General features: G+C 72.6%; 47 protein-coding genes, 7 tRNA genes and 1 pseudogene (1 of these 55 only partly in view). 22 read left to right on the top strand and 33 right to left on the bottom strand.

The window, feature by feature from the left end; all coding sequences use genetic code 11:
* Positions 1-1842 (bottom strand): DEAD/DEAH box helicase (locus tag ACIBK8_RS21555; RefSeq protein ID WP_399043421.1); only part of this gene is annotated, 1842 nt, incomplete at its 3' end.
* A gap of 185 nt (positions 1843-2027) precedes the next feature.
* On the opposite strand from ACIBK8_RS21555, the gene ACIBK8_RS21560 reads away from it, so the two are divergent.
* Positions 2028-2363: a hypothetical protein gene (locus ACIBK8_RS21560; protein WP_399043422.1), complete on the top strand. Its 336-nt coding sequence runs from the start codon at positions 2028-2030 to the stop codon at positions 2361-2363.
* 644 nt (positions 2364-3007) lie between these two features.
* Here the strand turns inward: ACIBK8_RS21560 and ACIBK8_RS21565 are convergent.
* Positions 3008-3358 (bottom strand): metallopeptidase family protein, encoded by a 351-nt coding sequence (locus ACIBK8_RS21565; protein ID WP_393683957.1) that lies wholly within the window; start codon positions 3356-3358, stop codon positions 3008-3010.
* Positions 3359-3674: 316 nt separating this feature from the next.
* Here ACIBK8_RS21565 and ACIBK8_RS21570 point away from each other — a divergent pair.
* The 3 genes from ACIBK8_RS21570 (at position 3675) to ACIBK8_RS21580 (ending at position 3946) form a co-directional block, all read left to right on the top strand.
* Positions 3675-3747, top strand: a tRNA-Glu gene (locus ACIBK8_RS21570).
* A gap of 46 nt (positions 3748-3793) precedes the next feature.
* Positions 3794-3868: transfer RNA gene (locus tag ACIBK8_RS21575), tRNA-Asp, on the top strand.
* Between the two features lie 4 nt (positions 3869-3872).
* Positions 3873-3946: transfer RNA gene (locus ACIBK8_RS21580), tRNA-Phe, on the top strand.
* 102 nt (positions 3947-4048) lie between these two features.
* Here the strand turns inward: ACIBK8_RS21580 and ACIBK8_RS21585 are convergent.
* Positions 4049-5143 (bottom strand): ABC transporter permease, encoded by a 1095-nt coding sequence (locus tag ACIBK8_RS21585; protein ID WP_399043423.1) that lies wholly within the window; start codon positions 5141-5143, stop codon positions 4049-4051.
* 158 nt (positions 5144-5301) lie between these two features.
* Between ACIBK8_RS21585 and hrpA the strand changes: the two genes are divergently transcribed.
* The 3 genes from hrpA (at position 5302) to ACIBK8_RS21600 (ending at position 9946) form a co-directional block, all read left to right on the top strand.
* Positions 5302-9348: an ATP-dependent RNA helicase HrpA gene (hrpA, locus tag ACIBK8_RS21590; protein WP_399043424.1), complete on the top strand. Its 4047-nt coding sequence runs from the start codon at positions 5302-5304 to the stop codon at positions 9346-9348.
* 128 nt (positions 9349-9476) lie between these two features.
* Positions 9477-9551: transfer RNA gene (locus tag ACIBK8_RS21595), tRNA-Asp, on the top strand.
* A gap of 161 nt (positions 9552-9712) precedes the next feature.
* Positions 9713-9946, top strand: a complete 234-nt coding sequence (locus tag ACIBK8_RS21600; RefSeq protein WP_399043425.1) for a DUF6274 family protein — start codon at positions 9713-9715, stop codon at positions 9944-9946.
* A gap of 529 nt (positions 9947-10475) precedes the next feature.
* On the opposite strand, the gene bldC is transcribed toward ACIBK8_RS21600, so the two are convergent.
* Together bldC and ACIBK8_RS21610 are read right to left on the bottom strand one after the other, a co-directional pair.
* Positions 10476-10682 (bottom strand): developmental transcriptional regulator BldC, encoded by a 207-nt coding sequence (bldC, locus tag ACIBK8_RS21605; protein ID WP_003949541.1) that lies wholly within the window; start codon positions 10680-10682, stop codon positions 10476-10478.
* A gap of 524 nt (positions 10683-11206) precedes the next feature.
* On the bottom strand, positions 11207-12046 hold the full coding sequence (locus ACIBK8_RS21610) for a hypothetical protein (RefSeq protein WP_399043426.1): 840 nt from the start codon (positions 12044-12046) through the stop codon (positions 11207-11209).
* A 204-nt stretch (positions 12047-12250) separates the two neighbouring features.
* On the opposite strand from ACIBK8_RS21610, the gene ACIBK8_RS21615 reads away from it, so the two are divergent.
* Positions 12251-13369: a Leu/Phe/Val dehydrogenase gene (locus ACIBK8_RS21615; protein ID WP_399043427.1), complete on the top strand. Its 1119-nt coding sequence runs from the start codon at positions 12251-12253 to the stop codon at positions 13367-13369.
* 324 nt (positions 13370-13693) lie between these two features.
* A complete protein-coding gene (locus ACIBK8_RS21620) occupies positions 13694-13939 on the top strand; it encodes a DUF3073 domain-containing protein (RefSeq protein ID WP_393683979.1) in 246 nt (81 codons plus the stop codon).
* A 150-nt stretch (positions 13940-14089) separates the two neighbouring features.
* Here ACIBK8_RS21620 and purM read toward each other — a convergent pair whose 3' ends face one another.
* Positions 14090-15184, bottom strand: coding sequence for a phosphoribosylformylglycinamidine cyclo-ligase (gene purM, locus ACIBK8_RS21625; protein WP_393683981.1), 1095 nt, complete (start codon positions 15182-15184; stop codon positions 14090-14092).
* A gap of 32 nt (positions 15185-15216) precedes the next feature.
* On the bottom strand, positions 15217-16776 hold the full coding sequence (gene purF, locus ACIBK8_RS21630; RefSeq protein ID WP_393683983.1) for an amidophosphoribosyltransferase: 1560 nt from the start codon (positions 16774-16776) through the stop codon (positions 15217-15219).
* A 514-nt stretch (positions 16777-17290) separates the two neighbouring features.
* On the opposite strand from purF, the gene ACIBK8_RS21635 reads away from it, so the two are divergent.
* Positions 17291-18808, top strand: a complete 1518-nt coding sequence (locus ACIBK8_RS21635) for a sulfatase (RefSeq protein WP_399043428.1) — start codon at positions 17291-17293, stop codon at positions 18806-18808.
* Positions 18809-18851: 43 nt separating this feature from the next.
* Here the strand turns inward: ACIBK8_RS21635 and ACIBK8_RS21640 are convergent, their stop codons facing one another.
* The 3 genes from ACIBK8_RS21640 to ACIBK8_RS21650 are packed head-to-tail and all read right to left on the bottom strand — an operon-like array spanning position 18852 to position 21118.
* Positions 18852-19667, bottom strand: coding sequence for a sterol carrier family protein (locus ACIBK8_RS21640; RefSeq protein ID WP_399043429.1), 816 nt, complete (start codon positions 19665-19667; stop codon positions 18852-18854).
* 58 nt (positions 19668-19725) lie between these two features.
* Entirely contained in the window at positions 19726-20568 is an 843-nt protein-coding gene (locus ACIBK8_RS21645) for a M23 family metallopeptidase (RefSeq protein ID WP_399043430.1), read from the bottom strand.
* 31 nt (positions 20569-20599) lie between these two features.
* A complete protein-coding gene (locus ACIBK8_RS21650; RefSeq protein WP_399043431.1) occupies positions 20600-21118 on the bottom strand; it encodes an ArsR/SmtB family transcription factor in 519 nt (172 codons plus the stop codon).
* Positions 21119-21321: 203 nt separating this feature from the next.
* Between ACIBK8_RS21650 and ACIBK8_RS21655 the strand changes: the two genes are divergently transcribed.
* Positions 21322-22011: a DUF4232 domain-containing protein gene (locus ACIBK8_RS21655; protein WP_399043432.1), complete on the top strand. Its 690-nt coding sequence runs from the start codon at positions 21322-21324 to the stop codon at positions 22009-22011.
* A gap of 89 nt (positions 22012-22100) precedes the next feature.
* On the opposite strand, the gene purL is transcribed toward ACIBK8_RS21655, so the two are convergent.
* From purL to purS, 3 genes are read right to left on the bottom strand one after another with little or no spacing between them, the layout of a single operon-like run.
* Entirely contained in the window at positions 22101-24350 is a 2250-nt protein-coding gene (gene purL / locus ACIBK8_RS21660) for a phosphoribosylformylglycinamidine synthase subunit PurL (protein WP_393683997.1), read from the bottom strand.
* Complete coding sequence (purQ, locus tag ACIBK8_RS21665) at positions 24347-25027, bottom strand: phosphoribosylformylglycinamidine synthase subunit PurQ (protein ID WP_227049535.1); 681 nt, start codon at positions 25025-25027, stop codon at positions 24347-24349. The genes purL and purQ overlap by 4 nt, the downstream gene beginning before the upstream one ends.
* Entirely contained in the window at positions 25021-25275 is a 255-nt protein-coding gene (gene purS, locus ACIBK8_RS21670) for a phosphoribosylformylglycinamidine synthase subunit PurS (protein ID WP_399043433.1), read from the bottom strand. The genes purQ and purS overlap by 7 nt, the downstream gene beginning before the upstream one ends.
* Before the next feature lie 299 nt (positions 25276-25574).
* On the opposite strand from purS, the gene ACIBK8_RS21675 reads away from it, so the two are divergent.
* From ACIBK8_RS21675 to ACIBK8_RS21690, 4 genes are all read left to right on the top strand, one after another.
* Positions 25575-25895 carry an Lsr2 family protein gene (locus ACIBK8_RS21675; protein WP_393684001.1) on the top strand — a complete coding sequence of 107 codons (321 nt, stop codon included), beginning with the start codon at positions 25575-25577 and terminating at the stop codon, positions 25893-25895.
* 118 nt (positions 25896-26013) lie between these two features.
* A tRNA-Gly gene (locus ACIBK8_RS21680) sits at positions 26014-26085 on the top strand.
* 90 nt (positions 26086-26175) lie between these two features.
* Positions 26176-26248: transfer RNA gene (locus ACIBK8_RS21685), tRNA-Gly, on the top strand.
* Positions 26249-26674: 426 nt separating this feature from the next.
* A tRNA-Gly gene (locus tag ACIBK8_RS21690) sits at positions 26675-26747 on the top strand.
* A gap of 60 nt (positions 26748-26807) precedes the next feature.
* On the opposite strand, the gene ACIBK8_RS21695 is transcribed toward ACIBK8_RS21690, so the two are convergent.
* Together ACIBK8_RS21695 and ACIBK8_RS21700 are read right to left on the bottom strand one after the other, a co-directional pair.
* Positions 26808-27707, bottom strand: coding sequence for a phosphoribosylaminoimidazolesuccinocarboxamide synthase (locus tag ACIBK8_RS21695; RefSeq protein ID WP_399043434.1), 900 nt, complete (start codon positions 27705-27707; stop codon positions 26808-26810).
* 67 nt (positions 27708-27774) lie between these two features.
* Positions 27775-29037, bottom strand: a complete 1263-nt coding sequence (locus ACIBK8_RS21700) for an MFS transporter (protein ID WP_399043435.1) — start codon at positions 29035-29037, stop codon at positions 27775-27777.
* A gap of 100 nt (positions 29038-29137) precedes the next feature.
* Between ACIBK8_RS21700 and ACIBK8_RS21705 the strand changes: the two genes are divergently transcribed.
* On the top strand, positions 29138-30052 hold the full coding sequence (locus ACIBK8_RS21705; protein WP_399043436.1) for a LysR family transcriptional regulator: 915 nt from the start codon (positions 29138-29140) through the stop codon (positions 30050-30052).
* Positions 30053-30080: 28 nt separating this feature from the next.
* Here ACIBK8_RS21705 and ACIBK8_RS21710 read toward each other — a convergent pair whose 3' ends face one another.
* From ACIBK8_RS21710 to purD, 3 genes are all read right to left on the bottom strand, one after another.
* On the bottom strand, positions 30081-31559 hold the full coding sequence (locus tag ACIBK8_RS21710; RefSeq protein WP_399043550.1) for a N,N-dimethylformamidase beta subunit family domain-containing protein: 1479 nt from the start codon (positions 31557-31559) through the stop codon (positions 30081-30083).
* A 511-nt stretch (positions 31560-32070) separates the two neighbouring features.
* Positions 32071-33957 carry a hypothetical protein gene (locus tag ACIBK8_RS21715; RefSeq protein WP_399043437.1) on the bottom strand — a complete coding sequence of 629 codons (1887 nt, stop codon included), beginning with the start codon at positions 33955-33957 and terminating at the stop codon, positions 32071-32073.
* A 428-nt stretch (positions 33958-34385) separates the two neighbouring features.
* Positions 34386-35687 (bottom strand): phosphoribosylamine--glycine ligase, encoded by a 1302-nt coding sequence (gene purD / locus ACIBK8_RS21720; RefSeq protein WP_399043438.1) that lies wholly within the window; start codon positions 35685-35687, stop codon positions 34386-34388.
* A gap of 337 nt (positions 35688-36024) precedes the next feature.
* Here purD and ACIBK8_RS21725 point away from each other — a divergent pair, with 337 nt between their 5' ends.
* On the top strand, positions 36025-36816 hold the full coding sequence (locus tag ACIBK8_RS21725) for an SLATT domain-containing protein (RefSeq protein WP_399043439.1): 792 nt from the start codon (positions 36025-36027) through the stop codon (positions 36814-36816).
* Between the two features lie 30 nt (positions 36817-36846).
* Here ACIBK8_RS21725 and ACIBK8_RS21730 read toward each other — a convergent pair whose 3' ends face one another.
* From ACIBK8_RS21730 to ACIBK8_RS21745, 4 genes are all read right to left on the bottom strand, one after another.
* Positions 36847-37497 (bottom strand): hypothetical protein, encoded by a 651-nt coding sequence (locus ACIBK8_RS21730; RefSeq protein WP_399043440.1) that lies wholly within the window; start codon positions 37495-37497, stop codon positions 36847-36849.
* 132 nt (positions 37498-37629) lie between these two features.
* Positions 37630-38307 (bottom strand): GntR family transcriptional regulator, encoded by a 678-nt coding sequence (locus tag ACIBK8_RS21735; protein ID WP_399043441.1) that lies wholly within the window; start codon positions 38305-38307, stop codon positions 37630-37632.
* An 80-nt stretch (positions 38308-38387) separates the two neighbouring features.
* A complete protein-coding gene (locus ACIBK8_RS21740) occupies positions 38388-39761 on the bottom strand; it encodes an aspartate aminotransferase family protein (protein WP_399043551.1) in 1374 nt (457 codons plus the stop codon).
* A 173-nt stretch (positions 39762-39934) separates the two neighbouring features.
* Positions 39935-40438: a hypothetical protein gene (locus ACIBK8_RS21745; RefSeq protein ID WP_399043442.1), complete on the bottom strand. Its 504-nt coding sequence runs from the start codon at positions 40436-40438 to the stop codon at positions 39935-39937.
* 121 nt (positions 40439-40559) lie between these two features.
* Here ACIBK8_RS21745 and ACIBK8_RS21750 point away from each other — a divergent pair, with 121 nt between their 5' ends.
* Both ACIBK8_RS21750 and ACIBK8_RS21755 read left to right on the top strand, forming a co-directional pair.
* Positions 40560-41300, top strand: coding sequence for a response regulator transcription factor (locus ACIBK8_RS21750; RefSeq protein ID WP_399043443.1), 741 nt, complete (start codon positions 40560-40562; stop codon positions 41298-41300).
* Between the two features lie 2 nt (positions 41301-41302).
* Positions 41303-42688, top strand: coding sequence for a sensor histidine kinase (locus tag ACIBK8_RS21755; RefSeq protein WP_399043444.1), 1386 nt, complete (start codon positions 41303-41305; stop codon positions 42686-42688).
* A gap of 42 nt (positions 42689-42730) precedes the next feature.
* Here ACIBK8_RS21755 and ACIBK8_RS21760 read toward each other — a convergent pair whose 3' ends face one another.
* Together ACIBK8_RS21760 and ACIBK8_RS21765 are read right to left on the bottom strand one after the other, a co-directional pair.
* Positions 42731-43525: a polyphosphate polymerase domain-containing protein gene (locus tag ACIBK8_RS21760; protein ID WP_399043445.1), complete on the bottom strand. Its 795-nt coding sequence runs from the start codon at positions 43523-43525 to the stop codon at positions 42731-42733.
* Entirely contained in the window at positions 43522-44274 is a 753-nt protein-coding gene (locus ACIBK8_RS21765) for a DUF4956 domain-containing protein (RefSeq protein WP_399043446.1), read from the bottom strand. The genes ACIBK8_RS21760 and ACIBK8_RS21765 overlap by 4 nt, the downstream gene beginning before the upstream one ends.
* Before the next feature lie 430 nt (positions 44275-44704).
* Between ACIBK8_RS21765 and ACIBK8_RS21770 the strand changes: the two genes are divergently transcribed.
* Positions 44705-46714 (top strand): serine/threonine-protein kinase, encoded by a 2010-nt coding sequence (locus ACIBK8_RS21770; protein ID WP_399043447.1) that lies wholly within the window; start codon positions 44705-44707, stop codon positions 46712-46714.
* A gap of 114 nt (positions 46715-46828) precedes the next feature.
* Here the strand turns inward: ACIBK8_RS21770 and ACIBK8_RS21775 are convergent, their stop codons facing one another.
* Complete coding sequence (locus tag ACIBK8_RS21775; RefSeq protein WP_227047088.1) at positions 46829-48115, bottom strand: adenylosuccinate synthase; 1287 nt, start codon at positions 48113-48115, stop codon at positions 46829-46831.
* Between the two features lie 236 nt (positions 48116-48351).
* On the opposite strand from ACIBK8_RS21775, the gene ACIBK8_RS21780 reads away from it, so the two are divergent.
* Positions 48352-49284, top strand: a complete 933-nt coding sequence (locus ACIBK8_RS21780) for a hypothetical protein (RefSeq protein ID WP_399043448.1) — start codon at positions 48352-48354, stop codon at positions 49282-49284.
* 49 nt (positions 49285-49333) lie between these two features.
* Here the strand turns inward: ACIBK8_RS21780 and ACIBK8_RS21785 are convergent, their stop codons facing one another.
* Positions 49334-49846 (bottom strand): GbsR/MarR family transcriptional regulator, encoded by a 513-nt coding sequence (locus tag ACIBK8_RS21785; protein ID WP_399043449.1) that lies wholly within the window; start codon positions 49844-49846, stop codon positions 49334-49336.
* Between the two features lie 129 nt (positions 49847-49975).
* Here ACIBK8_RS21785 and ACIBK8_RS21790 point away from each other — a divergent pair.
* Positions 49976-50155 (top strand): annotated as a pseudogene (locus tag ACIBK8_RS21790) (ATP-binding cassette domain-containing protein); the annotation flags it as partial.
* Positions 50156-50441: 286 nt separating this feature from the next.
* Here ACIBK8_RS21790 and ACIBK8_RS21795 read toward each other — a convergent pair.
* The 7 genes from ACIBK8_RS21795 to ACIBK8_RS21825 all read right to left on the bottom strand — a co-directional run.
* Entirely contained in the window at positions 50442-51098 is a 657-nt protein-coding gene (locus ACIBK8_RS21795) for a response regulator transcription factor (RefSeq protein ID WP_227047091.1), read from the bottom strand.
* A complete protein-coding gene (locus ACIBK8_RS21800; protein ID WP_399043450.1) occupies positions 51095-52435 on the bottom strand; it encodes a sensor histidine kinase in 1341 nt (446 codons plus the stop codon). Before ACIBK8_RS21800 ends, ACIBK8_RS21795 begins: the two co-directional genes overlap by 4 nt.
* Before the next feature lie 129 nt (positions 52436-52564).
* Entirely contained in the window at positions 52565-53398 is an 834-nt protein-coding gene (locus tag ACIBK8_RS21805; RefSeq protein ID WP_399043451.1) for an alpha/beta hydrolase, read from the bottom strand.
* A complete protein-coding gene (gene kynU / locus ACIBK8_RS21810) occupies positions 53395-54606 on the bottom strand; it encodes a kynureninase (RefSeq protein ID WP_399043452.1) in 1212 nt (403 codons plus the stop codon). The genes ACIBK8_RS21805 and kynU overlap by 4 nt, the downstream gene beginning before the upstream one ends.
* Positions 54599-55513 carry a tryptophan 2,3-dioxygenase family protein gene (locus ACIBK8_RS21815; protein WP_399043453.1) on the bottom strand — a complete coding sequence of 305 codons (915 nt, stop codon included), beginning with the start codon at positions 55511-55513 and terminating at the stop codon, positions 54599-54601. Before ACIBK8_RS21815 ends, kynU begins: the two co-directional genes overlap by 8 nt.
* Positions 55514-55784: 271 nt before the next feature.
* Positions 55785-56198: a DUF3151 domain-containing protein gene (locus tag ACIBK8_RS21820; protein ID WP_393684045.1), complete on the bottom strand. Its 414-nt coding sequence runs from the start codon at positions 56196-56198 to the stop codon at positions 55785-55787.
* A gap of 72 nt (positions 56199-56270) precedes the next feature.
* Positions 56271-57003, bottom strand: the 3' portion of a protein-coding gene (locus tag ACIBK8_RS21825) for an MFS transporter (RefSeq protein WP_399043454.1). The gene runs 800 nt beyond the window's last position; 733 of the gene's 1533 nt are visible here — the last part of the coding sequence; its start codon lies off the right edge, out of view; its stop codon occupies positions 56271-56273.

The raw sequence follows: 57003 nt of genomic DNA on the forward strand, positions 1-57003 counted from the left end.
ACGGTTGAAGCCACCGCCCGACCGGTCGTCACGACGGTCGAAGGAACGGCCACCACCGGAACGGTCATCCCGACGGTCACGGTTGAAACCGCCACCGGAACGGTCATCCCGACGGTCACGGTTGAAGCCACCGCCCGACCGGTCGTCACGACGGTCGAAGGAACGGCCACCACCGGAACGGTCATCCCGACGGTCACGGTTGAAACCGCCACCCGAGCGGTCGTCACGACGGTCACGGCGCTCGAAGTTGCCCCGCTCGTCGCGGTTGCTGCGCTCGGCGGGACGGCGCTCGTCCGGTGCGGTGGACTGGGCCGGCACGGCGGCGACCTCGGCGGCAGCGGCCTCCACGGTCGCGGCGACGGCGGCGAGCGCCTCGGCCGGGTCCTCGCCACGCTCACGGGCGGCGCGGGCGGTCAGCCGGTCGGCGTCCTCGCGCAGCTCGGTGGCGCGGCGCTGCACGCGCTCCAGCTCGCGGGTCAGCTCCTGCACCTCGCGCTCCGCCTGCTTGGCGGAGTTGGCGGCGGACTCGGCCTGGACCTCGGTGAGCGAGCGCGCACCGGTGATCTGGGCGACGTCGTCGTCGAAGGCACCGGCGCCGCCGACGATGTGCCGCGAGGCGTCCACACCCGCGTCCTCCATCAGGCGGAAGATCTGCCGGCGCTGGTGCGGCAGCGAGAGCGACACGACGGTGCCGGACCGCCCCGCACGGGCCGTACGGCCACTGCGGTGCAGGTAGTCCTTGTGGTCACCGGCCGGGTCGACGTTCAGGACCAGGTCGATGCCGTCGACGTGGATGCCGCGGGCGGCGACGTCGGTGGCGACCAGGCAGTTGACGTAGCCGTCCTTGAAGTCGGCCAGGGTGCGGGTGCGCGCGCCCTGCGTCATGCCGCCGTGCAGCGCGTCGGCGAGCACACCGGCGTCCCGCAGCTGCTCGGCGACGCGGTCGGCGCCGAGCTGGGTGCGGACGAAGATGATGGTGCGGCCCTTGCGGGCGGCGATGGCGGCGGTGACCGGCGCCTTGTCCTTCGGCTTCACGACGAGGACGTGGTGCGTCATGGTCGTGACGTTGCCCTGGGCGCTGTCGACCTCGTGCGTGACCGGGTCGGTCAGGTAGCGCTTGACCAGGGTGCCGATCTCGTTCTCCATCGTGGCGGAGAAGAGCATCCGCTGGCCGCCGGCCGGCACCAGGTCGAGCAGCTCGGTGACCTCGGGCAGGAAGCCCAGGTCGGCCATCTGGTCGGCCTCGTCCAGGACCGCGACCTCGACCTTGTCCAGCGAGCAGGCGCCGCGGTTGATGATGTCGCGCAGCCGGCCCGGGGTGGCGACGAGCACGTCGACGCCACGCTCCAGGGCGTAGATCTGGTTGCCCATGGACGTACCGCCGCAGACGACCTTGAACTTCAGGCCGAGGACGTCGCCGTAGGGCTGGAGCGCGTCGCTGACCTGCATGGCCAGCTCACGGGTCGGGGTGAGGATGACGCCGCGGGGGCGCTTCTTCTCGGTCTGGCCGCCGGCCAGCTGGGTCAGCAGCGGCAGGCCGAAGGAGAGGGTCTTGCCGGAGCCGGTACGGCCGCGGCCGAGGATGTCGCGGCCGGCGATGGCGTCCGGGATCGTCGCGGCCTGGATCGGGAACGGGGTGGTGACACCGTTCTGCGCCAGCTTGCGGACGATCTTCTCGTCGAGGCCCAGGTCCGCGAAGGTGACCTGCGGCTCGGCGGGCTCGGTCGCCTCGGGGGCGTCGGCCGTCTCGACCGCTGCGGCCGTCTCGACCGGCTCGTTCACCGCGGCAACCGCCTGCTCGTCGGATGCGGGCATGACGGACTGTTCAGTGGAAATTGACATGCGAAATGCGAAACCTTCCGGAGTCTCGGCACGCGCCCAAACTCCGTGTGTTTCACAAAGACCGCCTCTATGCGGTCAGCCACGGCAAGGGAGAGAACGCGCCACGCGGCGCGCTTCTTTTCTGGCGCCGGGCAAATGGGATCAAACGATCTACCACCATACGCACTCCGCCCCCGGGAAGGCAAATGACCTTCTCACGCCACCCCCGCGGGACACCAGCCCCCGCGCTCCCCGCGTGTCACCGACCGGCCCGCACCGCACCCCACCCCGACAGCTCTCCGCCCGCCTACGCATCCCACCCCGCCTGCGGATACGGCGATTCATCCGGCGCCACGGGCGAGGGCCCTGACGCCTGGGACGACGGTGTGGCCGAGGTGCTCGGCGGCGGGGTCGGCGATCCGGTCGGGGCCGATGGAGTGGGCGACGCGGGCACCGACGGCGCCTCGTCCGACGGCGTGGGCGCCGGCTGCGTACCGCCTCCGGGGTGCCCGTCACGGCCGGGCGTCTCGCCGCCCCCGTGACCGGCCCCGCCGCCCGTCCCCCGCTCCCCGCCGTCCGGCGTCGCGGACCGGTCCTGCGCCGCCTCGTCCGGCGCGCCGTCATCCACCTCCCGGCCCGCCCCGCCCGTCGTGCCGCTCAAGCCGCTCGTGCCACCGGAGCCCGGCCCTCCGCCGTACGGCTCCGCCCGGCGCGGGCCGTCACCGCTGCCGTCCGCCGTCAGGCCACCGGGCTCCCTCGGGCCCCTGCCGTCCGGCTCGCCGTGCGGCGTGCTGCCGCCCGAGCGCTTCGGAACGGGATCGCTCACGCTCATACAGCCGGACAGCGCGGCGGCCAGCGACGCGGCGACGGCCACGGAGGCGGTGGCACGGGCCAGCACACGGCGTACGGGGGCCCGGGAAGCGGCGGGCGCGGACGGCTGCGCGGGCACCCGCGCCCCGCCGGGCGCCGGCCGCGCGGCACGGGACGGATCGGGGAGCGGGTGGCGCGGGGCAGGGATCGGTCGCACGGGCGGGACCTCCGGATCCGGAGCGCTGGGCGGCGCCGCGGGGACTTGGGACGCCTTGCCCAACTCCCGCCCCCCGCTTGAGGACACGCGTCACACACCCTTGATCGGCGCCCGGCCGCCCGCACCCCGGGGCCCGGCACCTCACCTGTCCCGGTGGCCTCAGCCGTACCCCAGCGCGTGCAACCGTTCCTCGTCGATCCCGAAGTGGTGCGCGATCTCGTGCACCACCGTCACTTCGGTCTCCGCGACGACGTCTTCGCGGTTCTCGCACATCCGCAGGGTCGGCCCCCGGTAGATGGTGATCCGGTCCGGCAGCACCCCCGCGTACCACTCCCCGCGCTCGGTCAGCGGCGTCCCTTCGTAGAACCCGAGCAGGTCGGGATCGTCGGACGGCGGCTCGTCCTCGACGAACACCGCCACGTTGTCCATCAGCCGGGTCAGCTCCGGCGGGATCCGGTCCAGCGCCTCGGCGACCAGTTCCTCGAACTCCTCGCGCGTCATTTCCAGCACACCGCCATTCTCCGCCACCGGCCCCGGATCCGGCCGCCCCGCACACCCGGCCGCGCCCCTGACCTAAGACCACATCCGCCGACGCGAGTTGGCCCGCTTGCCCAGGGGCGCCCGGCCGGGGACCGACGGCCGAAGGGGAGCGGCGGCCTGCACACCGGGGGAACCCCCGCGAGAACCGGCCGGGCGCCGCCGCCGGCGCACCCTTTCGGGCCCCCGCGGACGGCCCCGGGTAAACCGTTTTGGCGAACGGTCCTCCCATCCCATATGCTTCTCACGTCCCCGACGGCGCCGGTAACGACGCCAAGGCGGGCCATCAGCCCTCATCGTCTAGTGGCCCAGGACGCCGCCCTTTCAAGGCGGTAGCACGGGTTCGAATCCCGTTGGGGGCACGCATTACCGTGTGCGAGACTGTTTACGCCGTTTCGCACAATGCAAGGTCCTGTGGAGCAGTTTGGAGTGCTCGCCACCCTGTCAAGGTGGAGGCCGCGGGTTCAAATCCCGTCAGGACCGCTGCGGCTGGGTAGCTCAGTTGGTACGAGCGATCGCCTGAAAAGCGATAGGTCGCCGGTTCGACCCCGGCCCCAGCCACACCCTTTGGGAGAAGGCCCCGATCCAGTGGATCGGGGCCTTCTTCGTTGTCCGCCGACGTCGGGGCGGGCGCCCGCGCACTCGCGCCGGCGCCCGTCCGGCTCACTCCTGCGCCGCGTGCGCGGGAGCGGCGTGCGTCTCGCGGCCCCCCGGATGGCGGTGCCGCCAGAACCAGAAGACCGCGCAGGACAGCACCGCCCAGCCGGCCAGCACCAGGAACGGGAAGAGGTGCTGGGAGCCGCCGAAGTAGACCGCGGTGTGCTGGGCGTTGACCGAGGCGCCCGGCGGCAGCCAGCGGCCGATGTGGCCCAGGAGCGAGGGCAGCAGCGGCCAGGAGACCGCGCCGCCCGACGACGGGTTGCCCAGGAGCACCATCAGGCCCCAGGTGGGGATCATCGCCCAGCGGCCCATCAGGGTGTTGAACATCGAGAAGACCATCCCGGACGTGAACATCGTCAGCGTCAGGATCAGCCAGGACTCCACGAACGGCAGGTCCAGCGCGCCCAGCCACCAGTCCACCACCGCGGCGATGGCGAAGCCGCCGAGCAGGGCGTAGACGACGGTGAACGCGATCCGCTCGGCCGGGTTGAGCGAGCGGGCGTGCACGCTGAGCTGGATCGCGCCGACGAAGCCGATGATCACCGCGGCGAGGGAGATGTAGAAGAGGGCCAGGCCACGCGGGTCGCCCTGCTGCAACGGCCGGATGTCCTGGACCCGGACCTGCACCCCGACCGCCTTGCCGACCTGCGGAGCCGCCGTGGTCAGCAGCTGCGCGACCGACGCGCCCGACGCGCCCGCCACATCCAGCTCCACGCCCTTGCCGTGCGGGCTCAGGATCGCGAACACCTGCTGCTCCTCGACGGCCTTCCTGGCCTGCGCGTAGGTGTCGTAGCTGATCAGCCGCAGCGAGGCGTTGAGCGCCTTCTCCATCCCGTCGGCGAAGACCTTCTCGCGGGTCGGCGTGCCGTCCGGAGCCTTCTCGGCGCCGACCACGGCCGTCGGCACGTGCCGCGGGGTCGGGTTGGCCATGGTGTACGTGTACGAACCGGCGAACAGCCCGGCCGCCGCCGCGAGGATGAAGACCAGCACACAGGCGGGGAAGAACGGTGACTTCTTGAAGGCCGCCCATTTCTCCGCGCCGGTACGGGCCCGGCCGTGTGCACCGTGCGCACCGGATGCGCCGTGTTGATCATCCATACGAACACGCTAAAGCACCCATGACAGACATACCCGTGCAGGTCTCCGCAGTGCGGTGCCGAACGGCCCGGTGGCGGGCCGGTCCCGGGCCGCCTTCCGCCCGCGTCCCGGCAAATCGTTCGCCAGCCGAATCGCCGAGGTGAGATCCTGGGGGTCGTATGTCCAGTCAGCCTGCCTCCGCCCCGCCCGCCGGCGCATCGCCGGCCCTTCCCGCCCTGCTGGAGCGACTGCCCGAGCTGATGCTGCGCGATCAGCAGCGGCTGGGGCGTCGGCTCGACGGCGCACGCCGGATCCGTAAGCCCGAAGCCCGCGCGGCGGTACTCGCCGAGATCGCCGAAGGCATGGCGGAGGCGGAGCTGCGGGTCGAGCAGCGGCGCGCCGCGGTGCCCGCGATCAGCTACCCCGAGCAGCTGCCGGTCAGCCAGAAGAAGGACGAGATCCTGGAGGCGATCAGGGACCACCAGGTCGTGATCGTCGCGGGCGAGACCGGCTCGGGCAAGACCACCCAGATCCCCAAGATCTGCCTGGAGCTCGGCCGCGGCATCCGCGGCCTGATCGGGCACACCCAGCCGCGCCGGATCGCGGCCCGTACGGTCGCCGAGCGGGTCGCCGAAGAGCTGCGGACGCCGCTCGGCGAAGCGGTCGGCTGGAAGGTCCGCTTCACCGACCAGGTCGGCGCCGACACCCTCGTCAAGCTGATGACGGACGGCATCCTGCTCGCCGAGATCCAGACGGACCGCGAGCTGCGCCAGTACGACACGATCATCATCGACGAGGCACACGAGCGCAGCCTCAACATCGACTTCATCCTCGGCTACCTGGCGCAGCTGCTGCCCAGGCGGCCCGACCTGAAGGTCGTCATCACGTCGGCGACGATCGACCCGGAGCGCTTCGCACGGCACTTCGGCGCGTTCGCGACGGTGGACGCCGCCGAGGAGAAGTCCGCGCCGATCGTCGAGGTCTCCGGGCGTACGTATCCCGTGGAGGTCCGCTACCGGCCGCTTCTGGAGGAGGGCGGCCAGGAGGGGGACCGTGACCAGATCACCGCGATCTGTGACGCGGTGGACGAGCTCCAGGCCGAGGGCCCTGGCGACATCCTGGTCTTCCTCTCCGGCGAGCGCGAGATCCGGGACACCGCGGACGCGCTGATCAAGAAGAACCTCCGCGCCACCGAGGTGCTGCCGCTGTACGCACGGCTGTCGCACGCCGAGCAGCACCGCGTCTTCCAGCGCCACACCGGACGCCGCATCGTGCTGGCCACGAACGTCGCCGAGACCTCGCTGACCGTCCCCGGCATCCGGTACGTCATCGACCCCGGCATGGCCAGGATCTCCCGCTACAGCTTCCGCACCAAGGTCCAGCGGCTGCCGATCGAGCCGGTCTCGCAGGCCAGCGCCAACCAGCGCAAGGGCCGCTGCGGCCGTACCAGCGACGGCATCTGCATCCGGCTCTACTCCGAGGACGACTTCCTCAGCCGCCCGGAGTTCACCGACGCCGAGATCCTGCGGACGAACCTGGCATCCGTCATCCTCCAGATGACCGCGGCCGGCCTCGGCGACATCGAGAAGTTCCCGTTCATCGACCCGCCGGACCGCCGCAACATCAAGGACGGCATCGATCTGCTGCACGAGCTGGGTGCGCTGGACGGCGGTCCGAAGGGCGGCCGGGGCCAGAAGGCGGGCCAGCAGCTGACCCCGCTCGGCCGCAAGCTCTCCCAGCTGCCGGTCGACCCGCGGCTGGCCCGCATGGTGCTGGAGGCGGACCGCAACAACTGTGTCCGCGAGGTCATGGTGATCGCCGCCGCACTGTCCATCCAGGACCCGCGCGAGCGCCCTTCGGACAAGCAGCAGCAGGCCGACCAGCAGCACGCCCGGTTCAAGGACGAGACCAGCGACTTCCTGGCGTTCCTGAATATGTGGCGCTATGTGCGGGAGCAGCAGAAGGCGCTGTCATCGTCCGCTTTCCGCCGCATGTGCCGCAATGAGTTCCTGAACTATCTGCGGATACGTGAATGGCAGGACATCTACTCCCAGTTGCGCTCGGTCGCCAAGACGATGGGCGTTCATCTGAGTGAGCAGGACGCGGCGCCCGACCATATTCACACCTCACTGCTCTCCGGTTTGCTTTCGCATATCGGCTTGAAGGACACCGAGGCGAAGAACGAATATCTGGGCGCCCGCAGCGCCAAGTTCGCGGTCTTCCCCGGCTCGGCGCTGTTCAAGAAGACCCCCCGCTGGATCATGTCGGCCGAACTGGTCGAGACGTCCAGGCTGTGGGCGCGGGTGAACGCCAAGATCGAGCCGGAGTGGGTCGAACCGCTGGCCCAGCACCTGGTGAAGCGGACGTACAGCGAGCCGCACTGGGAACAGAAGATGGCCGCGGTGATGGCGTACGAGCGGGTGACGCTCTACGGCGTCCCGATCGTCGCGCAACGCAAGATCACCTATGGGCGTATCGATCCCGAGGTCTCCCGCGACCTGTTCATCCGCAATGCCCTGGTCGAGGGCGACTGGCGTACGCATCACCAGTTCTTCCACGACAACCGCAAACTCCTCGGCGAGGTCGAGGAGTTGGAGCACCGCGCCAGGCGCCGCGACATTCTCGTCGACGACGAGACCCTCTTCGACTTCTACGACCAGCGCATTCCGGCCGACATCGTGTCCGGCGCGCATTTCGACACCTGGTGGAAGAAGAAGCGGCAGGAGGAGCCCGATCTCCTCAACTTCGAGCATTCGATGCTCATCAACGAATCCGCGGAGAGCGTCACCAAGGACGACTACCCGGATTCCTGGCGGCAGGGAAAACTGAAGTTCAAGGTCACCTATCAGTTCGAGCCGGGTGCCGACGCGGACGGTGTGACCGTCCACGTACCGCTCCAGGTGCTCAACCAGGTGGCGTCCGAGGGCTTCGACTGGCAGATCCCGGGCCTGCGCGAGCAGTTGGTGACCGAGCTGATCCGCTCGCTGCCCAAGCCGATCCGCCGCAACTACGTCCCCGCGCCGAACTTCGCCGCCCGCTTCCTGGACTCCACGGTGCCGCTCCAGGGCGCGCTGACCACCTCGCTGGCGGCGGGCCTCCAGCGGATGGTGGGCGTACCGGTGACGGCCGCCGACTTCGACACCGCCAAGGTGCCCGACCACCTGAAGATCACGTTCCGGGTGGTCGACGAGCGGCGTCGCAAGCTCGCCGAGGCCAAGGACCTCGAAGCGCTGCGGCTCCAGCTCAAGCCGAAGACCAGGGCGGCCATCTCCAAGGCGTTCGAGCAGGCCGCCGAACGCCCCGCCAAGGACGGCAGAGGCGGCAAGGGCGAGGGCCAGGCGCTGGCCGGCCTGGAACAGCGCACCGGCCTGACCTCCTGGACGATCGGCGCGCTGCCGCGCACCTTCGAGACGCGGCGGGCGGGCCAGCCGCTGAAGGCGTACCCGGCGCTGGTCGACGAGGGCAGCAGCGTCGCCGTACGGCTCTTCGACACGGAGGCCGAGCAGCGGACGGCGATGTGGGCCGGCACCCGCCGCCTCATCCTGCTCAACATCCCCTCCAACCCCGCCAAGTTCGCGCAGAGCAAGCTCAGCAACCAGCAGAAGCTCGCGCTGTCCCGCAATCCGCACGGCTCGATCCCGGCGCTCTTCGACGACTGCGTGACCGCTGCCGCCGACCGGCTGATGGCGGCCCGCGGCGGCCCTGCCTGGGACGAGGAGTCGTTCCGGAAGCTGTTCGACGGGGTCAGGGCCGATCTGGTGGACGCCACGATGCAGACCATCGGGCAGGTCCAGGAGGTCCTCGCGGCCTGGCAGGCGTGCGAGCGCCGGCTGAAGGACACCACCTTCCCGTCGCTGCTGCCCTCGCTCGCGGACGTCAAGGAGCAGTTGGCGGCGCTGATCAGGCCGGGCTTCGTGACCGCGCACGGCGCCAAGCGGCTGCCGGACCTGATGCGCTATCTGGTGGCCGCCGACCGCCGGCTCCAGCAGCTCCCCACCAACGCCGAGCGGGACCGCGCCCGGATGGCGAAGGTGAAGGAGATGCAGGACGAATACGCCTGGCTGCTGGAGCAGTTCCCCCAGGGGAGGCCGGTGCCCGCCGCCGCCCTGGAGATCCGCTGGATGATCGAGGAGCTGCGGGTGAGCTACTTCGCGCATGCGCTGGGGACCGCGTATCCGGTGTCCGACAAGCGCATCGTGAAGGCCGTGGACGCGGCTGCGCCGTAGCCGGGGCGGGCCGCGGACGGCCGGGGCGCGGCCCGGGAGGTGCGCCTCCCGGGAGCGAGTTCGACCGCACCCCCTGACCTGCTGTAGAGTCTTGCTTCGCAGCACCGCGCAAGCGGGAGCGGCACCAAGGTCCTGTGGAGCAGTTTGGAGTGCTCGCCACCCTGTCAAGGTGGAGGCCGCGGGTTCAAATCCCGTCAGGACCGCAGTTGAACGGCCCGCATCCGATGAGGATGCGGGCCGTTCTGCGTGTGCCGCGCCGCCGTTCCTCTCCCCGGCACCCCCGCCCCTACCCTGACGGGCGTCTTGACGGCGGCCGGTGCCGCCGGTACTCACAGAGGAAGCGTGGGGCCGGGAGGTGCGTGCGATGAGGGCGGCGAAGAGGCACGAGACCAGGGCGCTGCTGCGCGCCCATCTGTCGGCCGCGACGGGCTTTCGACATCTGACCCGGCACTGCCCCGTCTGCCACCGGCTGTTACGGCTCGCCCTGGAGCCGTATGCGGCCCGTTCGGGGGTCGCGGCGCCCTTACCCGCCCCGGACGCGCCGTCGGCGCTCTGCGGGCCGCAGGCGGCGGAGGGCGAAAGTCCCGCGAAGCGGTGACCAACGGAGCCTTGCCCATCTGCCGTGCGGTGGAAGGCTGGTGACAGGGCGTCGGCCAGGAACGCCTTTACCTCAGCGGCAAGGACACCTTCAAGCGCTGCGCCATGTGACGGGTGTCACCGGACGAGTTTCCCGGAGCGGGGAACTTACCCTCGCCCTACAACCAGTCAATTTAATATGTGCAATTGCACCACTCTCCGAGGCACTCAAACGAGACCGCCGGGTCTGTGACGGAGGCCCTCTGGAGGGCCCTCGGAAGCCCCTTGTGGACGCCGCCGCGACGGTGGCGTGACAGGCGGCCTCCGGGCGCCCGGGAGGCCCCGTGACGCGCGCACAAAAAAGATCGCGCTGGACCCGGCGGAGTCCAGCGCGATCGATGACGTACCCAGATGCTGCGGGTGTGGGCCCGTTGGGGCGGGCGCCGCGTCGTATGGAGCTGTGTGGAGCGTGGTGAAGCGGGTGGAGCAGTGGTGCTGCACGGGCGTTCTGCGGGTTGGGGGCCCCGAAAACAGCCCGGTTATGCGGTTATTCAGGCCTCGCTGCGCTGCTGCGGGATACCCGCGAGCAGTGCGCGGACCTCAGCCTCGCGGTAACGCCGATGCCCTCCGAGCGTACGGATGGACGTGAGCTTGCCTGCCTTGGCCCAGCGGGTCACCGTCTTCGGGTCCACGCGGAACATCGTGGCAACCTCAGCGGGGGTAAGCAGCGGCTCGGCGTCAGGGGTGCGAGCGGTCATGAGCGGCCTCCTCGGGAGAACCGAACCATCACGGTTCTTTCCTCTAAATTCTGCACCTTGACCCGCGTTGCCCGAAATGGCGGACGCGGGCCGAGTCGGTTATAGGACGAACGGCTTGTCCTCGGCACTACAACTACACCATCTGTCCAGCCACGTCGGCCAAACCGATGGAATTGCCCTCTCAGGTGTTCAACCTCGGCGGATGCCGATGGACCATGCCATAGCGGACAGTCACGCCACCGTGACGATCAGTCACAAAATGATCAGGCGTCACTAGACCCCTCAAGGAGCGCAATACCGATCTACCCGCCCATAGTTAGACGGAAGGAGCCCATGTAAGGCTCCTTGTCCTATTTTGGCACGAGGACATAGCTTGCGCGCAAGGCCCGAAGTCAGTGCTTTAGGTCACTGTTGGGGGAATAGCCCGGATCAGGACCTACGTCCTGAGGGAGAAAGCCTACGGGACGAGCGCGTTCCAAGATCATCTCGCAGTTCCGGAGGCTCCGCGCCCCGAAGGCGACCACTCAGCTGGAGAACTGGCGCTCGCGCACCGACCGCCACCGGTCCGACAGCTTCTCGTACGCGACGCCGGCCCGCTCGCCGTCACCCTCGCGCAACGCCGCGAGCCCTTCCGCCACTTCCGCGGCCGAACGGTCACCGGCGAGCTGCGCATCGGGCACCGCGTGCACCAGCCCGCCGTAGTCCAGCTCCACCAGCGAGCGCGGGTGGAATTCCTCCAGCCAGCGCCCCACGTCCACCAGGCCGTCGATCAGCGGCCCCTCCTCCATCGTGTCCCGCAGCGTCCGCAGCCCGCGCGCGACCCGGCGCCGCGCCTGCACCATCGGCGTCCGGTAGCGCAGCAGCGGCCCGTCCTTCCCCTCCCTTTCGTACTCCCGCTCCGCGTCGTCGAAGAGGACGAACCAGCGGACCGGGACATGCCAGGTCGCCCCGCGGATCCAGGGCCTGGCGTCCGGGTTGCGCTCCTGCCACTCCTCGTAGTCGGTGGCCGCCTGCCGGCGCACCACCGGGGGCAGCGCGGCGTCCAGCACCGGTGCGGGCAGCAGCTCGGGCAGCTCCTCCAGCGCCTGCCAGCCGCGCAGCCGGGTGCGCCACGGGCAGATGCAGGGCACCTCGTCGACGACCGCGACGAACGCGTCCGCGCTCTCGTGCACCGGGACCGGCACCGGGGGCGTGGGCAGCAGGTCGGCGAGGGCTCTGCGCTGCTCGTCCTGCGCCGTCGGGGTGTCGTCGCGCTTCGCGTACCGCGCCCAGTGGGAGCGCTCCGGCTCCGGGAATGCTGCCAGCGGCTCGTAGACCCGTAGGTATGCCGCATACGGGACCGTCACCGACGACGCCAAGGCCACGCACGCTCCTTCAAAGGGAAGTCCGCCACCGGGAGTTGCCGGGGGTGTGTCCTCCCCCGCCCGGCCCGGGATACGGCAAATCGTCGCACGTCCGTCCCCCGCGAGTGGGTGATCCCCGGTACCCGGCCGATCATCGGGCCGCGGAGGTCTTACGCTCTTCCCGACCGGCCCTCCCCACCCGCAGGAGGGCGTCCTCCGTGACCTATGGGAGTCACCACCGTGACCGACGTACGTCCTTCCGCCGTCAGCGTCGACGGCGGCGTGCTGCACACCCTGTTCCGATCGGAGCAGGGCGGCCATGAACAGGTCGTTCTCTGCCAGGACCGCGCCAGCGGCCTCAAGGCCGTGATCGCCGTCCACAACACCGCTCTGGGCCCGGCCCTCGGCGGCACCCGCTTCCACGCCTACGCCTCCGAGGAGGAGGCGGTGCTGGACGCCCTCAACCTCTCGCGCGGCATGTCCTACAAGAACGCGCTCGCCGGTCTCGACCACGGCGGCGGCAAGGCCGTGATCATCGGCGACCCCGACGTGATCAAGACCGAAGAGCTGCTGCTCGCCTACGGACGCGCGGTGGCCTCGCTCGGCGGCCGATACGTCACCGCGTGCGATGTCGGCACGTACGTCGCGGACATGGACATCGTCGCCAGGACCAACAAGTGGACCACCGGGCGCTCGCCGGAGAACGGCGGCGCGGGCGACTCCTCGGTGCTGACCGCCTTCGGCGTCTTCCAGGGCATGCGGGCATCGGCCCAGCACCTGTGGGGCGACCCGACGCTGCGCGGCCGGAAGGTCGGCGTGGCCGGCGTCGGCAAGGTGGGCCACCACCTCGTCGGGCACCTGCTCCAGGACGGCGCCGAGGTGGTCGTCACGGACGTCCGCACCGAGTCGGTCGACCGGATCCGCCGGGCGCACCCGCAGGTCACGGCCGTCGCCGACACCGACGCACTGATCCGCACGGAGGGTCTGGAGATCTACGCGCCGTGTGCCCTGGGCGGCGCGCTGAACGACGCGTCGGTGCCCGCGCTGACCGCGAAGGTGGTGTGCGGCGCGGCCAACAACCAACTCGCGCACCCCGGCGTCGAGAAGGACCTCTCCGACCGCGGCATCCTCTACGCCCCCGACTACGTCGTGAACGCGGGCGGCGTCATCCAGGTGGCCGACGAGCTGCACGGCTTTGACTTCGACCGCTGCCGGGACAAGGCGGCGAAGATCTTCGACACCACGCTGGCGATATTCGCTCGTGCGAAGTCGGACGGGATCCCGCCGGCCGCGGCGGCCGACCGGCTGGCCGAACAGCGCATGGCGGAGGCACGGCGCGCCTGACGCCACCGGGGCGCCTCCAGGCGCTCCGAATGGCCGGAAATCCGGCCTTGCGCGGCCCGCCGCGGGCGGTCGGGGAGACATCCCTCACCACCCGTCGGCGGGTCGCCGTACAGGACAGGTTAAAATCGCAGTTGACCAGCGGGAAAAGGGCGCCTCGCAGGTCATGCCGAGCGGCCGGTGATGCGGGCGACGTACCGTATGGCCGCGGAAGCAGGTACCGTTGAAGCCCTACGGGCCGGTCTCTCCGTCGAGAGTCCGCTCTGAATCATGAACGCGTGTCAAGACTCTGGGGCCATAGAGCCCCGTCATTGAGGGGGTCGACCCATGGGGCGCGGCCGGGCCAAGGCCAAGCAGACAAAGGTCGCCCGCCAGCTGAAGTACAGCAGCGGTGGGACGGATCTCTCACGACTGGCCGACGAGCTGGGTGCATCGCCGTCGAGCCAGCAGCCTCCGAACGGGGAACCGTTCGAGGATGACGAGGACGACGACCCGTACGCACACTACGCGGATCGATACAACAACGACGATGAGGACGAGGGCGACTCGTCCCACCAACGTCGCCGCGCCTGACGACGCACCGCTACCACTTCCGCGGGAAGCCACCCGCGGTCGTCCTGCGGTTCGTTCACCGCTTTACCAGGGCGCGCAGAGCATCTCCACATACCCGGTCCGGGGTTCTCACCTCGGACCGGGTTTTGTGCTGCCCCGGCAGCGGGCGCCTCAGCCGGCGTAGTCACCGGTCAGGGTCACCGCTTCGGTCAGGTCGCCGCGCTCGATGATCTCGCCGCCGACCCAGGCGTCCACGCCGCGGTCGGCCAGGGTGGCCAGCGCGACGTCCACCGAATCCTGGGGGACGACGGCGATCATGCCGACACCCATGTTCAGGGTCTTCTCCAGTTCCAGGCGCTCGACCGCTCCGGCCGAGCCGACCAGGTCGAAGACCGCGCCCGGCGTCCAGGTGGCGCGGTCGACCGTGGCGTGCAGCCCGTCCGGGATCACCCGGGCCAGGTTGTTGGCCAGACCGCCGCCGGTGATGTGCGAGAAGGCGTGCACGTCGGTGGTGCGGGTGAGCGCCAGGCAGTCCAGCGAGTAGATCTTGGTGGGCTCCAGCAGCTCCTCGCCGAGTGTCCTGCCGAACTCGGGGATCTCCCGGTCCAGGGCCAGGCCCGCGCGGTCGAAGAGGACGTGGCGGACCAGCGAGTACCCGTTGGAGTGAAGTCCGGAGGACGCCATCGCGATCACCGCGTCGCCCGGACGGATACGGTCCGCGCCGAGCACCCGGTCGGCCTCGACGACGCCGGTGCCGGCACCCGCGACGTCGAACTCGTCCGCACCCAGCAGCCCGGGGTGCTCCGCGGTCTCGCCGCCGACCAGCGCGCAGCCGGCCAGTACGCAGCCCTCGGCGATGCCCTTGACGATCGCGGCGACCCGCTCCGGGTAGACCTTGCCGACGCAGATGTAGTCGGTCATGAACAGCGGCTCGGCGCCGCAGACCACCAGGTCGTCGACGACCATGCCGACGAGGTCGTGGCCGATGCTGTCGTAGACACCCATCTTGCGGGCGATGTCGACCTTGGTGCCGACGCCGTCGGTGGCCGAGGCCAGCAGCGGGCGCTCGTACCGCTTGAGGGCGGAGGCGTCGAAGAGGCCGGCGAAGCCGCCGAGCCCGCCGACGACCTCGGGGCGGGTGGCCTTCTTCACCCACTCCTTCATGAGGTCGACGGCGCGGTCGCCCGCTTCGATGTCGACGCCGGCTGCCGCGTAGCTGGCGCCGGCGCCCGCGGATCGCGCAGGCTCGGATGACTCAGGAGGCATGGCGCAGAACTTTCGTGTCGTGTGTGTGCGAGCTACGGGCGGCGCAGCGCATCGGCGCCACCGACACCGGCCGTCAGCGTCCCGACCCCGTCCAGGTCCGGCTTGGCCTGACCTGCGGTCTCCGACTCCAGGAGGTGCTTGCCCAGCAGCTCCGGGTCGGGCAGCTCCATCGGGTACACGCCGTCGAAGCAGGCGCGGCAGAGGTTCGGCTTGTCGATGGTGGTGGCCTCGATCATGCCGTCGATGGAGATGTAGGCGAGGGAGTCGGCGCCCAGGGACTTGCCGATCTCGTCCACGCTCAGACCGTTGGCGATCAGCTCCGCGCGGGTGGCGAAGTCGATGCCGAAGAAGCACGGCCACTTGATCGGCGGGGAGGAGATCCGGATGTGGACCTCCTTGGCGCCGGCCTCGCGCAGCATCCGCACCAGGGCGCGCTGGGTGTTGCCGCGGACGATCGAGTCGTCGACGACCACCAGGCGCTTGCCGCGGATGACTTCCTTGAGCGGGTTGAGCTTGAGGCGGATACCGAGCTGGCGGATGGTCTGCGACGGCTGGATGAACGTCCGGCCGACGTAGGAGTTCTTGACCAGACCGGAGCCGTACGGGATCCCGCTGGCCTCGGCGTATCCGACGGCGGCGGGGGTACCGGACTCCGGCGTCGCTATCACCAGGTCGGCGTCGGCCGGCGCCTCGGCGGCCAGCTTGCGGCCCATCTCCACGCGGGAGAGGTAGACGTTGCGGCCCGCGATGTCCGTGTCGGGGCGGGCGAGGTAGACGTACTCGAAGACGCAGCCCTTGGGGCGGGCCTCGGCGAAGCGCGTGGAGCGCAGGCCGTTCTCGTCGATCGCGACCATCTCGCCGGGTTCGATCTCCCGGATGAAGCTGGCGCCGCAGATGTCCAGGGCGGCGGTCTCGGAGGCCACCACCCAGCCGCGCTCCAGGCGGCCGAGCACCAGCGGGCGGATGCCCTGCGGGTCACGGGCCGCGTAGAGCGTGTGCTCGTCCATGAAGCAGAGCGAGAAGGCACCCATGACCTTCGGGAGGACGCGGGGTGCGGCCTCCTCCACGGTCAGCGGCTTGCCGTCGTCGTCCACCTGGCCGGCCAGCAGGGCCGTCACCAGGTCGGTGTCGTTGGTGGCCGCGACCTGGGTCGCCCGGCCGCCCTCACGGGGCAGCGCGGCGACCAGATCCGCCAGCTCGGCGGTGTTCACCAGGTTGCCGTTGTGGCCGAGCGCGATCGAGCCGTGCGCGGTGGCACGGAACGTCGGCTGGGCGTTCTCCCACACCGAGGCACCGGTGGTGGAGTAGCGGGCATGGCCCACGGCGATGTGGCCCTGGAGGGAGCCGAGCGAAGTCTCGTCGAAGACCTGGGAAACCAGGCCCATGTCCTTGAAGACGAGGATCTGCGAGCCGTTGCTCACTGCGATGCCCGCGGACTCCTGTCCACGGTGCTGCAGCGCGTACAGCCCGAAATAGGTGAGTTTGGCGACCTCTTCACCCGGAGCCCAGACACCGAAGACGCCGCAAGCGTCCTGGGGGCCCTTTTCGCCGGGGAGCAGGTCGTGGCTGAGTCGTCCGTCACCACGTGGCACGTCATTGAGTCTAGGGCAGGACACGGATTCATCCGAACCGGGGATGGGCGGGAATCTGGATGAGTGCATGAACGGGGCATGAAGCGTCCTTGACGCGGCCCCGCCGACCCGGCCAGGATTTCGCGCCATGCAGACCCCGCAGCCCTTGGCGCGCCTGGCCTCCCACCGGGTGCTTCGCCCGGCGCGCCCCCTGGTGCGGCGCCACCACGTCGACCTCGGTCGGCTGGCCGGCGCGCTCTGTCGCCGCGGCTGGAAGGGCCTAGGGGCCGCCGCCGCGGGAGCCCGCGGTCGCTGCGCGTGTGCACCCCGCCGCCCTTTGTGAGCTGGCCTTTCCTTCGCCGCCCCGGCTGCCTTCCCGGTGCCACGGAGCGGCATCCCCCATCCCCTTTGCGGCACTTGGCGCACTTCGTCTCGCGCGCCCCGTGTGAGATGCGCTACGTGCCGCCCGCCCGCTGCCGCCGCCGCGCCGCTCTGCCGTGCCGCGGCCCGCCCGCCATGACCTGGAGCCGCTTCGATGACCTCCGCCGACCCGTCCCCGACCGACATATCCGACAGCCCGGCGACCGCGCCGGTCTCGCGCCGTGCGTTCGGCGGCCTGGCCGGGGCGGGGGCCGCAGCCGCCGTGGGCGGGCTCGGGGCCGCCACCGCGCTCGCCGGGGCGCACCGGGCCGCGGCGTCGGAGCCCGCCTTCCGGGAACGGGAGTTCCGGGCCGCGCCCGGCCGGCACGCCCGGCGGCCCAACATCCTCTTCATCCTCGGCGACGACCTGGGCTGGGCCGACCTGTCCTCGTACGGCGCGCCCGATATCCGGACCCCGCACCTCGACCGGCTCGCCCGCCAGGGAGTCCGCTTCACCCAGGCGTACTCGGGCTCCGCGACCTGCTCCCCCACCCGCTTCTCCCTCTACACGGGCCGCTACCCCGGGCGCACCGCAGGCGGTCTCGCCGAGCCGATCGCCGACCGCACCGTGGGGCTCGACCCCGCGCACCCCACGCTCGCCTCCCTGCTGCGGGACGCGGGCTACGCGACGGCGCTGATCGGCAAGTGGCACTGCGGCTACCTGCCGGACTACAGCCCCACCAAGTCGGGCTGGGACACCTTCTTCGGGAATCTCAGCGGGGCCCTTGAGTACTACTCGAAGCTCGGACTCGCCGGGGAGTACGACCTCTACGAGGGCGATGCCACGTACAAGGACCTGCGCTACTACACGCGGATCATCACCGAGCGCGCCGTCGGCTTCGTGACGGACGCGGGGAAGCGGAACGCGGCGGCCGGCCAGGCGTCCGGGGGCCGTCCGGCCGGCTCGCCCTGGCTGCTGAACCTGAACTTCACCACGCCCCACTGGCCGTGGATCGCGGACGGCGACGAGGCGGAGAGCGCGGAGATCGTCCGGCGGATCAAGGCGGGCGAGCCGGGCGCGCTCCAGCACCGGGACGGCGGTTCCCTGGGGAAGTACCGGGAGATGGTCGAGGACCTGGACCGGTCGGTGGGTGAGGTGCTGGCCGCGCTGCGGCGCTCCGGCCAGGAGGAGGACACCCTGGTCTTCTTCGCCAGCGACAACGGCGGCGAACGCTGGTCGTACAACTGGCCGCTGACCGGCAACAAGGCATCCCTCCAGGAGGGCGGCATCCGGGTGCCGACGCTCCTTCGCTGGCCTGCTGGGATCGACGCGGGCCAGGTGAGCCACGAGCCGGTGTTCACGCCGGACTGGACGGCGACCCTGCTGGAGCTCGCGGGCGCCCGCCAGGACCGCGGGTACCCGCTGGACGGGACGAGCCTGGCCGGCTACCTGCTGCGCGGTGAGCGGATCGCCGAGCGGGATCTGTTCTGGCGGGTGCGCGGCGAGCGGGCGCTGCGGCGCGGCAACTGGAAGTACTACCGGGGCAAGGGCGGGAAGGACCAGCTCTTCGACGTCGTACACGATCCGCGCGAACAGGCCGACAGGGCGGCTGCCGAACCGCAGCTCCTGCGGCGGCTGCGGGCCTCCTGGGAGGCGGTGGACGGGACGCTGCTGGCCTACCCGAAGGAGTGAGGCGGCCGGATCTTCAGCGGCCGGACCTTCAGCGCCCGAACTCTCAGGTCAGGACCGGGAGTTGGTCGCCGATGTCGGCGCGCTCCCCACTGGCCGTGACGGTGGCAGCGGCCAGTTCGCCGGCCCACACCGCCCGTCCGGTGGCCAGCCGGAGCCAGGTCAGCGGGTCGGTCTCGACGACGTTCGGCGGGGTGCCGCGGGTGTGCTTGGGGCCCGCCACGCACTGCACCACCGCGAACGGCGGCACCCGGACCTCGACCGAGCCGCCGGGCGCCTTGACCGCCAGCGCGTCCGCGAGCAGCCGGGTGGCGGTGGCCAGCGCCTGGCGGTCGTAGGGGATCTCGGTGCCGGTCGCCGCCGCCAGGTCGTCGGTGTGCACGACCAGCTCCACGCAGCGGGTGACGAGGTAGTCGTCCAGCCGCATGGCGCCCGCCCGGCTCGCCACCAGCCGGTCGTCCGGCGCCTCGGGGAGTATCCCGGCGAGCCGGTCGGCGGCGCGGGCCAGCAGCGCCGCCAGGCCCTGCGGGGTGTCCGGTCCGCCGGTCGCGGCCGGGGCACGGGTGTCGTCGTCGATTCCTGATGCCGTCGGCGCGGTGGCGAACGGCCAGTCCAGCAGCGCCGTCTCCTGCCGCGCCGGGGCCGGTTCCTCCAGGAGCCGCACCACGCTCCCGACCGCCATCGCCAGATGCGCGACCAGCTCCCGCACCGTCCACCCGCCGAGCCGGGTCGGCAGCGCCAACTGCTCGGCGCTCAGGCCGCGTACGGCCTCGCGGACGTGCGCGAACTGCGCCGTGACGGCGGCCCTGGTCCTGGCCGGGTCGTAACGGCGGGTGCGCGTTTTGCGGGCGGCGGGCGACATGGGGACCAGCGTAGGCGGCACCACTGACAACGGCCCGGCCCCGCCGCCCCGGCCGGTCTCAGCGCCCGGGAATCCCCGCGGGCGCCGCGTCGAACGTCTCGCCGTTGTGCGGGACGCCGATGCCGTGCCAGGTGAAGGGGATGCCGTCGGCGGTGTCCGGGTCGGCGGTGCTCATCAGCTGGAAATGGACGTGCGGCTCGGTGCTGTTGCCGGAGTTGCCGCACCGGCCGAGCGGCTGCCCGCTCCGTACCCGGTCGCCCGCCCGGACGGTGAGCGAGCCGCGCCGGACGTGGGCGTAGAGCGCGTACGTGCCGTCGCCCAGGTCGAGGACGACGTGGTTGCCGACGACGGCGCCCGCGCCGCCGATCGTGCGGAACACGCCTTCGACGACGAAGAGGTACACCAGGGCCGGCCAGGACGTACGGCTGAGGTGGTCGCGGCGGCGGTCGTCGGCGCGTACGACGGTGGCGTCGGCGACGGCGAGCAGCGGTGCGCCGAACGCCGGGAAGTCGGCGTTGCGGCGGGCCAGGGGCCACCAGCCGAAGGCGGGCCTGGCGCCCGGCTCCGGCTCGGCCACGATGTCGATGGCGTAGGTCTGGCCGTACGCCCGGGTGCCGTGGCTCGGGACCTTGTCCGCCGGGCTGTTGAGGGCCTTCCAGCGGCCGGTGACCGGCGCGCCGACCGCCACCGCCGCGCGTTCCGGTGCCGCGGCGGCTTCCGTCCCGGCGCGCGCCGCCAGGCGGTGGCCGCCGAACACGCACAGCATCCAGAGGCCGAGTGGTACCCAGCCCACCCAGTACGGGACGCTGGCGAAGAAGCCCGCGACGACGACCGCCAGGAACGCGAACAGGCAGACGCGGGCGGTGTGCTGAAGGAGTTTCCGCAGAGTGGTGGGTGTCATCCGGTTCTGTTCCCCCTGAAGTCGGCCGGGCTCAGTGCCCGGCGGCGGTCAGCATCACCAGGAGCGGCACGACGCGGTCGGCCGGCACTTCGTGGCGCCCACGGGCGGCCGTGCGCAGCCAGCCGGCGGCCGTCAGCTGCCGCAGGTGGTGGTAGATCTGGCCGGTGGTGCCCGTCCCGTCGAGCGCGGTGAGTTCGGCGGCGGTGCCGCGTCCGTCGAGCACCGCGCGCAGCAGCCGCAGCCGTACGGGCTGCCCGAGCGCCGCGAAGACGTCGGCCGCGTCCGCCCAGTCGCCGTCCAGCACGGTGTCCGTGGTCAGCGCGTACTGCCACTCGTAGGTCTGCCCGGCCGGGATCCGTACGGCGCCGGTGTACAGCACGCCGCCGTTCTCGGCGCCCAGGCCCGCGAGCTGGGCCTGGAGGCCGCGCAGCGCCCACAGTTCGTCCGGGTCGCTTCCGGGGACGGGTGCCGGTTCGGTGCCACCGGCGGCGGGCCGCTCCAGCGCGGCCAGGCGCCGCTCCAGCGCGGCCACCCGCTGTTCGAGATCCATGGGCATGAGATTACGTAATTACGTAAGAACGAACAAGCGGGTATGTGTCGTTAGGTGGCCGTTCGTCGGGCGTCGGCGCAGGTCGCGCCCGGTTTCTGTGAAGCAGATCACTGTGCGGGCAGGGCGAGGCGCGCCGAGGGGAGAGGCTCAACTGTTGGCATAGTGCGGCTGGTTGACACACCTAGCTCAGTAGGGATCCCCCCATGCAGATACGTCGCACCCTCGCCCTCGCCGCCGTCGCCGGCGCGACGGTGTTCGCCACCGCCGCCTGCGGCCCGGACGGCACCGACGCCGCCTCGCCGAGCGCCGGCAAGAGCGCCGACTCCTCCGCGAGCAAGGGCTCGGACAGCACCGGGGACGGCAGCGGCAATCCCGGCGCGCCGTCGAAGGAGGACGGCGCGGGCACCTCGGGCGGCTCCGGCGGCTCGACCGGCGGCAGCGGCGGCACGTCCGGCGGCTCCGGCGGCAGCAAGGCGGGCGACGCCACCTGCTCGACCGACGGCATGAAGATCGAGGTGGTGCCGACCGGCGGCACCCTGCCCGCCGTCCTCCTCAAGGCCACCAACACCGCGGGCGGCAGCTGCAACCTCTACGGCTTCCCGACCGTCGGGTACCCCGGCGCGCAGGCGGCCGTCGGCGCCGCCGAGGCGAGCAAGCCCCAGGCCGTGGTGACCCTGGAGCCGGGCAAGTCGGCGTACGCCGCCATCGGCCTCCCGCAGGACGGGAAGAACCTGCACCGCGAGAAGAGCCTCACCGTCGGCCTGCGCGGCAAGGACATGGGCCCGATCGACGGCCAGGCGACGGTCAACGCGCCCGGTGGCGCCGGCCTCGGCATCAGCGACGACTCCACCGTCACCTACTGGCAGGCGGACCAGGCCGCCGCGCTCCAGTAGGGAGGGCCGCCGCGCCGCGTCCCCCACCACGGCGCCCCACGCGAACGGGCCGGTCGCACCAGCGGCCGGCCCGTTCGTCGTGCGCGTTCCTAGGCGATCAGGTTCGGGATCGTCGCCTCGTGCGCGTCCTTCAGCTCGCTCAGCGGGATGCTGAACTGGCCCTGGACGTCGATCTCTTCGCCGTCGATGACGCCGATGCGGGTGGCCGGCAGGCCCCGCGCGCCGCACATGTCCGTGAAACGCAGCTCCTCGCTGCGCGGCACCGCGACGACCGCACGGCCTGCGGACTCGGAGAAGAGCAGCACGAAGGGGTCGGCGCCGTCCGGCACGACCACCCGCGCGCCCTTGCCGCCCTGGAGGCAGGACTCGACCAGCGCCTGGATCAGACCGCCGTCGGACAGGTCGTGCGCCGCGTCGACCATGCCGTCGCGGGAGGCCGAGATCAGGATCTCGGCGAGCAGCCGCTCGCGCTCCAGGTCCACCTTCGGCGGCAGTCCGCCCAGGTGGTCGTGGACGACCTGCGACCACGCCGAGCCGCCCAGCTCCTCCTCGGTGTCACCCAGGAGGTAGATGAGGTGCCCCTCGTCCGCGAACGCGACCGGGGTGCGGCGGGTGACGTCGTCGATCACACCGAGGACGGCGACCACCGGGGTGGGGTGGATCGCGACGTCGCCGGTCTGGTTGTAGAGCGAGACGTTGCCGCCGGTGACCGGCGTGCCGAGCTGCTGGCAGCCGTCCGCGAGACCGCGGATGGCCTCGGAGAACTGCCACATGACGGCCGGGTCCTCGGGCGAGCCGAAGTTCAGGCAGTCCGAGACGGCGAGCGGCTTGGCGCCGGACGTCGCGACGTTGCGGTACGCCTCGGCCAGCGCCAGCTGCGCGCCGGTGTACGGGTCGAGCTTGGCGAAGCGGCCGTTGCCGTCGGTGGCGAGGGCGACGCCGAGGTTGGTCTCCTCGTCGATGCGCACCATGCCGGAGTCCTCGGGCTGGGCGAGCACGGTGTTGCCCTGCACGAAGCGGTCGTACTGGTCGGTGATCCACGCCTTGGACGCCTGGTTCGGGGAGGAGACCAGCCGCAGGACCTGCGCGCGCAGCTCGTCGGCGTTCGCCGGGCGGGCCAGCTTGTTCGCGTCGTCGGCCTGGAGCGCGTCCTGCCAGGACGGGCGGGCCAGCGGGCGCTCGTAGACCGGGCCTTCGTGGGCGACCGTGCGCGGGTCGACGTCGACGATCTTCTCGCCCTTCCAGAAGATCTCCAGCCGGTCGCCGTCGGTCACCTCACCGACGACCGTCGCGATGACGTCCCACTTCTCGCAGATCTCCAGGAAACGGGCGACCTTCTCCGGCTCGACCACCGCGCACATGCGCTCCTGCGACTCGCTCATGAGGATTTCCTCGGGCGAGAGGGTGGAGTCACGCAGCGGGACGTCGTCGAGGACGACGGTCATGCCGCCGGAGCCGTTGGACGCCAGCTCACTGGTGGCACAGGAGAGGCCGGCGGCGCCGAAGTCCTGGATGCCGACGACCAGCTTCTCGGCGTACGCCTCCAGGGTGCACTCGATGAGCAGCTTCTCCTGGAAGGGGTCGCCGACCTGGACGGCGGGGCGCTTCGACGGCTTCGCGTCGTCGAAGGTCTCGGAGGCCAGGATGGAGGCGCCGCCGATGCCGTCGCCGCCGGTGCGGGCGCCGTAGAGGATGACCTTGTTGCCGGCGCCCGACGCCTTGGCGAGGTGGATGTCCTCGTGCTTCATCACGCCGATGCATCCGGCGTTGACCAGCGGGTTGCCCTGGTAGCAGGCGTCGAAGACGACCTCGCCGCCGATGTTGGGCAGGCCCAGGCAGTTGCCGTAGCCGCCGATGCCGGAGACGACGCCGGGCAGCACGCGCTTGGTGTCGGGGTGGTCGGCCGCACCGAACCTGAGCGGGTCGACGACCGCGACCGGGCGGGCGCCCATCGCGATGATGTCGCGCACGATGCCGCCGACACCGGTCGCGGCGCCCTGGTACGGCTCGACGTACGACGGGTGGTTGTGCGACTCCACCTTGAAGGTGACGGCGTAGCCCTGGCCGACGTCGACGACACCGGCGTTCTCACCGATGCCGACGAGCAGCGCGTCCGTCTCGGGCGCCTTCTCGCCGAACTGGCGGAGGTGGACCTTGCTGGACTTGTACGAGCAGTGCTCGGACCACATGACGGAGTACATGGCCAGCTCGGCGCCGGTCGGACGGCGGCCGAGGATCTCGCGGACCCGCTCGTACTCGTCCTTCTTCAGGCCGAGTTCGGCCCAGGGCTGCTCGGTGTCCGGCGTCTTCGCGGCGTGCGCGACCGTATCGAGCGTCATGCTGCGACCAACTTCTTGAGAATCGAGGTGAAGAACCCGAGGCCGTCGGTGCCCGCGGTCCCGATGAGCGGCTCGACCGCGTGCTCGGGGTGCGGCATGAGGCCCACGACGTTGCCGGCCTCGTTGGTGATGCCGGCGATGTCACGCTGCGAGCCGTTGGGGTTCACGTCCAGGTAGCGGAACGCGACCCGGCCCTCGGCCTCCAGCATGTCGAGGGTGCGCTCGTCGGCGGTGTAGCGGCCGTCGATGTTCTTCAGGGGAATGTGGATCTCCTGGCCCGCGGAGTAGTCCGCCGTCCAGGCCGTGCCCGCGTTCTCCACCCGCAGCTTCTGCTCACGGCAGACGAAGTGCAGGCTCTCGTTGCGCAGCATCGCGCCGGGCAGCAGGTGGCTCTCGGTGAGCACCTGGAAACCATTGCAGATCCCCAGTACCGGCATGCCGCCCCTGGCCTGCTCGATAACGGTCTCCATCACCGGCGAGAAACGGGAGATGGCCCCGGCCCGCAGGTAGTCGCCGTACGAGAATCCGCCGGGCAGCACCACGGCGTCGACCTGCTTGAGGTCCTTGTCGCGGTGCCACAGCGGCACGGCTTCGGCTCCGGCGACCCGGACCGCGCGCTGGGTGTCACGGTCATCGAGCGTGCCGGGGAACGTGACGACGCCGATGCGCGTCATGATCCGGCCTCGTCGACCCGGACGGTGAAGTCTTCGATGACGGTGTTGGCGAGGAAGGTCTCGGCCATCTCGCGGATACGGGCGAGGGCGGCGTCGTCGACCGGTCCCTCCACCTCAAGTTCGAAACGCTTGCCCTGGCGGACGTCGGCGATCCCCTCGAATCCCAGGCGTGGCAGTGCGCGCTGCACCGCCTGCCCCTGCGGGTCGAGGATCTCCGGCTTGAGCATGACGTCGACTACGACGCGTGCCACTGGCACTCCCGGTGGTGTGGTGCGTAAGGCGGTTCCCTCACAGTACCGTGTTCGAAAATCTACGCGAGTAGATATGTGCACGCTCCATCACGGTCCGGTATCAGCGGGAGTGAGCGCCGGGGAAAATCCTCGAAAAGATCTAGAGTCCGGATTGCGGGATGACACGCTGAGAAAATTAACTGGGCTTCACAATGCATTGCCCGTCGCTGTACAAATGAAAAAGCATTGATTCAGATCAGCAGGATCCGGAGCATCACCCCACGTCAACACGGGGCTGCTGCACGAAAGGACCGATATCCGTGGCGCAGCGCGTAGTAGTAACGCTCTCCGATGACATCGACGGAGGAGAAGCCGCAGAGACGGTCGCCTTCGGATTGGACGGGAAGACGTACGAGATCGACCTCAATCCCGCCAATGCGAAGAAACTGCGCGGCGCCCTCGCCCCGTTCGTCGAAGCGGGCCGTAAGCGATCCAAGTCCGGCAAGGCGTACCACCGGACTTCGGTGACCCCCGACCCGGCGGCGGTCCGCGCCTGGGCCCGCTCGCACCAGATGGACGTGCCGCCGCGCGGTCGCATCCCCAAGAAGGTCTACGAGGCGTTCAACGCGGCCAATCACTAACCGACTTGCCGGCCCCCGCGGCCCTCGCACAGCCGACTTGCACTGCACCCCCACTGATCAGTTAGAGTCTGGAGCACGCCGAGGGGCGAGGCCGCAGGGCCGGACCTCACGGAGTCACGCGGGTGTAGCTCAGTAGTAGAGCGCCCCCTTTCCAAGGGGGAGGCGCAGTGTGCAATCCCTGTCACCCGCTCTGACAGTTCTCCGGTCTTTTGGCTCAACGGGCCTTTTGGATCAGGTAGAGTAGCTGTCGCGCCGCTCGGTGAAAGCCGGGTGGATGCCTGCGGACGTAGCTCAGTTGGTAGAGCGCAACCTTGCCAAGGTTGAGGTCGCGAGTTCGAGCCTCGTCGTCCGCTCAGCGAATGAAGACCCCGGTCATTGTGACCGGGGTCTTTGTCGTTCCGTGCGCGATGTGCCGGCTCCCCTTTTCGTCCGGCGCCCGCCTCGCCCGGTGCCCGTTCCGTCCGGCACCTGTTCCGTCCCGTGCCCGTTCCGTTCGAGGCCGTGGGCTCGCCGTGCGTGAGGCGCGGCCCGCTGTGGTGGTGGACACATCCCCGCCGGGTCGCGCGCGGGCGGCGAAGCGGCCGGGGCGGGCGAGCTGCGGTCCGCGCGGCGGGAGTTGGGGCACGGGCGGGTGTGCCGGGCGCGGGCCGGTGCCGCGGGCGGCGGGGCCTGGCGGGCGGTGCCGACCGGCGGTGCGGCCCGTCGGGGCTCCGGGGTTGGCTATAGTGGTGCCCGCACCGCACAGCGGGGGCCGGAAACGGTCACCGAGTACGGCGCATGCGGACGTAGCTCAGTTGGTAGAGCGCAACCTTGCCAAGGTTGAGGTCGCGAGTTCGAGCCTCGTCGTCCGCTCAGCGAAAAGGCCCCGGCCGGTAGGAATACCGGCCGGGGCCTTTCTGTGTGCTTGCGCGGTCACGCCCAGCTGAGGCCGGTGAGGCGCTCGTACGCCTCGATGTACTTGGCGCGGGTGGCGTCGACGATGTCCTGCGGCAGGGCGGGCGGCGGGCGTTCGCCGGTGCGGTCCCAGCCGGAGGCCGGGGAGGTCAGCCAGTCGCGGACGAACTGCTTGTCGAAGGACGGCTGGGCGCGGCCCGGCTGCCACTGGTCGGCGGGCCAGAAGCGGGAGGAGTCCGGGGTGAGCACCTCGTCCGCGAGGGTCAGCCGGTCGTCCTGGTAGCCGAACTCGAACTTGGTGTCCGCCAGGATGAGGCCGCGCTCGCGGGCGATGTCGCGGGCCCTGCCGTAGACGGCGAGGGTGGTCTGGCGCAGCTGGGCGGCGACCTCGGGGCCGACCTGACGGGCGACCTCCTCGTAGGAGACGTTCTCGTCGTGCTCGCCGACGGCGGCCTTGGCCGCCGGGGTGAAGATCGGCGCCGGGAGTTCGGAGCCGTTGACCAGACCTTCGGGGAGTGCCAGGCCGCAGACCGTACGGGACTCCTCGTACTCGGTGAGGCCGGATCCGGTGAGGTAGCCGCGGGCCACGCACTCGACGGGGACCATCCGGAGGGACTTGCAGACCAGGGTGCGGCCGGCCCAGTCGGCGGGGGCGCCGGCCGGGACGTCGGTGGAGAGCACGTGGTGGGGCGCGAGGTCGGCGAGCTGCTCGAACCACCACAGGGACAGCCGGGTCAGTACGCGGCCCTTGTCCGGGATCTCGGTGGGGAGCACCCAGTCGTAGGCGGAGGTGCGGTCGCTGGCCACCATGACCAGGTCGCCCGCGGCGTTCCGGTAGAGGTCACGCACCTTGCCGGTGTGGAGGTGGGTGAGCCCCGGCACCTGCACGGGCTCGGGCTTTTCTACGAAACCGGACACGCTGCCTCCGCGTAGGTTGATCCAGGGGTCGTGCCGATTCTCCCGTATGCCGGGGTCCGGCGGTGCCTCAGGGTCGGGTGCCGTGGCGCGCGACGGTGGCGAGCGAGAGTACGGCCAGGGCCGCGACGCCGGTGAGGATCGCCTGTGGCGACCAGACGCGGGTGAGCAGGGTGATCGCGTACGGGGCGCAGAAGCCCAGGTAGCACAGCGCCCAGAAGCGGGCGGTGAGGCGGGCCAGGCCGTGCGGCGGGGCGAGGGCGGCGACCTCGGTGAGGCCGTACGCCACGCACAGGCCGTAGCCGCCGCCGATCAGGGCCGCCGCCGCCAGCGCCACCGCGGGCTGGGTGTGGGCCACCGCGAGCGCGGCGACCAGCAGGCCGACGGTGATGGCGGCGAGTCCGCACAGTGCGGTGGCGATGCGGTGCCGGGCGGCGAGGCGGCGGGCGAGCGGGGCGACCAGGAGGCCGGCGCCGGGGGTGACGGCGGTGGTGATGCCCGCGTAGACCGTGCGCCAGCCGTCCAGGTGGGTGTCGACCAGGCCGGGGAGGGTGGCGAAGGCGATGGTGGGGGCGGCGAAGACCCAGGGGGCGACGGGGACCACGAGGCGGCGGAAGACCTTGGCTGCGGCGGGTGCGGCGGGGGCGGCCGAGTGCTTCGGGGCGGTGGTCGCCGGCGTCCTGGGGGTGGCGGTTTCCGGGGCGCCCATTGCGCTGAGGGCGGCCGTGGCGGCCAGGATGAGGTGCGGTATGTACGCCAGGACCATGGGGTGCGGGGCCCATTGGGCGATGAGGGAGGCGGCCAGGCCGCCGGAGGCGAAGCCGGCGGAGAGGAAGAGGCCGGAGCGGCGGGCGGCGGCTCCCGGGGTGGGGGCCGTGCCGTGCGGCGCGGACGAGAGTTCCTTGATCCAGACGCTGCCCGCGGTGAGCAGGGCGCCGGCGCCGAGTCCGGTGAGGAAGCGGCCGGGCCACAGCAGCCACGCGTTGAGGGGGCCGGCCATCAGCAGGCAGGTCGCGACGACGGAGACGGCGAGCGAGACGAAGGCGACGGGGCGGCGGCCGTGCCGGTCCGCGGCCGGGCCGCCCAGGAGGAGGCCGGGGATCAGGCCGAGTACGTAGATGCCGAAGAGCCCGGTGGTGGTGGCGTCGGTCAGGCCCAGGTCGGAGCGGTAGGCGCCGAGGAGGGCGGAGAACTGGTTGGCGCTCCAGCCGGACGCGGTCATCAGCCAGCCCGCGCGCAGCCAGTGGCGGCGTGCGGTCGCCGGGGTGTGCGGGGACGCCGGGGAAGCCTGCGGTAGGGCGGGGGCGGCGGTCCTGAGGTGCTGCGTGGTCATGAAGGACGTTGTACGGGCCGGGCGGGGTCAGGCGCCGCCCGCGTTCAGGAATCGTGAACGGCCCGGGGCACCGGCCGGTGGCGGGAATTATCGTGGACGTATGGATCTGCGGCGGCTGGCTTCGTTCTTGGCTGTGGTCGAGGAGGGGCACTTCGGCCGGGCGGCGTCCCGGCTGTTCCTGTCGCCGGCCGCGGTGACCGGGCACATCCAGCAGCTGGAGCGGGAGTTCGGCACCCGGCTGCTCGACCGTGGCGGCGGCCGGGCGGTGCCGACCACCGCGGGGCGGCGGCTGGCCTCGCACGCCAGGACCCTGCTGGCCGCGGCGGACGCGGCGGTGGAGGACGTGTCCGAGGCCGCCCGCGAGGTGACGGCGCCGCACGGCCTGCGGGTCGGGGTGATGGGGCACGGCTCCGCCGAGGTGACCCCGGCGGCCGTCAACGCCTTCCGCAGGGCCAGGCCCGATGTGCCGGTCCATCTGGTGCAGCTGAATTTCACCGAGCACTGCAGCGCGCTGCGGGAGAACCGCGTGGACGTGGCGTTCGTCCGTCCCGCGGTCGAGGCCGACGGCATCGAGGTGGACGTGCTGACGACCGAGCGCCGGATCGTCGGGGTCTCGGCGGCTTCGGTGTTCGCGGACGCCGTCCAGGAGGGGCTGCGCGTCGCCGACATCATCGACCTGCCGTATCTGCGGCTGCCCCGGCACACGCCGCGTCCTTTCACCGACTACCTGTACTTCGACGCGGGCGAACGGCGCGCGCCCGACTGTGCGTTGACCCCGCAGGACGTGCTGACGAGCATCGCCGCGGGGCGCGGTGCGGGCTCGGGGCTCGCGTCCTTCGCCCGTTACTACCCCTGGCCCGGCACGGTGTACGTGCCGGTGCTCGACGCGCCCCCGGCGCAGAGCGTGCTGGCGACCCGTACCGGAGACCCCCACCCGGAGGTGCGGATCTTCCGGGCGCTGACGGTGGCGCTGGCGCGGGAGTTGGGGCCGTACGCGGAGTCCGGGCCCGGGTGAGGCGCGGGCCGGACGGGGCTCCGTCGGGTCAGTCGCGCTTGCAGATCCGGTCGAGGAGATTGGCCGTGGCGCGCTGGATGCGGGGGTCGATGTGCCCGGGGCGGTCCAGCGCGGGTGACCAGGCGAAGGTCCCGGAGGCGAAGACCAGGGCGCCACTGGGGGCGCGGTAGAGCGAGGTCTCCTGATGGCGCCTGGTGCCCTCGGAGTCCCGGTACGGGGAGTGGGCGAGCAGGATGCGCTGGGTGTGCTCGGGCAGGCTGGTGCGCGGGAAGTAGCGGTCGGCCTCGCCCGCGACCAGGTCGGCGAGCTGATCGCCTTCGTGGGCGCCGGTGGCCTCCCACAGCCAGTGTTCGCCGTTGCGGACGACGAGAGGGGCGGGCTCGGGCACCCGGCCCGCGTACTGGATGCCCATCAGCCGCTGCTCGGGGTCGCCCGCGTCGCGCCAGAGGGCGGGGCGTCCTGGGCCCTGGCGTTTGCGGCAGCTGAGCAGGGATGCGGAGCCCGAGGGCGAAGGGGAGAGTTCGACCTTCCAGTACATGGTGTTGGCGGACAGGAAGACCAGGGACGTGCCGCCGTCGCGGGCGCGCTCGACGGTGCGGCGCATGGGCTGCGACCAGTACTCGTCGTGGCCGGGGAAGACCAGGCCGCGGTAGCGGGAGGGGTCGACGCGTCCGGCGTGCAGGTCGCGGGCGTCGGCGTAGGCCAGGTCGTAGCCGTAGCGCTCGGCCCAGCGGATGAAGTCGTAGGCGTGGCCGACGTGCAGGGGCAGGCCGGCGCCCGCGTACGGGCGGTCGAAGGAGACGGTGGTGGCGGCGTCCTGCTCGCCCAGGAGCGCGCCCTTCTCGTCCCAGGCGTGGTAGAGGCTGGCGCCGGTGTGCCCGTCCTCGGGGTAGAGGTTGTACGCCTGCCAGGTGATGTCGGGCAGGAGCAGCAGGAGGTCGGCGGGGTGGTCGTCGCGGACCGTGAAGGGGATGTGGCTGCGGTAGCCGTCGGCGGTGGTGAGGACGGCGACGTACGCGCCGAGGTTCCAGTACTCGGGTACGTGCAGGCGCCAGGACAGCCACCAGTGGTGGCAGGAGACCGTGCGCTCGGCGGCGAGCGGGGCGGGCTGGACGATGCCGGAGAGCCGCGGGCTGGTGGTGATCTTGAAGGCGCCGGCGCCGCCGTAGTGGCCGATGCGGTAGATGTCGATGCTGAAGGGCTGGGGCGGGTCCACGGAGACCCGGAAGTCGATGGCCTCGCCCGGGGCGACCGCGCCGGTGGAGGCGAAGCCCTTGATCTGGCGGTGGACGTCGTCGGCGGTGCGGGGGCCGTTGTGCTTGCGCGGCGGCGGCACCCGCAGGTCACCCTGCGCGACGGCCGGGTCGACGTACCAGGGCACGACGTGTCCGGAGTCGAAGTAGTTCTCGCTGCCGCGCAGCCAGGGCAGTGGTCCCTGTCCGAACGGGTCCGTGACCGCGTGGGCGAGGGCGCCTGATTCCCAGCGCCTGATCTGATCCGTCCCCACCATCCGCTCCCCTCCGCGTCCCCCGTGGGCCTGGCCGGCCGTGTCCGTGTGCCGCGGTGTTCCGCAGCGGGCCGTCTCCGCAGGGCTTGTGTGCAGTACGTCTGCGCGCGTGCGGGGGCGGCTCCACCGTGTTCACCCGAACAAACGCGGCCGTTCCCAGCACATCACATTAAGCACCCACTTCGTCACCCTTCGTCGCGAATTCAACGACACAGACCACCGAAACGTGAACGGAATGGGCACATTCATCCGCACGGGGCGGTGAACAGCGCGGAAGCGGGCGGGCGCGAGGAACGTGCGTGCGAACCGGCGGGGCTCCGACGGGTGGGCGGGGCAGGACGGCGGGGACGCGGAGCGGGGGCGGCGGCGCGGGTGGCGGGCGCGGACCGGGGGCGAAGGCCGGCCGGAACGTGGCGGGCCGGGGGCCTCGGGGGCCGTCCGGCCCCGGCGTGGTGCCTGGCCGTGGCGGGTGCCGGGCCCCGTACGGGGTGGTGCGCGTACGGGCGGGGCGTCACACCAGGCGGACCGGCTTCTCCGGGCGTACGCCGACGGCGGTGAGCCAGTCGCGGAGCGGTTCGGCGTCGCCCTCATCGACCAGGCTGCGGACCGGGCTGCCGAAGTCGGCGCGGCGGGCGCCGTCCACCAGGAGGGCCGGGCCGTCCAGCCAGTCCAGGCCGGGGGCGGCGCCCGCGGTGTCCACGGCGGCGCAGCAGACCATCGCGGTGACGTGCTCGGCGAGCAGCTCGCGGTCCGTGCGCGGCGGCTGGAGCGGGAACAGCGGGAGGCCGCCGTCGGCCAGGCCGTCGCCCCAGGACACGTCGGGCGGTGTCTCCTGTGCGGCGGGGCCGCGGGCGGCCTGCCGGGCGGCTTCCTCGTGCTCCTCGCGCTCCAGTTCCTCGCCCAGCCGGGCGGCGACCAGATCGCCGGCCAGGTCGTCGCGGGCCAGCCGGTCGATGACCCGCGCCAGCGTCGGTCCGCCGGCGGGCCTGCGGGCGGTCGCGGTACCGCCCGCGCGGGCGGGGGCGGTGACGGCGCCCGGCCGGCCTGCCGGGCCCACGGCGGTGCTGCCCGAGCCCGCGGCCTGGGCTGCCGCGGCCGGGCGGACGGCTTCTCCGGGCAGGGTTCCGGGCACGGTTCCGGGTGTCGATCCCGGCAGCGGCCGGCCGGCGCCCGCCATGGCGCCCCGGGTGCGCTCGCCCTGCGCCTCGTCCGTGGCGGGCAGGTCGTCCAGGACGCGGTGCAGCCGGGCGGCCTCCAGGCGCCAGGTGCGGTCCACGACCTCTGCCGGGTACTGGCTCCAGGCGACCGGGGACCAGTCGGGGCCCGCTCCGGTGGGGCCGCCGTGGAAGAGCCGGGCGGCCAGCAGGGAGGCGGCGCTGTCGACGGCGCCCGGCTCCTCCAGGAGATCGCAGGCGGGGCGTTCGCCGAGCCGGGCGGTGAAGCCGTCGGCGAGGCGGTCGCGGCGGGAGAGTTCGGTGAGCGCGCAGACCACGCCCACGTCCAGGCAGGAGGGCCAGCGGCCCAGGCGCCAGGCGGGCAGTGCCACGCGGGTCAGCAGCCGGTCCCAGCCCGCGTACGCCAGACCGACCTGTTCCTGGGCGACCGTGCGCAGGCCGTGGTCGATGGCCTGGGCGCGTTCGGATGCGGCGGCGGCCACGCCCCGCTCCATGATCGTGGCGTGCTCGCGGCAGGCCCGCAGCATCAGCCGGGCGACCCGGCCGACGAAGCGGAGCGCCGGGGCGCGCAGGCCCTTGGCGCGCGCCGAGACCGCTACGGCGGCGTCCAGGCCACGGATGAAGCGGCGGGCCGCGGCTATGTCGGGGTGGGCGGAGGGGCTGGTGCCCGCCACCACCGGGGCGAGCAGGGCGCGCAGCTCGCCGACCCGCATCCACCACAGGAACGGTGACCCGATGACCAGCACCGGCGCCGCCGCCGGGGACCGCCGCGGGCCGTGCCGGGGCGGGCCGTGCGCGCGGTGCGTGCGGTCCTCCAGCCAGCTGTCGCAGTCCGGGGTGAGCGCTATCGCGGACGGCGCCGGGACGTCGAGGGTGTCGGCGAGGTCGCGGACGAGGCGGTAGAGGTCGGGCGCCGCGCGCTCGGCGACCGGCACGGAGGGGCTGAGCGCCGGTCTCGCCCCGCTGACGACCGCGCCGACCAGGGCCGCGAGCAGCAGCACCAGCAGCGCGACGCCGCTCACCGCCAGGCGCGCGATGCCCCAGCCGGAGCCGGCAGCCGCGTCCGGGCCGCCGAGATGGCCGGTGGCGCCGCCGACGAGCAGGACCACCGCCGCGGCGGCGGGCAGCACGGCCGCGCCCAGCGCCACGCTGCGGATGCGCAGCACGGCGAGTGCGCGGGACCGCGCCGCAAGAGCGCCGACGCCTGTTTCCGGATCAGCCACGAGCCTGCACACCCCCTGCTGTCCTGCGTGGAGACGGACGGAGAGATCACGGGACGGGAAATGACGAGACTGCGGGGAGCTCGCCACGCATCCGGCGTGCGCGGACGCCTGCCGGAGTCATTGCTCGCTCCCCCACCACTGTGGCACCGGCCACTGACATCGCAATGCCGGTGACCCACTTGCCGGACGCCACCGTGGCCACCGCACCGGATTCCGGCACCGCTGCCACAGGACGCTTGCGCGGCACCCTAGTTGGGGGTTCGGCTCCCGTCAGCCGGAAGTCGTACCGGTCACTCGATGGAATGGCTTTGGGTAAAGCCGGGAACCCGGGCCCGCGGCCCCCGCCGGGCCCCGCGGAAACACACAGCGGCCCCGGTAACACGCCATGACCTGACGTGCCACCGGGGCCGCTGCCCGTGTGGGGACGGCTACGCCTGCCCGGCCCCGCCGTCCGCCGCCGCCTTCGCCGCGATGTCCGTGCGGTGCTGGGATCCGTCCAGCGAGATCCGGCCGACGGCGCGGTAGGCGCGCTCGCGGGCGATGCCGAGGTCGGCGCCGGTCGCGGTGACGGACAGCACCCGGCCGCCCGCGCTGAGCACCGCGCCCGACGCGTCCTGCCGGGTGCCCGCGTGCAGCACGTACGCCTCGGGGGCGTCCTGCGCCGCGACGTCCGCGAGGCCGTCGATGGGGTCTCCGGTACGCGGGGTGTCCGGGTAGTTGTGCGAGGCGATGACGACGGTGACCGCGGCGTCCTCGCTCCAGCGCAGCGGCGGGAGGGCGGCCAGGGTGCCGGTCGCCGCGGCGTGCAGCAGTCCGGCCAGCGGTGTCTTGAGGCGGGCGAGGACGACCTGGGTCTCCGGGTCGCCGAAGCGCGCGTTGAACTCGATCACGCGCACGCCGCGCGAGGTGATCGCGAGGCCCGCGTAGAGCAGCCCGGAGAACGGGGTGCCGCGGCGGCGCAGCTCGTCGACGGTGGGCTGCAGGACGGTGTCCATGACCTCGTCGACCAGCTTCGGGTCGGCCCAGGGCAGCGGGCTGTACGCGCCCATGCCGCCGGTGTTCGGGCCCGCGTCGCCGTCGTAGGCGCGCTTGAAGTCCTGGGCGGGCCGCAGGGGGACGACGGTCTCGCCGTCGGTGACCGCGAAGAGGGAGACCTCCGGGCCGTCGAGGAACTCCTCGATGACCGCCCGGCCGCCGTCCGCGGCGTCGCGGCGCTGCGCCACGCAGGCCAGGGCGTGCGCGCGGGCCGCGTCGACGTCGTCGGTGACGACGACGCCCTTGCCGGCCGCGAGCCCGTCGTCCTTGACGACGTACGGAGCGCCGAAGGCGTCCAGCGCGGTGTCGATCTCTTCGGGGGTGGTGCAGACGTAGCTGCGCGCGGTCGGGACGGCAGCGGCGGCCATCACGTCCTTGGCGAACGCCTTGGAGCCCTCCAGCTGGGCTGCCTGGGCGGACGGGCCGAAGACCGGGATGCCGCGGGCGCGCACCGCGTCGGCGACCCCCGCCACCAGCGGGGCTTCGGGTCCGACGACGACCAGATCGGCCTCCAGACCGGAGGCGAGTTCGGCGACGGCCCGGCCGTCGAGGGCGTTGACCCCGTGCAGTTCGGCCACCTCGGCGATACCGGCGTTGCCGGGAGCGCAGTGCAGCGCGGTGACGTCGGGGTCGAGGGACAGGGAGCGGCACAGGGCGTGTTCGCGGGCGCCGCCGCCGATGACGAGGACCTTCACGGGGGCAGCCTAGTCGCCCGCATGCCCCGGCCAGGTCGGCGCCCCTGCACGGCCGCCGCCACGGCGCCGGCGGCCCGGCTCCCGCGGTCGTACGGCCGGAGGCGCGCGGCAACACGGCGCCGCCCGTGACGGCAACTCTTTAGGGTGAGTACCGCCGTGGCCCTATACCGGATCGGACCGCACTTCCGGGCGGGAATACCGTGCTCCTGGGGGCAAGCCCCACCGTTCGGCGGTAGGAAGGGGCTGCGCGTTTTCGCCGTCGCCCGGGGCCTGATCCACACGGCAGGTCCCATGCGTCGCACGCGCCGCACATATCCGTACAGAGGGAGTTTCACGGGTGAGTCAGCCGGAGATGCAGCCCGAGGGGCCGCCCGGGGAGGAAGGCGGACGGGGCCGCGGGCCGCGGCGCACCTGGGAGCGGGCGGCAGCGCTGATTCCCGGCCGTGGCCGGGGCCCGGAGCCCGAAGACCTCACCGGCCGCGCCTTCCCGCTCGGCGACTGGGGTGAGCCGGCCGACCGTCTGGACGCGCTCTACCAGTGGACGGAGGAGGGCGCGCTGCGCGCCGCCGACTGGTACCTGCACGACCGGCTGGGCAAGCGCCGCGGCGCGCGGGCGCTGCGCACCGGTGCCGCCGCCGGGGTGTCGGCGGGCGCGGCGCTGCCGCTGCTCGACCTGGCCGGGGCGTGGCACGGCGCGGCCCCTTGGGGCTATCTGCTGCTGCTGATAGCCGCGGTCTGCGTCGGCTGCGACCGCTATTTCGGGGTGACGGCCGGCTGGATGCGGGACATGGCGACCGCGCAGGCGATCCACCGCAGGCTGGAGGCGTTGCAGTTCGACTGGGCGTCGGAGAGCGTCCGGGAGGTGCTCGGTCCGGCGGACGGCACGGCGAGCGAGGCGGCGGAGCGCTGTCTGGGGGTGCTGCGCCGCTTCCACGAGGACATCGCCGACCTCGTACGGTCCGAGACCGCCGACTGGATGACGGAGTTCAGGGCCGGGCCCGCGCCGCAGCTGCCGCGGTCCGGGGCGGCGCAGCGGACGGAGGGCCAGGGGCAGTCAGGACGTTTCACGCTGCCGCCGGGTGCGCGGCCGAACATGCCGCGGCAGCGGCCTCCGGAGCCGCCACGCTGAGGTGGCCGTCCGGGGCCGCCGCCGTACGGCTCAGCTGAAGACGATCATGGAGCCTTGGCCCAGGCTCCGGGTGGCGGCGGCGTGCAGGCCGAGCCAGACGTGCCGCTCCCGGGCGAACGGGCCGTTGTCCAGGGGCGAGACGCCCGACCGCTCCTCCAGGGTGGTGGGGCCGGCCGGCGGGTCGGGCGGGGCCGGGGGATTGGCCGGATCGATGCCCAGGGACGGCGCGACCAGTTCGAGTTCGCGCAGCAGTCCCTGCGAGGAACCCAACGGGCCGCCGCCTTCGAGGAGTTCGTCGTCGGCGAGCGGGTGCGGGAAGTCCACCGGGACGTACGCGCCCGCGTGGTCGTAGTGCCACACCAGGTGGGACTGCTGGGCGGTGGGCTCGAACATCTCCAGCAACTGCTCGTAGTCGCCGCCCAGTTCGTCGACCGGTGTGACCTCCAGGCCGCACAGGCGCAGGAGGTAGGCGCGGCGCAGGAAGTGCAGCGCGTCGTAGTCGAAGCCGGCGACCGGGGCGACGTCACCGGAGAGGCCCGGCATGTAGCTGAAGACCGGGACCGGCGGCAGTCCTGCCTCCGTCAGGGCCTTGTCGTAGGAGGCGATCTCTTCGGAGAAGGGGTTGTCGGGGCTGTGGCACAGCACGTCGACGAGAGGTACCAGCCACAGGTCACATGCCACGAGTGAGTGCTCGCTTCCGGTCGGGGCCACTGGCTCGGGCGGCGCAGATGCAGAGGGGACGGGGGTGCGGGGGCGGCGGTCGCGGGCGGGGCCCGGCTGCCGCCCTGACGGCCGGGTCGGGACAGCGTAGTGCTAGCCGCGCTCCCCGACGAGGGTGAGGGAGTGCTCGTTGTACTCGGTGACCAGCCGTTGGGCCGCGGCCAGATCGTGCCGTACGACGGCGTCGACCAGCGCGCGGTGGTCGTGCCAGAGGTGGCCGCGCAGGTCGTCCTCACCGCGCAGCAGGGGCACCGCGAACATCCAGGTCTGTACCCGGACCCGGTCCAGGAAGTCGCTGATGTACGGGTTGCCGACGAGGCTGCCGAGTTCCCGCCAGAACCGCAGGTCGTAGCCGATGAGGACGTCGAGGTCGCCGGAGCACGCGGCCCGTTCGGCGGCTTCGGCCCGGCGCCTGATCGAGACCAGCACCTCGGCGGATGCGCGGCGCAGGGCGCGTTCGGCGGTGCTGCGGAAGATGCCTTCGACGACCAGGGTGCGGGCCTCGACCATGGCGCGGTAGTCGTCGGCGGTGAAGGCGCGCACCCGGAAGCCGCGGTGCTGTTCGACGTCGAGCAGGCCCTGGGCGCACAGGTCGAGCAGCGCCTCACGGACCGGAGTCGCGGAGACGCCGTACTGTTCGGCGATCTCCTTGACGGTGAACTGGTGGCCGCACGGCAGGCGTCCGGCCAGCACTTCGTCGCGCAGCGCGTCGGCGATCTGCTGGCGCAGGGTGCTGCGCCGTATGACTGTGCTGGCTCCGGCGGCGGCCATCGCGTCGGTCCCCTTCGACGACAACGGGCCGCGCGGGTGGCAGGCGGCCCCCGCACACGATAGGCGAGGGCCGCCTGCGGTCAGGCCGTGGTGTGCGCGTCGGCCGTCGTCAGGGCCTCGTCGAGGACGGCGAGGCCCTCCTTGGCCTCGGCCGCGGTGACCGTGCAGGCCGGGACGACGTGCGTCCGGTTCATGTTGACGAAAGGCCACAGGCCGCCGCGCTTGCAGGCCGCGGCGAACTCGGCCATCGGGGTGTTGGCGGCGCCCGACGCGTTGTACGGCACCAGCGGCTCGCGGGTCTCCTTGTCCTTGACCAGCTCCAGGGCCCAGAAGGCGCCCAGGCCGCGGACCTCGCCGACGGACGGGTGCCGCTCGGCGATCTCGCGGAGGGCGGGGCCGATGACCGTCTCGCCGATCTCGGCGGCGTTCTCCACGATCCGCTCATCGGCCATCGCGTTGATCGTGGCGACGGCGGACGCGCAGGCCAGCGGGTGTCCCGAGTAGGTGAGGCCGCCGGGGTAGGGGCGGGTCTCGAAGGTGGCGGCGATCTCGGCGCTGATCGCGACGCCGCCGAGCGGTACGTAGCCGGAGTTGACGCCCTTGGCGAAGGTCAGCAGGTCGGGGGTGACGCCGAAGTGGTCGGCGGCGAACCAGTGGCCGGTGCGGCCGAAGCCCGCCATCACCTCGTCGAGGACGAAGACGATGCCGTGCCGGTCGCAGATCTCGCGGACGCCGGCGAGGTAGCCGGGCGGCGGGACCATGATGCCCGCGGTGCCGGGGATGGTCTCCAGGATGATCGCGGCGACGGTCTGCGGGCCCTCGAAGGCGAGGGTCTGTTCGAGGTGGGCGAGGGCGCGCTCGCACTCCTGCGCCTCGCTCTCGGCGTGGAAGGGCGAGCGGTAGAGGAACGGGCCCCAGAAGTGCACGACACCGGCGGACGCGGTGTCGGAAGGCCAGCGGCGCGGGTCGCCGGTGAGGTTGATCGCGGCGGCGGTGGCGCCGTGGTACGAGCGGTAGGCGGAGAGCACCTTGGGGCGGCCGGTGTGCAGCCGGGCCATCCGGACGGCGTTCTCCACGGCCTCGGCGCCGCCGTTGGTGAAGAAGATCTTGTCGAGGTCACCCGGGGTGCGCTCGGCGATCAGCCGGGCGGCCTCGGAGCGTACATCGACGGCGAAGCCCGGAGCGATGGTGCACAGCTTCGCGGCCTGCTCCTGGATGGCGGCGACGACCTTGGGGTGCTGGTGGCCGATGTTGGTGTTGACCAGCTGGGAGGAGAAGTCGAGGTAGCGGTTGCCGTCGTAATCCCAGAAGTACGAGCCTTCGGCGCCGGCGACCGCGAGCGGGTCGATGAGGCCCTGCGCGGACCAGGAGTGGAAGACGTGCGCGCGGTCGGCGGCCTTCACCGCTGCCCCGGCAACGGGGTCGGCGGCGGGGACGGAGGCGGGAGGCGTCATGGTCACGGTCGGTACCTCGGATCGGTCGCTCGGCTCCGCCGGGACAGGGACGGCGGACGCCTGAAGCCTACGGATCGGGGACCGCCGGCCGGTACCGACAGTGTGTACGGCAGTCTCCGCGCGCGCCGACAGAATGTCGGTGTTGTGCCGATGCCGTACGCCGTCGGCCGCCGTCAGTCGTCGTGGTCGGGGGCCGGCTCCGCCCGGAGGCGGCCGTCGGCGCAGCGGACCTGGTACGGGCGGTCGTCCGGGCCGTCGTCGTCGAGCGGCTCGAACTCGATGGCGGCGGTGGCGGCCGGTCCGCGCAGCACGTCGTCGTCCACGTGGTAGCCGGCCGTGGGGCTCCAGGCCGTCAGGTAGACCCGGCCGCCGGTGCGGCACTCGGCGGTGATGCTGCCGCCGGTGACGCGTACGGTCCCGGCGCCGGGCGGTGGGGCGGACGAGGCGGGCGGGTTCGGAGGGGTGGATGCGGTGGCCGGGTCGGGTGGCCGGTGCGGTTCGGCGGCGGCGGAGCGGGCCGCGTCAAGTTTCTGGCGTACGCCCAACTCGTCCAGCGGGGCCGCGCGCAGCTGCGCCGTGCCGCTGCCGGTGTGGGCCAGGGACCAGGCGCCGAGCCCGCTCGCCGTGGCCACCGCGCACACCCAGACCGCCGTGGTCGCCGCTCCGCGCCATGCCATCGCCGCCGCCTCTCTCGCGTGGGCACCAGCCTCCCGCACCGTTCCCTAACGCCCGGTTAAGGCCGGTTCAAAGCCCGGCGGCCGGGCTTCCCGCGCCGCATGGGGTGTCTACGGTGGTTGCATGCCCCATCTTCTTGTCGTCGAGGACGACCCTCAGCTGCGCGGTGCGCTGGTGCGTGCCCTGCGCGACCGCGGCCATGCCGTCGCCACCGCCGCGACCGGGATGTCAGGGCTCGACGCGGCCGTGACCGACCGTCCTGACCTCGTCGTACTCGACCTTGGGCTGCCGGACGTGGACGGCGCGCAGGTGCTGCGGATGCTGCGCGCCGTCAGCGAGGTGCCGGTGATCGTCGCCACCGCGCGGGACGAGGAGCCCGACATGGTCGCGGTGCTGGGCGACGGCGCCGACGACTACATCGTCAAGCCGTTCGGGGCGGCTCAGCTCGATGCCCGGATCAAGGCGGTGCTGCGCCGGCTGGGGGCCGCCGAGCCCGAGCCCGCCCTCCGGGTCGGCGAGCTGGTCCTGGACACCGCGTCGCGCGAGGTGACGCTCGCGGGCCGGGCGCTGGATCTCACCCCGCGCGAGTTCGACCTGCTCGCCTACCTCGGCCGCCGCGCCGGGCAGGTGGTCTCCCGGCGCGAGCTGCTCGCCGAGGTGTGGCAGCAGCCGCTCGGCGGTGCCGACAAGACGGTGGACGTCCATCTCTCGTGGCTGCGCAGGAAGTTGGGCGAGACGGCGCAGCGGCCCCGCTATCTGCACACGGTCCGTACGGTCGGCGTGAAGCTGTCGGCGCCGGAGGCCGCCGGAGACACCGGGGACGCGGGGTCCGCGCCGCGCACCGGAACCGCCGGAGAGGCGTAGCCGTGCGCCGCAGCATCCTCCTCGTCACGGCGGCCACCACCGCGCTCGTGCTGGCCGCGCTCCTCGTCCCGCTGTCCCTCCTGGCGCGCAGCCACGCCGCGGACCGGGCGACCGCCGACGCGACGTCCCGCGCCCATTCGCTGGCCACCGGCCTCGGGCAGGCGCTCGCCGAGGGCTCCGGATCGCGCTCCCCCGCCCCGGCCGCCCGCCGCGCCGCGGCGACCCTGGTCACCTCGGCGAACGGCCCCGGCCTCCCGCTCACTTCGGTCATCCTCGGGGACGGCTCCGTACTCGGCTCCCCCGCGCCTGTTACCGACGCGGTACGGCTGGCGCGCTACGGGCGGGCCTTCACCTACGAGCCGTCCCGGGGCGGGCGGACCGTCCTGGTTCCCGTCCAGGGGGTGGCGGGCGGCACCGCGGTCGTCCATGTGGCGCTGTCCGACGAGCAGTTGTACGCCGGGACGCTGGCCTCCTCGCTGGCGTTCGCGGGGATCGGGGCCGGTCTGATGCTGCTGGGCCTGCTGTTCGCCGACCGGCTCGGCGCCCGCCTCGTGCGCTCCACGCGCCGGCTCGCCGCGGTCGCCGACCGGCTGGCCGGCGGCGATCTGACCGCGCGCGCCGAGCCGTCGGGTCCGCCCGAACTCCGCCTGGTCGCGCGCCAGCTGAACCATCTCGCCGAGCGCATACACGGCTTCCTGACCGCCGAACGCGAGAACGCGGCGGACCTGGCGCACCGCCTCCGCACCCCCGTCGCCGCGCTGCGCCTGGATGCCGAGGGGCTGCGCGATCCGGCGGAGGCGGAACGGATCGCGGCGGACGTGGCGGCGTTGGAGCGCAGTGTCGACGACGTGATCAGGACGGCCCGCAAGCCGCTGCGGGAGGACGGTTCGGGTCCGCCGCGGGCCGATCTGGCCGCCGTCACCCGGGCCCGCGCCGACTTCTGGCTGCCGCTGGCCGAGGACCAGGGCCGCACCCTGGAATGTGCCGTTCCGACGCCGGGCGACGGCCTCGGCCCGGTGCTCGTACGGGCCGACGAGGCCGAACTTGCCGCCGCGGTCGACGCGTTGATCGGCAACGTCTTCGACCACACGCCGGAGGGCGCCGGCATGCGGCTGACGGTGGCGCGGGCCGCCGGCCCGGCGTCCGGCGGCGGCCTGCTCACCGTCGAGGACGACGGGCCTGGGTTCCCCGATGGCCATGTGCCCGCCCGGGGCCGCAGCGGCGGCGGGTCCACGGGCCTCGGCCTGGACATCGTCCGCCGCGCGGCCCGGGAGTCCGGCGGCACGGTGGAGTTCGGCGACGCGGCGGGCGGCGGCGCCCGCATCACGGCGTCCTTCGGCGGCGCGGCGGCCCGCGGGCCGGTGGAGACCGCGGCGGCCCCGGCCTGAGCGCGCCGGGAACCGCTCCGGCGGGCGCCCGCCCGCCGCCCCTCAGGCAGCCGAGGGGAACGCCGTCCGTACCGCGCGCTGCCAGTGGTTGGCCGTCAGGTCGGGGCGCAGGGCGGACAGCGCCCCGCAGTACTTGGTGAATTCGGCGGCCCGTATGCCGTAGCCGTGCAGCAGCCGGTCGGCCTCGGTCAGATGGCCGGTGGTCTTGGTCTCGACGAGTACCAGGCCGCCGTCGGCCCGTACGGTGTCGCCGGTCGTCAGGTCACGGCCGACGAGGTCCGCGTCGCAGGTGATGCGCTGGCCGTCGGCGACGAAGGTGGTCCGCTGGTAGTCGGTGGCGATGGAGCGGCCCAGGTCAACGGGGGCCTCGATGCCGTAGGAGCGGTCGAGCACGGCGGAGAGGAAGTCGCGCGGGCCGTGGCCGAGGGCGGCGTCGCCGGGCAGCAGCGGCCTGCGGTGCTTGACGGTTTCGCCGCGGCGGCCCTTGAGCTTGATCTCGAACTGCCGCTCCCCGGTGTCCTCGTAGAGCCGCTCGCGGATCTTGAAGCGGAGTCTGCGGCGCTGCCGGTGGTCGTGGAAGGAGCGCAGGTCGGGGGTGTCGTAGTAGACGGAGTGGTAGCGGAACCAGCGGCGGCCGTTGATGCACAGCGCGGCGAACGGGCCGCCCGGCCGCTTCCGGTCGGTGAGCGCGGCGGCGAACTCGGCGAACACGTCGACCGGGACCAGGTAGCTGTTGTCGAAGCGGGCGAGCAGTTCGGCGCGGGCCTGGACGTCGGCGAGCGGCACGGGGCGCGCGGCCATGGCGGCGCGGGCGATGGCGCGTACGGCGGGATTCACACGGTCTCCTGGGCGGTCGGGTGGGGGCGGGCGATCGTGCGGGACCGGGCGGCGTCCGGCGTGGCGGCCGGTACGGTGCCGGCGGCCGGTGCAGTGGTCGTCGGGTAACCGGTGTCGGAGTCGGTGGCGGGTCCTGGCAGGGAACGGGTCGCCGAAGCGCTGGTCTGCTTTCTACGTTCTGCCCGCCCGGAAAGTTCCGGTGCCCGGAAACGCACGTCGAGAACCATCAAGTCCCGGACATAGTCCACTTCCTGGACGGTCCACTGCAGCGGTTCGCCGAGCCGCCGCGCCAGGTCGGCGCGGATCCCGGCCTCGTCACGGTGCACCACGTCCAGCGTGATGAGCGTGCGGCGGGTGCCGGACAGCAGCCGGGGGTGGTCGGCGACGTGGATGACGAGCAGCAGCAGCGCGGCCAGTGTTCCGGCCACGGCGAGCGGCAGGTGCGGCAGCGCGCACAGCAGGCCGAGCACCAGGGTCGTGAAGTAGTAGGCGACCTCCTCGTGCTGGACGGAGTCCGAGCGCAGCCGGATGATCGACAGGACCCCGAAGAGCCCGAAGCCGAGCGCGGTGCCGCCGCCCGTCCCGACCTGTGACAGCGCCGCGACCACCGAGAACAGCGCGACGTTCAGCGCCAGGTAGGCAGGCACCAGGTCCCGGCGATGGTGCCGGGGGTAGTACACGGCGAAGGTCAGCACGCTCACCGCGGCCAGATCCATCGCCAGCCGCGCCGCCAGCTCCCCGTACGTCAAGGCACCCCACCACTTTCCGCTTCGTCCGCGTCGTCCGCGGCTCCGGCTCCTTCGGCCGTCGCTCCCGGACCGTTCTCCGGTACGCCAGGAACGTTAGGAACCGCCGGGTTAACCCCGCCCCCTTCCCGGGTTAAGGAGCGACTGCGGCGGCACGGCGGGCCGCCGCGGTCGCTCCACGTGCCCCCGAGGGCGCCCGTCCTCCGGCCCTCCTGGCTTCCGGCCGGGAAATCCCCCGGTCAGGAGGGTGGCGGGCCGACACCCCCGCTCCCGCCCGATCGTTCTCCCCTCGTAACGATCCGTCGGCCGTTGTGCGATCCGACGGCGCCTACGCTCGGGGTACGGCGGGAGGCGGCCCGAACGGCGGGACGGCCGGCGGTCCGGCAGCGGGCGGCAGCATCGGGCACGGGAACGGACACGGGAGGGCGCGCGGATGGAGGGCCTGCGCGGGCTGATGGACGGCGATCCGCAGTGGATCGGGGACTACCGGCTGCTGAGCCGTCTCGGGACCGGCGGGATGGGCCGGGTCTACCTCGCGCGTTCGGAGGGCGGCAGGACCGTCGCCGTGAAACTCGTCAAGACCGAGCTGGCGGCCGAGGAGGAGTTCCGGGACCGTTTCCGGGCCGAGGTCGCCGCCGCGCGCCGGGTCGGCGGCCACTGGACCGCTCCGGTGCTGGACGCCGACACCGAGGCCGAGGTCCCCTGGGTCGCCACCGGCTACATCGCAGGTCCCGCCCTCAGCGAGGTGGTCGGCGGCGGCTACGGCCGGACGGGTCTGTACGGCCCGCTGCCTGAGCACTCCCTGCGGCACCTCGCGTACGGGCTGTCCTGCGCGCTGGTCGACATCCACGGCGTCGGTCTGGTGCACCGCGACCTCAAGCCGTCCAATGTGCTGCTGACCATCGACGGACCCCGGGTGATCGACTTCGGGATCGCGCGGGCGCTGGACGCGGTCGGCGAGCAGACGCAGACCACCCTCGGCACGGTCGTCGGCTCCCCCAGCTTCATGTCGCCCGAGCAGGTCCAGGGGCTCCGGGTCGGCCCGGCGAGCGATGTGTTCTGTCTGGGTTCTGTGCTGGCGTACGCGGCCACCGGGCGGACACCGTTCGGCAGCGTCGCCTCCGGTGTGCACGCGGTGATGTTCAAGATCGCTCAGGAGGATCCGGACCTGACGACGGCGCCTGACGGGCCGGTGCGGGACCTCATCCACGCCTGCCTGGCCAAGGATCCCGAGGCCAGGCCCACCACCCGGGAGCTGCTGTCCCGGCTCGGCCCGGTGGGCGACGGCGGTGCGGCGGGCGGCGCCAGGTCGCCGTGGCTGCCCGCCGAACTGATCGCGCATCTGGGCCGGCACGCCGTACGGCTGCTCGACACGGACACCCCGCCGGGCGGCCACCCGCCCTGGCGCACCGCTCGCCCCGGGGAGCGCGTCCCCGAGCACGCGGCCCCTGCCGCCCCTGCCCCGCCGCCCCTCGCCCAGGCCCCGGTGCGGCCGACGGCAGGGGAGCCGCTCGGGCCCGCTGCCGCGGCGGCTTCCGACGGCCCGCCGCCCCCGCCCGCCACGGGCGCGGCGCCGTGCGGCCCGGCCGCCGCAGCGAGCCCGCACGACCGTCCCGTCCCGGCCGCCGTGCGCCCGGCCGGCGGCGCGCCAAGGCGCCGTCGCCGCATGGTCGTCCTCGGCGCCGTCGCGGTCGTGGTGGCCGCCGCCGCGCTCGCCGTCCCGCTGCTGAGCGGCAGCGGCGCGGACGGCGACGACTCGTCGGACATCTCCGGCCGCTACGTCGGCACCTGGACGGGCGACGTGCTGCGGGACGGCACCCCCACCGGCCAGCAGCGCCGGTTCGTGATCTCGCACGGCAAGGTCGGCGAGGTCGTCGCGAACAGCACCAGCCTGGGCCGGACGTACGAGTGCCGCAGCGACGCCAAGCTGGTGTCGGTGGCGGACGAGGACGGCCGGGAGCGGCTGCGCCTCGACACGAAGGTGATCAAGTCCGTGCCGGTGGGCCGCTGTGCCGCGCTCGGTGAGCACACCCTGCGTCCCGGTCCCCGCGGCACCCTGGAGTGGGCGGCGGCCGGCCGCACCGCGACGCTGCACCGCTCCGAGCGGGCGGCGGAGATCGTCCCGGACGGCTATCTCGGCACCTGGCAGCGGCAGAACGACGACGGTGTGCGGAGCCAGCGGCTGACGATCAAGCGGGCGCCGGTGGGCAGCAGCGTCGTCACGCTGGTCACCGAGGGGGGCGGGCAGGGCCGCTGCACCGCGCACGCCGACCTGTACTCGGCCGAGGGAAAGCTGACGGTCGGGCCGACGGTCGTCGACCGGCCCGCTCCGGACTGCCGCCCGAGCGGCACGTCCGTGCTCCGCCTCAACGGCGACGGCAGCCTGCGCCGCGAGTTCCCGGGCCGGGATCCGCGCCCGCGGACGTACTCCCGGGCGGGCTGAGGTGCGCGGCGGGGCCGCGCGATGTTCCACGTGAAACATGACCCGGCCGGCGGACACGAGATCCGCCGGCCGGGTCACCTGCTGTCTCCGGGGAGCCGTCCCCGGAGCGTCACATCAGGACAGGAACGAGTTGATCTCGATCGTCTCGTCACGGCCGGGGCCGACGCCGATCGCGGAGATCGGCGCGCCCGACATCTCTTCCAGCGCCTTGACGTACGCCTGGGCGTTCTTCGGCAGGTCGGAGAAGGACTTCGCCTTGGTGATGTCCTCGGACCAGCCCGGCAGCATCTCGTAGACCGGCTTCGCGTGGTGGAAGTCGCTCTGGCTGTAGGGCAGTTCCTCGACGCGCTTGCCGTCGATCTCGTAGGCCACGCAGACCGGGATCTGCTCCCAGCCGGTGAGCACGTCGAGCTTGGTGAGGAAGAAGTCGGTCAGGCCGTTGACGCGGGTCGCGTAGCGGGCGATGACCGCGTCGAACCAGCCGCAGCGCCGGTCACGGCCGGTGGTGACACCGCGCTCGCCGCCGATGGTGCGCAGCGCCTCGCCGTCCTTGTCGAACAGCTCGGTCGGGAACGGGCCCGCGCCGACCCGGGTGGTGTACGCCTTGAGGATGCCGATGACACGGTTGATCTTCGTCGGTCCGACACCGGCACCGGTGCAGGCGCCGCCCGCGGTCGGGTTCGACGAGGTAACGAAGGGGTACGTGCCGTGGTCGACGTCCAGGAGCGTGCCCTGGCCGCCCTCGAAGAGGACGACCTTGCCGTCGTCGATGGCGTTGTTCAGCAGCAGCGTGGTGTCGGCGACGAAGCCCTTGAGCTGGTCGGCGTAGCTGAGCATCTCCTCGACAACCTGCTCCGCGACGATCGCGCGGTGGTTGTAGAGCTTGGCCAACACCTGGTTCTTGAAGTCGAGGGCCGCCTCGACCTTCTGGTGCAGAATCGACTCGTCGAAGAGGTCCTGCACGCGGATGCCGGTGCGGTTGATCTTGTCGGCGTAGGTCGGGCCGATGCCGCGGCCGGTGGTGCCGATCTTGCGCTTTCCGAGGAAGCGCTCGGTCACCTTGTCGACGGTGATGTTGTACGGCGTGATCAGGTGAGCGTTACCGCTGATCAGCAGCTTGGACGTGTCGACGCCGCGCTCGTTGAGTCCGCTCAGCTCGGAGAGCAGGACCGCAGGGTCGACGACGACGCCGTTGCCGATGACCGGGGTGCACCCCGGCGAGAGGATTCCGGAAGGGAGAAGGTGCAGCGCGTACTTCTGGTCGCCTACGACAACCGTGTGGCCGGCGTTGTTGCCGCCCTGGTAGCGCACCACATAGTCAACGGACCCACCGAGCAGATCGGTGGCCTTTCCCTTGCCCTCATCACCCCACTGAGCACCGAGCAGCACAAGTGCGGGCACAGGCGTACACCCCTTCCGGGCGGGGCATGTCCAACGTGCGTGGATGGCGTGAGCATGCGGTCGCACGCGTACGTCATCACTGCAGCCGTCGAACCGGTGCCCCGGAATAGACGAAGCCCCTGGCGCAATAGCGCAAGGGGCTCTTGCACCGAGATGCTACCTGAGGAAGGACCGAGGTGTCGGCGCAGCCTTCTGGGCACTCTTCATCGGACCCCGTCCGGGGGAACCCCCTGCTCGTGGTCATCGACCCCGCCGCACGCAGCGCGGACGGCGAGTCCGTACGCATCGCGAAGGACGTCCTGTGCGCGGGAACGGAGGCGAAAATCTGCCTTCCCGACGGCCCGGACGAGTTCGCCCGGGTGCTCTCCCGGCGCGGCCAGCGGCGCCCGGTGGTCGTCGGCGACGATCTCGCGCTGCTGCGCGCCGTGCGGCTGCTGCACAGGGAACGCGAGCTGGCGCACGTCGCCGTGTCGGCGATCCCGGTCGGCGCCCCGGAGGCCGTCGCGCTGAGCCACGCGCTCGGCCTGCCGGCCGGCACGGTGGCCGCGGCGCGCGCGGTGCTGGACGGCGACGCGCGCACGCTCGACCTGCTCACGGACGACAGCGACGGCATTGTGCTGGGCGGTCTGCACCTGCCCTGCGGGGTCGGCGAGCCCGGCCGCGCGCACGGGGCGCAGGCGCCGGGGGCGGACCGTCAGCCGGCCGCGGGGGACGGCTCCGCGCCGGACGGCGACGGGCACCACCCGTGGTGGGAGCCGGCTGCGCGCACCGCCCGTACGGCGCTGTCCCTGCTGGCGGTGCCGACCGGGGGTCTGGGGGTCAGGCGGGCGCGCGTTCCGGCGCAGCGGCTGCGGATCGAGGCGGACGGCGTGGTACTCGCCGACCTGGACCGGCCGGTGCGCCGGGTCTCCGTGGTGCCGGGCGGGCGGCGGGGTGCCGACGGCGCGGCGGACGGGCCGCGGCCCGCGGGCGGTTCCGCCGACGGGCTGGCCGAGGTCGTGGTGCACTGGCCCGGCTCCGACCGGCCGGTGCACGCCCGCGCGCAGGCGGTGACGGTGTCGGGCCCCGACTTCCGCTACTTCGCGGACGCGCTGGCTGGCGGGCCGGTCAGGACCCGCACCTGGACGGTCCAGCCGGGGGCGTGGCGGTTGACCCTGCCCCGGCAGTGACCGGCGGGGCGCGGCCTGCGGCTCCGCCGCCGGGGCTGCCGCCTCGTGATCAACCGGCCTGGTCGGCCCGCATCCGGTCGCGGTGCTCGCGCCAGCGTCCCAGCAGGCCGGGCAGTTCCGCGTGCAGGAACTCGAAGAAGGCGAGGGTCTCGCGCATCCGGCGGCCCGCGGGGGAATCCTCGCCGAGGCTTTCGACGCCTTCCCGCAGGGTGGATTCCCAGCGGGTGACGACGCTGTCGCGGCGGGCCAGCGCCTCGTACCACTGGTCGCTGTGCACGCGGTAGCGGTCGCGGCGGGAGCCCGGCTCGCGCTCGCGGCTGACCATGTCGACCTGGGAGAGATAGCGGATCGCGCCGGAGACGGCGGCGGGGCTGACCTGGAGGCGCTCGCCCAGCTCGGCGGAGGTCAGGACGCCGGAGTCGGAGGCCAGCAGGCAGGCGAAGACCCGGGCTGACATGCGCTGCATGCCCGCGTCGACCATCTGCGCGGCGAACCGCTCGACGAACGTCGAGACCGCCTCGTCGTCGCGCGTGCCCGCGTCCTGCGCTCGCTTCTCGGTCATTTCCGCATCATCTCCCCTGATCAGAGCCACCCACCCCAACTTTATACGGTTTCTTAACTTCACAAATTTGTGAAACTAGCGTACCTTCGAAATCATGAAGCAGGCAACCGTCCCCGCTCCCGTGATCCGGTGGCCGGGCTCCACAAGTCATTCGGCCGCACCCACGCGCTGGACGGCCTCGACCTCGACGTCGAAGCCGGTGAGGTGCACGGCTTCCTCGGACCCAACGGCGCGGGGAAGTCCACCACCATCCGGGTCCTGCTGGGCCTGCTGCGCGCCGACCGCGGCACCGCCCCTCTGGCTCCTCGCCGTTGCCGCGGCAACCACCGCCGTGGGCCTGGCCGGCCTGCGCCGACGCGATAGGGGGTGAGGGTGCGGCGTGGGGTGAAGGCGCGGCGTGGGGTGAGGGGAGGTGGGGGGACGGAGGCAGGGAGGTGGGTGGGGAGGGGAGGGGGGAGGGGGCGGGGCCAAGGGGGAAGCGGAGCCCCAAGTCAGCCACCCGCAAAGTTATCCACAAGCTGTGGACGGCCCCGCCGCCCCAGCCCGAATCCCCCGCTCGCCCCACTCATCCCCACCCCCACCCGCCTCCCACCCCTCAACCCCCCGGCGTAACCAACCGCGCCTCATAGGCGAAGACCGCTGCCTGGGTGCGGTCGCGCAGGCCGAGTTTCACGAGTATCCGGCTGACGTGGGTCTTCACCGTCGATTCGGCCACGACCAGGTGCTCGGCGATCTCGCCGTTCGAGAGGCCCTGGGCGACCAGGACCAGCACCTCCGTCTCACGCTCCGTCAGATCACCGATGCGTTCCTGGGCGGGCGCACGGGGTGTGCCCAGCCGGGAGAACTCCGAGATCAGCCGCTTGGTCACGGTGGGGGCGAGCAGCGCCTCGCCGGAGGCGACGATGCGGACGCCCTCGGCGAGCTGGCCGGCCGACGCGTCCTTGAGCAGGAAGCCGCTCGCGCCGGACCTGAGCGCCTGGTAGACGTACTCGTCCAGGTCGAACGTGGTCAGCACCAGGACCTTGGCGTCCGCGTCGGCGGCGACGATCTCGCGGGTCGCCTCCAGGCCGTTCATCTCGGGCATCCGGATGTCCATCAGGACCACGTCGGGACGCAGCTCCGCGACCTTCGACACCGCCTGCCGCCCGTCGACCGCCTCGCCGATCACCTCGATGTCCGGCATGGCGTTGAGCAGAACGGAGAAGCCCTCACGGACCATCACCTGGTCGTCGACGATCAGTACCCGGATCATGCCGTTGCCTCCCCCGTCGCGGACACCGGAAGGAATGCCGCGACCTCGAAGCCGCCGTCCTCGGTGTGGTCGGCGGTCATTTCCCCGCCCAGCATCTGGACGCGTTCGCGCATCCCGAGCACACCGTGGCCCGCCCCTGGTGAGGGGGTGGCGAGCCGGCTGGGCTTGCCGTTGACGATACGCAGCCCGATGCCGCCCAGCACATAGGAGATCTCCACCCGCGCCTCGGCGCCCGGCGAGTGCCGCAGCGCGTTGCTCAGCGCCTCCTGCACGATCCGGTACGCGGACAGCTCGACGCCCTGCGGCAGCTGCCGGGTCGCGCCGGTGATCACCGCCTCGACGTTCAGGCCCGCGCCGCGCACGCTGTCCAGCAGCGAGTCGAGGTGGGCCAGGGTGGGCTGCGGAGCCTCCGGGTCGCTCTCCACGAACGCGTCCGGGTCCTCGGAGCGCACGACGCCGAGGATGCGGCGCAGTTCGGTGAGCGCGGCGACCGCGTTCTCGCGGATGGTCGCGAAGGAGGTGGCCAGCTCGGGCGGGGTGTGCTCGACGCGGTAGGGGGCGGCCTCGGCCTGAATGGCGATGACCGACATGTGGTGCGCGACGACGTCGTGGAGTTCGCGGGCGATGGTGGCGCGTTCTTCCAGCAGGGTGCGGCGGGAGCGTTCCTCGGCGGTGACCGTCTGCGTCTCGACGACCTGCTTGCGCTCCTCGCGCCAGGCGCGGATCGCGCCGGCCGACACCAGGACGACGGCGGAGAAGAGCGCCATCGGCACCATCTCGCCGTCGGAGACTCCGGCCAGCATCGCCAGGACGCCCCCGGTGCCGATGGTGACCACCCACATCTCCAGGGCGAGCCGCGGCCGGGTGCGCAGCACGACCAGCGTCATCACCGCGAGGTGCGTGGCGAACGACATCTCGAACCACGGGCCGAGATCGACCGCGGTGGCCATCAGGGCGAGGCAGAACCCGGCGAACGACAGCCAGAAGGCCCCCACCGGGCGGAACAGGGTGATCACGATCGGGACGGAGACGAGCAGGCAGAAGCCGACCGAGAAGAGCGTCCGGAAGGTGCTTATGTCGCCGGTCGAGCTGAGCCCCAGCAGGAAGACCATCGTGGCGAAGAGGGTGACCGCGATGTGCGGAGCCCAGCGCACGTGCCGCCGCAGCCGCTCCGGCACCCACTGCCGCCAGCCCTTCACCCGGGCGTCGTCGAGCGGCAGCATCGGGCGGAAGGCGAAGGCGTCGACGAACAGGTCCTGGCGAAGGCGGTGCAGCGCGCCGCGGACTATTCGGGCCTCGGAGCGCAGGCTGCCCTGCGTCTGGGTCGTCTCGTTCACGTACCCAACGGTAAGCAGCCGCCCCGCGGAAGGCGTCCTCACCAGTGGGGATCTGCCGGGGTCCGCCTCAAGTACTACGGACGTCGGGCCGGGCCCCGCGGGGTCCGGGACCTGGCCCGACGTCCGTGGTCAGCCGGTGTGTGCCGCCGCGAGCAGTGCGCCGAGCAGGGTGCGGCAGGCCGGTGTCCCCGGGGTGACCGGGGCGTAGTGGCCCACTCCGGGCAGTTCGTGCAGCGTCGCCGCCGGGTGGCAGGCGGCGGCGAAGCGGCGGGACAGCTCCGGTGGCACCTCGCGGTCGTCGTCGCCGTGCAGGAGCGTCACGGGGACGCCCGCGGGCGGATGGCGTACCGGGTCGGCGGCGGCGATCCGTTCCGCGAGCCCGGGTCCTTCGCCGAGCAGCGCGGTCACCGCGTGGTCGCTCAGGCCGAGCCGGTGTGCGCCCGCGAGGTCGGCGACCGGCGCGACGGCGACCACCCGGCCGACGGCGGCGGGGCCGAGCCGGGCGGCGGCGAGCAGCGCGAGGTGGCCGCCCGCCGAATGCCCGACGAGCACCGGCCGCTCCCCCGGGGCACCGGCCGCCGCGCCCCCGCTCACCGCCCCTTCGGCAGTGGACTCCCCGGCCCCCGCGTCCCGTACGGCCGTCACCGAAGCCGTCACCGCGGCCGTCGCGTCGTCGAACGTGCGCGCCCCGCCGCCGCCCGCGCCCACCCTGCGGTACTCGGCGAGGGCGACCGGCAGCCCCTGCCCGGCCAGTGCGGCGGCGAGCGGCGAGAGGTGGCGCCGGTCGTAGGCGGCCCGCCAGAAACCGCCGTGGAAGAGCACGACCAGCGGCCCGCGCGCCGCACCGGCCGCTGGCGGGTACAGGTCGACGATCTGGTCGGGATGCGGTCCGTACGCCACCGTCCGCTCCGGCGCCACCGGGGCGAGTCCCAGCAGCGCCGCCTCCTCGTCCGCCGCGCTCACCCGCCGGCCCCCGCCTCCGGCCGCTCCCGCAGGATCTCGCCGAGCACCCCGGCGGCGCGTTCCACGTCCGCGAACGAGGTGTAGAGCGGGGTGAACCCGAAACGCAGCACGCCGGGACGGCGGTGGTCCCCGACGACCCCGCGCCGGGTCAGCTCCGTCATCACCTCGCCCGCGTCGGCGCACTCCAGGGATACCTGGCTGCCGCGCCGCCGGTGTTCGGACGGTGTGAGGGAACGGACCCGCCCGGCCGGTACGTATGCGGCGACGCAGTCGAGGAAGAAGTCGCTCAGGGCCAGGCTCTTGGTCCGTACGTCCTCGATGGCGACGCCGTCCCAGACGCCGAGCGCCGCTTCCAGCGCGAGCATCGACAGGATGTCGGGGGTGCCGACCCGGCCGCGCACGATGCCGTCGGCCGGGGCGTAGTCCGGTTCCATCCCGAACGGCTCGGTGTGGGAGTTCCAGCCGGGCAGCGGCGAGTCGAAGCGCTCCTGGAGGCTCTCGCGCACGTACAGGTACGCGGGCGCGCCGGGCCCGCCGTTGAGGTACTTGTACGTGCAGCCGACGGCGAGATCGACGCCGTGGGTGTCCAGGCCGACCGGCAGGGCCCCGGCGCTGTGGCAGAGGTCCCAGACGGCCAGCGCGCCCGCGGAGTGCAGGGCGGTGGTGATGGCGGGCAGGTCGTTGAGCCGGCCGGTGCGGTAGTCGACGTGGTTGACCAGGGCCAGCGCGGTGCGTTCGGTGACCTCGTCGGCGATCCGCGCGGGTTCCACCGGCCGCACCGCGAGGCCCGTCATCCGGGCAGCCGACCTGGCGATGTAGCCGTCGGTCGGGAAGGTCGTGGCGTCGACGAGGATCTCCGTGCAGCCGCGGCCCGCCATCCGTACTCCGGCGACCACCGCCTTGAAGATGTTGACGCTGGTGGAGTCGCCCACCACGACGCGTCCCGGTGCCGCCCCGACGAGCGGCGCGATGCGGTCGCCGATCCGTTCCGGGGCGCTCCACCAGCCGCTTTCGGTCCAGGAGCGGATCCGCAGCTCGCCCCATTCGCGGGCGACGACGTCCGCCAGCCGGGTTTGCACCGCTCGTGGCAGCGCGCCGAGCGAGTTGCCGTCGAGGTAGACCGTGTCGTCGAGGACGAAGTGCGCGCGGAGCGGGGCGAGCGGGTCGGCGGCATCGTGTGCCGTGGCCTGTGCGCGGTGATCAGACATGGCTGCGGGCCGTCCAGAGCTCGGGGAAGACGTTCTTGCGGGCCCGCTTCTCCAGCCAGGCCACACCGGCGGAACCGCCGGTGCCCATCTTGGCGCCCATGGCCCGCCGGGTCGCGACGAGATGGTCGTTGCGCCATCGCCAGACCAGTTCGGCGACGTCCGTGAGTGTCTCGCCGAGTACGACCAGTTCGGAGTCCTGCGGGCCGGTGTAGATCTCGGCCCAGACGGCTTCGACCGCCGGGTCGGGTGCGTAGCGCTCGGCCGGGTCGCGTTCCAGGACGGCGGCGGGCACGGCGTGGCCGCGGCGGGCCAGCAGCCGCAGTACCTCGTCCCACAGGCTCGGTTCCTGGAGTGCCTTCTCCAGTTCGGCGTACTCCCGGGGTGCGCCGCGGTGCGGCACCAGCATGGACGGGGACTTCTCGCCGAGCAGGAACTCCAGCCGCCGGTACATCGCGGACTGGAATCCCGATCCCTCGCCGAGTGCGCTGCGGTAGGCGTTGAACTGGGCGGGAGTGAGGCGGGCGAGCGGCTTCCACGCGGCGTTGAGCGCTTCCAGCTCGTGGGTGGAGCGCTCCAGTGCGTCCCGCGCCACCGTCAGGTCGTCGCGCCGCAGGGCGTCGGCGGCGGTCTGCCACTCGTGGACGATGACGGTGAACCACAGCTCCATGACCTGGGTGGTCACCAGGAAGACCATCTCGCCGGGGTCGTCGGAGAGCGGATGCTGCAGGTGGGTGAGGACGCCGGCCTGGACGTAGTCCTCGTACGGGGTGGTGGTGACGCTGCCGATGCTCAGGTCGGGCGCGAACGGCGCGGTCCCGGGCGGGCCTTCGTCGGGCGCCGCGGCTGCGGGAGCGTCGGTCCCGGAGGGCGAAGGGTGCCCGTTTCCGGACGGCGAAGGATGCGACATGAGGGACTCCTCAGGCTGCGAACTCCGGGTAGCGGTCCGCCCCTTCCTGGTCGGCTCGGGAGCCCCGGTCCCCTCGGGCGCGGGTTGACCCGCCCCTCTCGCATCATCGGCCTTGCACACCGGCCACGCAAGAGCCGGTTCCACTCATCTGTCCGCTTCTTCACCACCGGGCACAGGCGCCACCTGGGGGACGCGGGCCCCGGCCGCCCCGCGGATGTCCCGGCCGCGCGGGCCGGGGCACCCGCGTCGGCGGGTTCGGGAGAGGCGGGGTTCAGGAGAGCGTGTCCGCCGCGGTGGGCGAGGAGTCGCGCAGGAACGTCGCGCAGCGCTCGTATTCCTCGTCCTCGCCGATCGCCTGCGCCGCGCGGGCGAGGGCGTGCAGGGCGCGCAGGAAACCGCGGTTCGGCTCGTGCTCGAACGGCACCGGGCCGTGCCCCTTCCAACCGGCCCGGCGCAGCGCGTCCAGGCCGCGGTGGTAGCCGGTGCGGGCGTACGCGTAGGACTCGACGGTCCGGCCGCCCTGGAACGCGTCGTCGGCGAGCTGCGCCCAGGCCAGCGACGAGGTGGGGTACTTCGCGGCGACGTCGGCGGGTGCCGCGCCGGAGGCGAGCAGTTCGCGCGGGCCCGGGTCGTCGGGCAGGTGGGTCGGGGGCGGTCCCCCGAGCAGGTTCTCGTGAATGGCCATGCTCCAAGTCTGCCTGCTCCGTGCGGGGGGCCTTCGCGCGCCCGCCCCGCTGCCGCGGCCGGTGGCCGGAACCTACCGCCCGTCCCCGCCCGCCGTGTGGGGTGCCTCGCCGGGGTCGAGCGGCGGGGCGCTGACCCCGCAGTGGTAGGTGCACTCCGCGTGGCAGGGCTCCTGCGGCTGGGCCTCGGTGCCGTGCAGTACGTCGCTGCGCACCGTCAGCCAGGCGATCAGCGCGCCGGCCAGGAGGACGCCGGCGCACAGCGGCATCGCGCGCCGGAAGGTTGCCGCGAACTCGTCGGCGGAGCGGTACGCGTCGGGGCCCATCCCGGCCAGCAGCGGCAGCGCGGCCACCGCGATCAGGCCGGCGGCGCGTGCCGCCGCGTTGTTGATGCCGCTGGCGAGGCCGGCCCGGTCCACGTCGACCGAGGCGAGCACGGTCGAGGTGAGCGGGGCGACCAGCGTCACCATGCCGGCGCCCAGTACCAGCAGCGCGGGCAGCACATCGGCCGGATACGACGCCGCCGGTCCCACCCGCATCATCAGCAGCATGCCGGCGGCGCACAGTACCGGGCCGACGGTGAGCGGGATGCGCGGCCCGATGCGTGCGCCCAGTTCGCCGGAGCGGGCGGACAGCAGCAGCATCAGCACGGTCGTCGGCAGCAGCGCCGTGCCGGCCGCCAGCGCCGAATAGCCCGCCACGACCTGGAGTTGGAGTACCGACAGGAAGAAGAAGCCGCCGAACGCGGCGTAGACGCACACCGTCACGGCGTTGATCGCGGTGAACTGCCGTACGGCGAAGATCGCG

It is taken from the genome of Streptomyces sp. NPDC050161 (assembly GCF_044460025.1).
In the GTDB taxonomy this organism is placed as follows: Bacteria; Actinomycetota; Actinomycetes; order Streptomycetales; family Streptomycetaceae; genus Streptomyces.

Excerpts from the sequence above, each read along its gene's own strand:
- ACIBK8_RS21560 (WP_399043422.1), top strand. The coding sequence starts at position 2,028 with ATGACCTTCTCACGCCACCCCCGCGGGACACCAGCCCCCGCGCTCCCC.
- ACIBK8_RS21585 (WP_399043423.1), bottom strand. The coding sequence starts at position 5,143 with ATGGATGATCAACACGGCGCATCCGGTGCGCACGGTGCACACGGCCGG.
- hrpA (WP_399043424.1), top strand. The coding sequence starts at position 5,302 with ATGTCCAGTCAGCCTGCCTCCGCCCCGCCCGCCGGCGCATCGCCGGCC.
- ACIBK8_RS21600 (WP_399043425.1), top strand. The coding sequence starts at position 9,713 with ATGAGGGCGGCGAAGAGGCACGAGACCAGGGCGCTGCTGCGCGCCCAT.
- bldC (WP_003949541.1), bottom strand. The coding sequence starts at position 10,682 with ATGACCGCTCGCACCCCTGACGCCGAGCCGCTGCTTACCCCCGCTGAG.
- ACIBK8_RS21615 (WP_399043427.1), top strand. The coding sequence starts at position 12,251 with ATGGGAGTCACCACCGTGACCGACGTACGTCCTTCCGCCGTCAGCGTC.
- ACIBK8_RS21620 (WP_393683979.1), top strand. The coding sequence starts at position 13,694 with ATGGGGCGCGGCCGGGCCAAGGCCAAGCAGACAAAGGTCGCCCGCCAG.
- purM (WP_393683981.1), bottom strand. The coding sequence starts at position 15,184 with ATGCCTCCTGAGTCATCCGAGCCTGCGCGATCCGCGGGCGCCGGCGCC.
- ACIBK8_RS21635 (WP_399043428.1), top strand. The coding sequence starts at position 17,291 with ATGACCTCCGCCGACCCGTCCCCGACCGACATATCCGACAGCCCGGCG.
- ACIBK8_RS21640 (WP_399043429.1), bottom strand. The coding sequence starts at position 19,667 with ATGTCGCCCGCCGCCCGCAAAACGCGCACCCGCCGTTACGACCCGGCC.
- ACIBK8_RS21645 (WP_399043430.1), bottom strand. The coding sequence starts at position 20,568 with ATGACACCCACCACTCTGCGGAAACTCCTTCAGCACACCGCCCGCGTC.
- ACIBK8_RS21650 (WP_399043431.1), bottom strand. The coding sequence starts at position 21,118 with ATGGATCTCGAACAGCGGGTGGCCGCGCTGGAGCGGCGCCTGGCCGCG.
- ACIBK8_RS21655 (WP_399043432.1), top strand. The coding sequence starts at position 21,322 with ATGCAGATACGTCGCACCCTCGCCCTCGCCGCCGTCGCCGGCGCGACG.
- purL (WP_393683997.1), bottom strand. The coding sequence starts at position 24,350 with ATGACGCTCGATACGGTCGCGCACGCCGCGAAGACGCCGGACACCGAG.
- ACIBK8_RS21700 (WP_399043435.1), bottom strand. The coding sequence starts at position 29,037 with ATGACCACGCAGCACCTCAGGACCGCCGCCCCCGCCCTACCGCAGGCT.
- ACIBK8_RS21705 (WP_399043436.1), top strand. The coding sequence starts at position 29,138 with ATGGATCTGCGGCGGCTGGCTTCGTTCTTGGCTGTGGTCGAGGAGGGG.
- ACIBK8_RS21735 (WP_399043441.1), bottom strand. The coding sequence starts at position 38,307 with ATGGCCGCCGCCGGAGCCAGCACAGTCATACGGCGCAGCACCCTGCGC.
- ACIBK8_RS21740 (WP_399043551.1), bottom strand. The coding sequence starts at position 39,761 with ATGACGCCTCCCGCCTCCGTCCCCGCCGCCGACCCCGTTGCCGGGGCA.
- ACIBK8_RS21745 (WP_399043442.1), bottom strand. The coding sequence starts at position 40,438 with ATGGCATGGCGCGGAGCGGCGACCACGGCGGTCTGGGTGTGCGCGGTG.
- ACIBK8_RS21750 (WP_399043443.1), top strand. The coding sequence starts at position 40,560 with ATGCCCCATCTTCTTGTCGTCGAGGACGACCCTCAGCTGCGCGGTGCG.
- ACIBK8_RS21770 (WP_399043447.1), top strand. The coding sequence starts at position 44,705 with ATGGAGGGCCTGCGCGGGCTGATGGACGGCGATCCGCAGTGGATCGGG.
- ACIBK8_RS21785 (WP_399043449.1), bottom strand. The coding sequence starts at position 49,846 with ATGACCGAGAAGCGAGCGCAGGACGCGGGCACGCGCGACGACGAGGCG.
- ACIBK8_RS21795 (WP_227047091.1), bottom strand. The coding sequence starts at position 51,098 with ATGATCCGGGTACTGATCGTCGACGACCAGGTGATGGTCCGTGAGGGC.
- kynU (WP_399043452.1), bottom strand. The coding sequence starts at position 54,606 with ATGTCTGATCACCGCGCACAGGCCACGGCACACGATGCCGCCGACCCG.
- ACIBK8_RS21815 (WP_399043453.1), bottom strand. The coding sequence starts at position 55,513 with ATGTCGCATCCTTCGCCGTCCGGAAACGGGCACCCTTCGCCCTCCGGG.
- ACIBK8_RS21820 (WP_393684045.1), bottom strand. The coding sequence starts at position 56,198 with ATGGCCATTCACGAGAACCTGCTCGGGGGACCGCCCCCGACCCACCTG.